Consider the following 57,671-nt stretch of genomic DNA (forward strand, 5'->3'; position numbering starts at 1 on the left):
TAGCAAGCGCTGGTCGTGCAGCAAATCGTCTCGTTTCATTCAATTGCCGACCTTTGTCAGGGAGCAAAAATTATTTTTTCAAGCTGAAATTATTCGCCCTTCTTGCCTGCGTGCAATCAATACAAACAGGGCAAATCGATTGCAGTGATCGACCAATCATATCGCCTTCCTTGAGCCATCGACTGCTTAAATTCGAATTGCCTGACAGGTCAAGACAGGCGTTCATCGGTCGTCACTTATTCGGAATAGAGCCGCAATCTGATACGTCAAAAATCAAGCGAACTGATACTATCAAGCACCTGGCGCTTCATGAATAACCATAGTTGCATTTTTCAACAACGGGAGCATTCATAAAAACAAACATCTCAAGAGGAACAAACTGAAGAACCAAAGAGGATCTGACCATGTGGATCATGAGATTTGCAAAAAGCACCCGATATTTCGTTCGGCTGGTATTTCTACTGCTGTTCGCAAACGTCCAGTTTTTGGGAGCGCAAGAGCCGTTCACCCTGGAACGTGCCTTAGAGACAGCGATGAGAAACAGTCCTGAAATCCGACGCTATCAATTGAACCTGGAACGAGGGCAACAATTGCTCAACGCCCAAAAAGCATCGCTCAAATCGCAATTTGGCCTTACATTGAACCCATTCAGTTATTCGCATCAGCGCAGGTTCTATAATTTCTTCTCGAAATATCTCACCAGCGAAACCAAACAATCGGTTGGGACGTTCTCGATCCGACAGCCGATTCCATGGACCGATGGGACCTTGACGTTGATCAACGAGTTCGGTTGGCTCGATTCTTATAGTGAATATCAGAATACCAAGAACAAATACTACAGCAACGACCTATACCTGAGTTTCACGCAGCCGATCTTCACTTATAATCGGACCAATTTACAGATGCGCGAGCTAGAGTTGGACTTGGAGAACGCTGCGCTCAATTTCGCGATTCAAAAATTGTTTCTGGAGTATCAGGTCACTCAGAACTTCTACAATATTTATCAGCAAAAGGCCAGTTTGGAAATTGCGCTCGATGAATACCGCAACCGCGAGGCCAGCTATCAAATCATCAAAAACAAAGTCGAGGCGGGACTCAGTCCCCAAGAGGAGCTTTATCAGGCCGAGTTGGATTTGACCCGAAGCCGATCTAAGGTTCAAAACACCCAGGTAGCGCTCGATAATTATCTGGATTCGTTCAAACGATTGATCGGACTTTCGCTGTTCGATGATATCACCGTGACGGCCGATATTTCTCATCAGCCAGTGGAGATCGATTTACAGCGGGCATTGGAAACCGGCCTAAAATATCGGATGGAGATCCGGCAACGCCAGATCGATGTCGAAAACGCCAAGTATAATTTGATCCGCGCTGCAGCGACCAATGAGTTTCGTGGCGACATCACCCTATCTTATGGTATCACTGGAACTGGAGCGAAGTATAACGAGATCTTCGACTCACCCACAAAGAACGAGCGGATATCGTTAGAGTTCAATGTCCCGCTGTTCGATTGGGGACAAAAAAGATCGACCATCAAAGCGTATCAGGCGATGATCAAAAGCAGCGAGCTACAACTTGAGGATGAAAAGAATAATATTATTATCGAGATCCGGCGTGCCTATCGCAACCTGACAAATCTGATGAGCCAAATCGAAATTGCCGAGCAAAGCCTGCGCAGTGCTCAATTGACCTATGACATTAATTTGGAACGGTATAAAAATGGCGACTTGACCAGTATGGATTTGAACCTGATCCAAAATCAATTGTCCCAGGCCAAGCTGGATCGGATTGCAGCGCTCATCAATTATAAAATCGAGCTGCTCAATATGAAAGTCGTCTCGCTCTGGGATTTTGAGAGGAATCAGCGGGTAGTTCCCGACGTGATCACGAAATAAGTTGAATCACATTTCATTTAAATTTGATGAATCCATCTCTGGGATTTGACTCGAACATTAAACAGGCGAGCACTTTGTCTAAAAATAGCCATTACGATTTCCATCGAAAATTTTGTCCGATTCTTTTGGGCAATCATTGTCGGAGAGTAATTTCCAGACGCAGCCGAAAATTGCAAGGACGAGTCGGCAAAAATGACAATTATCGTTCAACAAAATTGGCAACGATTTCTTGTAGTTAAAAAAAGAGAAAAACAGTATCCTATCCTGCCTGCGTTTCTAGGCACTCGTTCAGATATGTGAACAATGAATTTTTCAAAGTTTTCCCAATTATGGTAGGAGTGATATTATTCAATTTGATTCTGATTCTGGAAAAGCCAGCGAGGTAGCTGTCAATTCTGTGGTAGATCAACATCGTAACCATGAAGGAGTGAAACGTGAGAAACATAACGATTGGAGTCATTCTATTTTATTTGATACTGCTGGGCTGTGGGGGACAGCAGGGCGGGACTGAATCTGATATTGCGATCCCGGTGTCTATCGAAGAGGTGAAATACAAACCGATCGAGGAATTTTTGACGACGACTGGTTCAGTCAAAGCGGTTAAGGATGTGACATTAAAATCCGAGACATCTGGGTACTATCGACTGGCCATCAATCCGCGGACGAACAAGCCATTTGCCCTGGGCGATTTTGTGAAACAGGGACAGGTGATCATTTATTTGGACAATCCGGAGCTGGAGTATAATACCAAGATCGAATCGCAGAAGCTCAATCTGGAGATCTCGAAACAGGAGTTTGAAAAGCAGAAGTCGCTTTATGAGAAAGGCGGGGTAACCTATCGGGAGCTCAAGAATGCGGAAAAGCTATATATGGATGCGGAGTACGCTTATGAAAGCGCCAAACTGCAGTTGGCTAAATTGAAGATCGTAGCGCCGTTCGATGGTGTGATTGTCGATTTGCCTTATTATACTCCTAAGACCAAGGTTGATGCCAACCAGAAAATGGTACAGATCATGGATTATCGGAAATTGTTGATGGAGGTCAGCCTGCCAGGGAAGGAGTTGGGGCGAGTTAAAGTCGATCAGCCAGTGCGCGTGATGAATTATAACCTTCCAGAGGACACGCTGAAGGGCCATGTGACTCAGGTTTCCCCAGCGCTGGATCCAGATACCCGTTCTTTTAAGGCGGCGATCGATATTGACAATCCGGATTGGCTGCTGCGACCTGGAATGTTTGTGAAGGCAGATATCATTGTGGCGTCGAAAGACAGCGCGATCGTTATTCCCAAAGATATCATCATCGCTTCGCGAGAGGGAAAAACCGTGTATGTGGTCGATAAAGGAGCAGCGCGACGAAGGATCATCTCCACCGGGTTAGAAAACCCGGATTTTGTCGAGGTCACCGAAGGCCTTAAAGTGGATGAACGATTGGTAGTAAAGGGTTTTGAAACGCTGCGCGATCGGTCAAAGGTAAAGATCATTCGATAGCGCAACACCAGAGGTTGTGAATAGATCTCTGCAGAATTCAATTGATTTGCAAGTTGGATAACTTTGTTAAATCTATTCCCATGGACTTATAATAAAATAATAGATCAGGCGCGAAATTCAGATGAAAAAATTAACGACATTTTCGGTCAATTATCCTATAACCATTTCGATGCTGGTCTTGGCGGTGATTCTGCTTGGCTATATTTCGTTCACAAAATTGGGGGTGGATCTTTTCCCCGATCTCAACAATCCCAGAATTTTTATCGAGCTGAAAGTTGGGGAGCGACCGCCAGAAGAGATCGAAAAGCAATTTGTGGAAAGCATCGAATCGCTGGCCATTCGGCAGAAAAAAGTGACGCGAGTATCATCGATCATTCGGGTTGGCTCAGCGCAGATCACCGTCGAGTATGGTTGGAATGCCGACATGGACGAGGCGTTTCTGGATCTGCAAAAGACGCTAGCCACCTTCAGCCAGAACGCCGAGATCGATGAATTGAACATCACCCAGCACGATCCCAATGCAGCGCCAGTGATGATCTTGGCACTCTCCCATCCGCAAATCGATGACATGGATGAACTGCGCCGAGTCGCTGAGAACTATCTGCGCAATGAGCTGATTCGCCTCGAAGGGATTGCTGAAGTAGAGCTATTGGGCAAGGAACAAAAGGAAGTGGTAATTGAAACCAACAATTACCTTTTGGAGGCCTACAACCTGACTCCGACAGCGGTAGCGAATCGTATCCGAAATTACAATCGTAACGCATCGGGCGGCTCAATTGTTGAAATGGGCCGCAAGTACATCATCAAGGGCGTCGGCGAATTTCAATCGCTGGAGCAGATCGGTAATGTCATTGTTACCTATGCGCAACCCACAGCGGTGAGCACTGGTTTGCAAGCCACATCTACCCAGGAACGGGTGCCCGTTTACCTCCGTGACGTTGCCCGCATCTCATTTCGGAATAAAGAACCAGAAAATATCGTCCGCGTCAATCAGCAGCGCTGCATGGCGCTTGCGATCTATAAAGAGACAAAATTTAATACCGTCAAAGCAGTGGATGATCTGCTCAAAGCACTGGAGAACTTGCGGAAGGCTTTGCCGGGATATGAGCTGACCGTCATTCAAAATCAGGGAGAATTCATTAAAACCGCGGTGAATGAGGTAAAGCAAACCGCTTTAATCGGCATCATCCTTGCCGTGATCGTCATCTATGTCTTTCTTCGGCGGCTGGGTGCCACAGCGATCATCAGTACCGCTATCCCTATTTCGATCATCGCCACTTTTAACCTGTTGTACTTCAAAGGCCTGACATTGAACATCATGACCCTGGGTGGGCTGGCACTCGGCGCTGGGATGCTGGTGGACAATGCCATCGTGGTGATGGAAAATATCTATCGTCTCTTGGAATCGGGAAAATCTTTGCGCGAGGCTGCCATTGAAGGGACTGCTCAGGTCAGTGGCGCTATCATAGCGTCGACCCTAACTACGATTGTGGTATTTTTGCCGATCGTCTATTTGCATGGTTCAGCCGGGGAGCTATTCAAAGATCAGGCTTGGACAGTAGCATTCTCACTGCTCTCGTCACTGGTAGTTGCAATTCTGGTTATCCCGATGTTGAGCGCCCATGCGCTCAATCCTTCGCCCGAAAAATCGCTACCTCGCTCGATCCATTTCAAGGGATACAGCAGGCTGCTCGATAAAATTCTGGATCGCAGGTGGCTGGTAATTGCTGGGGCAATAGGATTGATAGCGATTGCCATCATCTTGATCCCGGTTGTGGGGAGCGAATTCGTTCCCAAAACGGATTTAAGTGAGTTCTCGATTGAATTAAAATTGCCAGAAGGAACTGCCTTGCGCCGGACCGAGCAGACGGTGGACAATATCGAACACATCGTTCGGGAGATCCTTGGCAAAGATCTTGAGACCCTTTATAGCAAGATCGGGCCATCCTCAGAACTTACCGGCAGCGAGACTTCGATCTTCAAGGGTGAAAACACTGCCACAATGAAAATTGCCTTGACGCCGAACCATAAAATCTCAGTGGATGCTTATATTACTCGCTTGGGGAAGGCGCTCTCTGACGTTCCTGAATTAGAGATGCAGTTCATTCAAGAACAAACCGCATTGCAAACCACGTTGGGAACGGAGTCCGCGCCCATCGCCATCGAAATTCGCGGCGAAGACCTCGCGGTGCTCCAAGATTTGACAGACCAGGTCAAGACGCAATTGCAACAGATGAACGAGCTGTTCAATTTGACCACCAGTTTTGATGAAGGTCGGCCTGAGGTGGAAGTGGTATTGGATCGGGTTAAAGCGGGGATTTATAATATCGGGATTGAAACGATCAGTTCTCAGCTTCAAGACCAGCTCATGGGCCGCAATGCTGGGCAATGGGAATACAAAGGGGAATTGCACGATTTGACCATCAAATTGCCCGAAATTAGTCTCAAGCAGCTTGAGGACATTGTGATCGAAAGCGGAGGACAAAAGTTCCGCTTAAATGAATTAGCGAATATCAGGGTGGCAATGGCGCCGCGTGAGATTTTGCGTACCAATCAAGCACGGATTGGCAAAGTCACCGCCTATCTGCGGACCGATAAACCGTTCGATCAGGTCGTCCGCGAAATCGAAAAACGGCTAAGCAAAATCGATTTTCCCCCAGATTATCAATACCAGATCACTGGGGAAGAGCAGAAACGCAAAGAGGCTTTCAACAATCTCAAATTTGCCTTGATCCTATCAATCATTCTGGTTTACATGGTTCTGGCTTCACAGTTTGAATCACTCATTCATCCTTTCACCATTTTGTTAACGATCCCATTAGCCGGCGTTGGTGCAATTCTAATCTTTTTCATCCTCGGAAAATCATTAAATATGATGGCCTATATCGGGATCATCATGCTGGCGGGCATTGCGGTGAACGACTCCATCATCCTAGTGGATGCGATTAATCAACTGAGGCGAGATGGGGTTGCCAAGCGAGAGGCGATCCTCGAAGCAGGCCAGCGCCGAATTCGGCCGATCATCATGACCAGCCTGACCACAATCTTAGCGCTGCTCCCGTTGACGTTCGGATTCGGTGAGGGGGCTGCATTGCGATCCCCCATGGCGTTGGCTGTAATCGGCGGCTTAACGACATCGACGCTCCTGACTTTGGCCGTGATTCCCTGCGTGTATTGGGTGTTGGATCAGTTGGGATGGCAGAAATGAATGAGAAGCAGTGAGCAACTCTCTGGATTCAATGTTTGGGATTCACCTATTGCTCATTTCAGGCCTCAATGCTGGATCTGAAATTTGGACAATGGCATTGCAATTCGTTGGCTCGTTTCAATTCATTGGGAAAAGAAAAACACGGGTTAGCATAATTCATGAACATCATCCAATTCATCATAAACAGAAAAACTTTCATCTCCATGCTCTTTATTGGGCTGGTGCTGTTGGGTTACATTTCGTACCAACAACTGCCGGTAGAGTTATTTCCGAATGCCGAACTGCCATTTTTGATCGTGAACATCAATGGCGCACGCGAAATGGATCCCGCATATATGGAAAAGCACGCCATTATTCCGCTGGAGGGAGCGATCAGCACATTGCAGGGAATCGACAAGATCGAATCGTTCGCGGATCGACGCAGCGGTCGAATTATCGTCTATTACAACCAAAATGTCAAAGTGAAATACGCTTACCTCAAATTGCAGGAAATGGTGAACAGCATCAAACCCAGCTTAGGCGAGGAATTTTTCGTCAACGTGTTCAAGATCGATACCGAACAATTGAGCAACATGTTCATGAGCTTGCAAGTTCGGGAGATCGTCGCTCGGGGCGATAGTCTTGCCTCGGCAGGTGGTGTTAACCGCATTCGTCAGATCGTGGATAAGAAGCTCACCCGCGAATTTGAGAACATCGACGGTATCGCTAATGTTGAGGTTTTTGGTGGTCAGCAACGATCCGTTGAGATCATTTTGAATGAAGAAGCATGTCGGGCTCACCAGATCACTGCCGCCCAAATTCGGACGTTGATCGCCCAGAATAGTCAGAATCGGACCTTCGTCGGCAAAGTTTATGAGCGCGATAAGCAATATTTCGTCAATCTGGTGGCGGAATATACTGATGTGCGCAATCTTGAAAATATCGTAGTGAAGCGGGAAGGACCGATACTGCTCAAAGATGTCGCTCGCGTCAATGTGGGAGTCAAAGAAGAGACTTCCATCAGCCGGGTCAATGGCGGCGAGGCCATCACCATGCAACTGGTGCGCGATACCCAGGTAAATTTGATCGAGCTCTCCCACACCGCTCGAGCGGTGGTGCATCGTCTGAATAAAGAATTGGCACCCCAGGGCATTGAGATCGTGGTTCAAAGCGACGTGGCTGAAACCATGGAAAAGAACCTCGATCTGATCAAGCAACTGGCTTTAGTGGGTGGTGGACTCGCGGTGCTGGTGCTCTGGATTTTCCTGCGGAATTTGCGGTTGGTATTTGTGATTGCGCTGGCGATTCCGATCTCGCTGTTCACTGCTTTCAACTTTTTTTATGCTGCTGGGATCTCGATCAATAGCCTCACCCTTGTGGGCATGGCGCTTGCCATCGGTATGTTGCTGGATAATAGCGTAGTCGTGCTGGAAAATATCTATCGACTGGTTTCTGATCGTAAAGAAATCGACCAATCGGTCATTCAGGGCACGCGCGAGGTATGGCGCTCGATCTTCGCAGCTACTTTGACCACAGTCGCTGTGTTTCTCCCATTCATTTTCTCATCCGACTTTCTCGTGCGACTCATCGGTCGCCACATTGGCGTGTCCATTATCAGCACCTTGCTGATATCCCTGGTGGTGGCGCTGTTGTTGGTCCCAATGGTCACCCATTTTTTCCTGATGCGCGGAAAAAAAGCCGATGTCAGCTCGCTTCATTTCAATGTTATTTCGCCCAAAAATCGGCTGCTGCAAATCTATCGGGTGTTGCTCAAAGCGACGATGCGATTTCCTGCGCGGACCGTAGTGCTCGCATTTGTCTTGTTTCTGGTCAGCTTGCTGATCGCCCTGGCGTTGAGCATCAATGTTTCGCAGGAGGTGGAGACCAAAGAGTTCAATCTCTACGTCACCATGCCTCGGGGCTCCACGCTTCAAGCTACGGACCAAGTGGTGGCTGAACTGGAGCAGCGGCTCAGCGATATCGACGAGAAACAAGATATCGTCAGCAACATCAGCGAAGAAGAGGCGATCATCACGATCAAACTGAAAGAAGGTTTTGAGAAAATTAAAAACCGCACCGTTGCCCAGGTGAAAAGCGAGATTCAAAATCGCATCCGGGATTATAGAGCGGCCGACGTGAGCTTCGAACAGCCCGCCGCCAGCCAGCGGTTTCGAGGTGGCATGCGATCGAACCCTGGGGCTAATTTGGAACGAATGTTGGGCATCGGTAGCCAAACCGAAAAAGTGGTGATCAAAGGCCGTGATTTCAATACAATGCGAAATTTAGCTACCGATATTCGGAACTATCTGGAAGATTTGAGTTCCATGAATCGAGTGAGTCTGAATATCGCCGATGATCGACCCGAAATCCATTTATTGTTCGATACAGAGTTGTTGAGCCACTACAACATTAGCTTGAATACTATCGCTTCTGAATTGGCTGGATTTCAAAGCGAGTTCTCCTCTGGGTTGAAATATAAGCAAGGCAGCGACGAGTACGATATTGTCATCCGCAATGAAAATTTGGAAGAGAAAACTATCGATGACCTGAGGACGCTCAGGATCCCCTCGCCAAACGGTGGAAGTTATGAGCTAGAACAACTGAGCCGAATCGTCTATTCCGCTGGGATGTCTGGGATCAATCGGGTCAATCAAGAGAAGCAGATCGAAGTGACCTATCAATTCTTGGATGAAGTAAACAAATCCAAGCCGCTATTGGAGGCATCCCGCGCCGAGGTGGATCAATTGATCGCAAGTCTCAATATTCCGCCCGGGGTTGCCGTGGAAGTCATCCACGATGAGACCGAACTTGGAGAGTACAAATTTTTGATCGTGGCCGCACTCATTCTGATCTTCATGATCCTTGCTTCTGTGTTCGAATCGGCTTGGCAACCGTTCGTGATTCTGTTTAGCATTCCCCTCGCTTCGATTGGTGCATTTTGGGCGCTCATTTTCACGGGCAACTCGATTTTGAATGCCAATACGCTCACTGGCTTTTTAATTTTACTCGGCGTGGTGGTGAATAATGGAATTATTCTTATCGATTATACGCGAATCTTACGACAGCGGGGCTATCACCGGGCCCGGGCGCTGATGATGGCTGGGCAGGCCCGTGTTCGTCCGATCCTCATCACCGCGATCACAACCATCGTAGGGATGCTACCGTTAGCGATGGGCAAAGCCGAATACGTCACCCGCATCGGCGCGCCGTTCGCCATCACGGTCATCGGAGGGCTTGCCGCTGGTACTTTGTTCACGCTGGTATTCATCCCAACCGTTTACTCCGGATTGGAAACGGCGCTTCAGTGGATTCGATCGCTCAATTGGAAGATCAAACTGGTCCAACTGGCAATCGCTCTGATCGGATTCTTCTTGATCTATTTTTATGTCGATAGCTTGCTTTGGAAAATCGTGGAGCTGGTGTTGTTGGTGATGCTTGTACCAGCAGCGACCTACTTTATCATGATAAGCCTGCGGCAGGCCAAAGCAGAGATAATTCAACCCGGTGAGGCGCTGCGAATTAAAATCCAGCATTTGGTAAAAATCTATGAACAGGAGATGCGTTTCGTTCGCGAATGGAAAAAAGGCTTACGCATTAGAGCTAAGGCTGGCCTGTTACGAGATTACAGGACAGGGCGAGACTTCGACGATTTTATTTATTTGCTCCCGGCTCTGGGTTTCTTGATTTATTTTGTCTATTTTTACTTGCGCAGCGGGTTTTGGGTCTTTGTGACCGCACATCTGGTTTATTTCTACGTGCTGGCCCTCTGGAAGCCGATCCGCATTTATTTGCGCCACCGCCTCGAGCAGGAGCATAATCAGTTCCTGCAACTCGTCGCGCAATGGTTTTATCCGATATTCTTCTGGGGATTTCCCCTATTGAATCTTGTCATCTTCTATTTCAAGTGGCATAAAATCACCATCCTCATTTTTATTGCAGTGATCTGGTATTTTGGATTAGCTGTCTACACAACATCTAATCGGCTGCAACGGGAAGAGATCAACATCATGCGATTGACAGGTAAATTTGCAGGATTGAGAAAGAATTTTTATCGTCTCGTTCAGGCCATCCCGATTATCGGAAAGAAAAAACAGCCGTTCAAAGCCCTGGATGGCGTTTCATTGGAGATCGGCAGCGGTATGTTCGGCCTCTTGGGACCTAATGGCGCTGGTAAAACCACCCTGATGAGGATCATTTGCGGCATCCTGGAACAAAGTCGCGGCAGCATCTGGATCAACGACATTGACCTAAAAGAAAAGCGAGAGGAATTGCAGGGATTAATCGGTTACCTGCCCCAGGAGTTCGGCACGTACGAGAATATGACCGCCTATGAATTTTTGAGCTATCAAGCGATTCTGAAAAATATCTACGATCAAGAAGAACGGGAACGACGGGTCAATTATTGTCTCGCCGCCGTGCATTTAGAAAAAAATAAGCATCAGAAAATTGGCTCTTTCTCTGGGGGAATGAAACAGCGCATCGGCATTGCCCAGACGCTGTTACATTTGCCGCGCATTTTAGTGGTGGATGAGCCGACCGCCGGCCTCGATCCGAGAGAACGGATCCGATTTCGGAATTTATTAGTTGAATTGAGTCGGGAACGGATTGTGATCTTCTCCACCCATATTATTGAAGACATTTCCAGCTCATGCAACAAAGTCGCAGTATTGAATAAGGGGCGTCTCTGCTATTTGGGTGATCCCCAGGAGATGGCGCGGCTGGCTGATGGATTTGTCTGGCAATTCCAAGTTCCTGCCGAGCAATTTGAGGCAGTAAGCAAGGATCTGTGGATTGTCCATCACATTCGAGATGGGGAGTCCATTCGGGCGCGATGTATCGCCACCGAGCGGCCAACGCCTAATGCGCAAGAGGTTCGACCAACCCTGGAGGATGCCTATCTGTGGTTGCTCCGACAATCGGGATGTTAGCCAATGGTCATCTCGCGCAACCCAACAACCCAATAGATGTGACTATGCTGTGATTCGATCAAAATTCGAATAATTCAGGCAAATTTTCAATATTCTGAATTGACTGATTCAGCGATAGAGCAGCGGCATTATTGGAATGGTCGTTGAATGATATTTTTTGAAATTCTAAATTAACAAACCAATTCCAATCATCAAAACCATAGGAGGGTAATATGGCCGCAAAAAAAATTCTAATGTTGGTGGGGGATTACGCTGAGGATTACGAAGTTATGGTACCGTTCCAGATGTTATTGATGGTGGGACATCAGGTCGATGCTGTTTGTCCCGACAAAAAGCCCGGGGATAAGATCCGCACTGCCATCCACGATTTTGAAGGGGATCAGACTTATAGTGAGAAACCAGGGCATAATTTTCAAATCAATGCCAATTTCGACAAGATCAAACCTGAGAACTATGATGGGTTGGTAATTCCGGGTGGCCGCGCGCCGGAATACTTGCGGTTGAATGAGAAAGTCATCAAAATTGTGAAACATTTTGCCGAAAATAATAAACCGATTGCCGCCATTTGCCATGGACCGCAGATCTTGGCCGCAGCGAAAGTGTTATCTGGCAAAAAGGTTCTCCCCTACCCTGCTGTTGGGCCTGATTGTGTGAATGCTGGTGCAACTTTGGGACAGGTCAACGAGACCTTTTCCAATGCCGTCGTTGATGGGAATTTGGTCACTGCCCCAGCCTGGCCTGCACATCCCGAATGGATCGCAGCGTTCCTGAAATTGCTCGGCACCAAAATCGAGCCGTAATGATCATGCAAGTTCCCTCGACAGATCCGTCATGAAGTAAGTCGAAAATCCAGCTTTGCAAGAGATCCGATTTTAGGAGCGAGGACTGGAGAGCATAGCCAGAGGCGCGAATTTAACGGATTACCATCGAAAGCCTATTGCTATCTCTCCAGTTAAGCTTCTCATCAGAACGCTTGCCATTTCAGGCAAGATTATTGAGTCCAATTTTGTTCAGCGAAAGTGACACAGAAACAGGTTCAGATTATGAATTATCGCACTCTCACGAAAAATCTCATTAACAACATTGTCAGTATTTTCCGTTATAATTTGAAGATCATTTTTGCCAATAAATTTCTCTATTTTTTGCTGGCCGCCATCGGGATCTTCGTATTGGTGACGGCGATCAACCTGTTGAACGCCGAGGCCAATCCTACGGAAGGCACCATCTATTACCTGTTACTGGTGCCTGGCATTTTGATCATTTTTTATCCCACCACCTTCGGCATTCAGAACGATGTCGATACCCGGATGATCGAGATTCTATTTGGCATCCCAAATTATCGTTACAAAGTCTGGCTGGTGCGGATGGTTCTGATCTACATTGTCGTTTTCGTAATCCTCATTTTGCTCAGCGGGATCAGTTCATTGGCACTGGTCAACGTTCCAATTTTCAAGATGGTCTTTCAACTCATGTTTCCCATTTTTTTCATCGGTTGCTTGGCATTCATGATCTCCACTATAATCCGCAATGGCAATGGTACCGCTGTGGTGATTATCATTATCGGAATGACCTTTTGGATTTTGAGCGGGCAACTGGCAGCCAGCCGCTGGAACCTGTTCTTGAATCCGTTTTCGATGCCCTCCAACGTCAACCAGGCGGTTTGGATGGAGACAACGTTCAACAACAGAATTTACCTGCTCATTGGCATTGTCATCAGTTTGTTGCTTGGCCTGTTGAATCTCCAAAAGCGCGAGAAATTTGTTTAATGAGCAATGACCTGGGAATGAAGTGAAAGAAAATTGTCAACCTGGCCTTCTGCCCTTGTAAAACGATGAGCCGCGATCAAGTTCAGAACGGCACAGGAATTTGTTCTAAGCCAGATTTCCAAGCACCTAGTTTCAATTTGACCGCATCTCAATTCAAATGCTACCACAAAAAATATCTAAAAAAAGGCGGCAGGTAGCATGTTTTAATTCAGGCGAGATTGAGCAATTAATGAAACGGTTTTTGTGATCTATTCCAATTTCTACTTATGAAAAAGAAAATGCTGATAAATTTTTTGGATTAACTTCCCCCTGAACATAGCAAGCAGAGAGCGCTATCGCAATATCAAACTTGGAGGACAAATGAAGCACATTATTCTGTTATTCCTATCCACCGCTATGATAATTTTTTCTTGCGTGAGGACGGATAAAAATCCGTTCTTCGTGGAATGGAAAACTCCTTTCCAGACACCACCGTTTGAAAAAATCAAAGAACATCATTATATGCCCGCTTTTGAGGAGGGCATTAAGCTGCATCGACAAGAGATTACCAAGATTGCAGAGAATGCTGAACCGCCGACATTTGACAACACTGTGGTCGCTTTGGATAACAGCGGCGAGTTGCTAACCCGAGTCAGCAATGTGTTTTTTAATATGACTTCAGCTCATACGAATGACAGTCTGCAAAGCATTGCCAAGCGCGTTGCGCCGATGTTGGCTAAACATCAGGACGATATTTTGTTGAACGAAAAGCTGTTCCAGCGTATCAAAAAGATTTATCAGCAGCGGGATCAGCTTGGATTGAATCCCGAACAAAATCGGTTGCTTGAGAAATATTACAAGGAATTTGTCCGAGGTGGAGCCGATTTGGCAGACTCAGCCAAAGCGGAGTTGCGCAAGATCAACGAAGAACTCTCCGTTTTGTCCCTGCAATTTGGGGATAATGTTCTGAAAGAAGTGAACAATTTTGAAATGGTTATTGAAAATGAGGCTGACTTGATTGGTTTGCCTGAGAATGTCCGTGTCGCAGCAGCCGAGGCCGCGAAAGAACGGGGCAAAGAGGGCAAATGGGTATTCACCTTGCACAAGCCCAGCCTGATCCCATTTTTGCAATATTCTGAACGGCGTGATCTCAGAGAGAAGATGTTCAAGGCGTATATCATGCAATGCGATAACAACAATGAGTGGGACAATAAAAAGATATTATCGAGGATCGCTGCATTGCGAGTGAGACGTGCCAAGCTGCTGGGGTATCCAACCCACGCCGATTTTGTGTTAGAAGAAAATATGGCCAAAACACCCCAGGCGGTTTATGAACTATTAAACCAACTCTGGAAACCTGCCCTTAAGGTGGCGAAGAAAGAGGCTAATGAACTTCAGAGTTTAATTTTTAAAGAGGGGAATAATTTTAAACTGGAGCCTTGGGACTGGTGGTTCTATGCTGAGAAGCTCCGCAAAGCGAAATATGATTTAGATGAAGAAATGCTTCGCCCTTATTTTAAGCTGGAGAATGTGATCAATGGAGTTTTTATGGTGGCTAATAAGCTCTATGGGATCACGTTCAATGAGCGGCATGATATCCCCAAATATCATCCCGATGTAAAGACTTTTGAAGTCAAAGAAGCTGATGGCAGCCATATCGCTGTCCTCTATACCGATTATTTTCCACGCTCCAGCAAACGGGGCGGTGCTTGGATGAATGAATATCGACAGCAATACAAGCGCGACGGCAGAATGATCACACCGATCATCTGTAATGTGGGTAATTTCTCGAAACCAACCAGTGATAAGCCCTCGCTCTTGAGTCTCGAGGAGGTTTTGACTCTATTCCATGAATTCGGCCACGCACTGCATGGGTTGCTGTCCAATTGCACCTATCAAAAATTGGCGGGCACTAACGTCGCCAGAGATTTTGTCGAACTACCATCCCAGATCATGGAGAACTGGGCCACGGAGCCAGAGGTCCTTAAGATGTACGCACGACATTATCAAACTGGCGAGCCAATGCCCGACGAGCTGATTGAGAAAATTAAAAATTCAAGCAAATTCAATCAGGGATTCGCCACCGTGGAATATCTTGCAGCCGCTTTTTTGGATATGGATTGGCATACATTGACTGAAACAACGGAGCAAGATCCAGTCGCTTTTGAGAATCAATCGATGAATAAGATCGGTATGATCCCTGAAATTGTCGTTCGCTACCGCAGCCCCTATTTCCGACATATTTTTGCAGGCGGCTATTCGGCTGGGTATTACAGCTATATTTGGGCTGAGGTGCTGGACGCGGATGCGTTTCAGGCTTTCAAAGAGACCAGCTTGTTCGATCAAAAGACCGCCAAAGCATTTCGAGATCACATTTTGTCGAAGGGTGATACGGAGGACCCGATGCTGCTTTACAAACGTTTCCGCGGCGCCGAGCCGAAGATCGATGCTTTGCTCGAAAAGCGGGGCTTGAAATAACAGGCGAAACAATTCACCAGAATTTCATAAAGGTTGGATATCACTGTTTCATTCACCTCATATCAGACGCAAGGAACGATAATGAAAAACTTCATGGTCTTCTTATTCATAATCATCCTCTGCTATTGTGCAACAACTGGCACACAAGAGGAATCGATTTACGGTCAAACCCGGATTATCCAGGCCGAATATGAGAAAGTTTTTCAGGCAACATTGGACTATCTCCCAGAACGCGGATACAACATTAAAAAAGCGAATCGCGAAACTGGGGTGATCGAGACTTCCTATCAGGCTGGAGCAGGTGTCGCTACTGGGTTCACTGGCGATAAAAGGGCCCAAATAAAATGCAAGTTGATCAAGATCGACGACCATCAGACGAAACTAACCTTAGAGCTCTTCTCTGAGATTCGAGATCCACAGAGCGGCTGGCAATATGTGGCGCCTGAATATCAAATGGCCCGAGTCATTTACGATCGCTTCTTTGAAGCCATCACAGCTCGGGCTCAGGGTCGGAAGATCGAGTAGCGCGGCTCCATATCGTTCACCCCAAAAAAATTTTTCTTGAAATCCATCACAAAAAGCATTATATTTAAATGGAACAAAATGGACTCCATCGAGTCAAATAATTAGGTTGTATGGGGACGAATATTGGCTTCGACGGGGGTCGAGGGGTTACAGATAGCATACCGAGGTTCCTGGTTCCTCGTTAATCCACTGGGAAATAAATGTAAACGCAGACAATTATGCGTATGCAATGGCTGCCTAATTGTAGGTAGCCCGCGCTGATTGAGCTCGGCCCGTCAGGCTCAGTCAGAGGCGTCGATGATGATGGGATAGCTGCTGATCTTGTCGGAGGGTCAGTGGCGAAACTGAATCCGGCTGGCTTCCCAGGCGCTTTGTCTGCTGTGCGTCGGGAAGTTCACATAAACAACAGACTAAGTATGTAGAAGTCTGTAAAACCGGGCTCTCGGACGCGGGTTCGACTCCCGCCGTCTCCACAAATTTGATCACCAAGATTCGAATTCGCCAATTTTTCAGAATAGAGAAAAAAGCCTCCATAAATTTTTGTGGAGGCTTTTTCATTATCGATCTTTGATAAAAGATCGAAACTCATGTCTTTGACCTAATCTTTTAAAATGATCGCAAATGGCGCAAGACAAATTCTCCCCCCTTGAAAACATGATATGACATTAAAACTTCGTCTTCAAGCTTTCGCATGTCTCAGTCAATAATGCCAAATTCGATCCCATTTTGTTCACTATTTTTTGACTATGGAGCTGGCGACGATATTGGCAACTTTGCTCCGCAATGATATGATCGATCCCTTGTCATTGGGATGGACTCGATTGGTCAGAAAAATAATGAAGGTCTCGGTCTCTGGATCGATCCAGATGGAAGTCCCAGTATAGCCGGTATGCCCGTAAGAGCGACCTCCAAAGAGATCCCCGCCATTGGTCGAATAATCAGAATTCAGATCCCACCCTAATCCTCGCCCCGCAAATTGGGCCTTGTCATAAACCTCAGTCATTCGTTCCACGGATAAGGGGCTAAGAATTCTCACACCTTTAAATTCGCCTTTATTCAACATCATCTGAGCAAAAATGGCCAGATCATCCGCGGTTGAAAACAATCCCGCATTGCCAGAGATACCGCCCTGAACTCGCGCCAAGGGATCGTGTACAATGCCGATCAAGGGACGGCCGTCGATCACTTCAGTAGGAACACAAAGTTCCCGATATCGTTCAGATGGACAATAGAAAGTATGGTTCATGCTCAGCGGCTTGAAGATATTTTGCTCCGAAAATTCAGCAATGGTTTGGCCAGTCACATGATGAATAATATATGCCAATGTGATAAATCCAAGACAGCTATAATGAAATGCCGTCCCTGGTGGCGCAATCTTTTTCAATTGGGCGATGTGTCTAACCAATGAATCCATTGGACAGGGTGTTCCATATCTCATTTCTATCTCTTTCGCATTGGTATAAGGGGGCAATCCTGAAGTGTGGGTGAGCAAGTGCCAGATGCGAGCGTCTTCGCTGGGCAAACCGGCATCGTCAAAATAAGGCACAAAATCAGGAACAAAATCTTTGACCTTATCCCACAAACGGATCCGACCCTGTTCAACCAATATCATGATGGAAGTAGCCGTGGCAACCGGCTTGGTGATCGAGGCTAAATCGAAGATCATATCGATGGTCATCGAGCGTTCTTCTGGTACCCATTGCGAGCGACCGAAAGCGGCTCTCATCACGATTTTTCCCTTTCGGCTAACCAAAAGCACAGCCCCTGGGAATTCTTTATTGTCTATGGCGGACTGAATCGCAGCAGCCACACGATGTAGCTGCTTGGAATTCATTCCCACTTCTTCAGGTTTTGCAATTGGCAGCGGCTGCGCCAATACTTGAACCGCTAACACCACAAGCAACATAATGGCCCAGATCAATATCCAACCCGCTTTATTCATCTTGTTCCTTTCTCGTTTTGGTCATTTTTTAAACAGACGCAACCATCCAAAATTTTGAAACCGTGCCATAAAATTATCAAACGCCGCTTTAAATGTCAAGATAATTTTCCAAAAACGGCTTGCTTATTAGGATTTTTTTTGTTATTTTGAACTCGCTATTAGAATCGAAAGCCGGTCAAGGGCAAATCTTTTGGTCAATCGGCGCTTGCCGATAAAATAGAACCAGGCGATAAATGAATTTGGGTGGATTGACATAATTTCTGAGAGCTTGAAATCCTGGATGATGAAAAAGCGCGCAATTATGGAATGCCCAATTCCAAAGCATGATCTAATCCCTTTTCCTGGATTCGTTCGCTCCATGACTCCACCATTCAATACTTTCGATATTTCGATAATTCGCTCTCAATGCAACTGATTGGACGATGATCTTAGCATTAATTGCAATGTTCTTTGCCGCCGCATATTGCAGTTTTCTGCTGGCGCTACGAGTTGGTCTGACCAACTTGGAGGTCAATCGGGAGTCAAACATGGCAACCATCTCCATCATCGTTGCGATGAAAAACGAGGGAACGAACGTTCGCTCCTGCTTGGAGGCACTGATTCGGCAAAATTATGCAAAGGACAAAATGGAAATCGTAGTCGTGGACGATGGCTCGACCGATGAAACCCCGCAACTTTTAGAAGCATATCGCTCGCAGTGCCCGGGTCTAAAAGTCATTCGTCACCAGAGTTCTGTTGAGACTTTCGGCGGCAAAAAATCAGCGCTGAGCACGGGAATTAAAGCGAGTGAGGGCGAAATTCTTTTATTTACCGATGCAGACTGCGTCCCTCCGGCTGATTGGGCAGCGAAGACGGCCGCTCATTTTGCACCTGGAGTAGGATTGGTAGTGGGTTTCTCGCCCCTCTATGATCCAAAGGATACGCTCATTGGGAAATTGCTGCTGATCGATAGCCTGGTAAACGGCATCGTTGCGGCTGGAAGTATCGGATTGGGTACCGCTGCGACCTGCACTGGTCGTAATCTTGCATATCGCCGCCAGGTATACGATCAAGTGAACGGATTTAACGATATCATGACCAGCATTTCTGGTGATGACGATCTGTTTCTTCATCTGGTCCTCCAGAAGACCAACTGGCAGATTCGATTTGCCAGAGAAAAATCGACGATCGTCCCTAGTTATCAATCAAAAAATATAGTGGGGTTGTTCCATCAAAAGAAGCGCCATCTTTCAGCCGGGAAATATTATCCATTGAAATTAAAATTGGCCTATTTTGTGTTCCATCTATCCAATTTGTCGCTATTTTTGTTTTTTCTTATCGCCACCCTAACCAGCGAGCAAATTTTCTTTGCAACTTTTTTGCTTGGGATAAAATTTTTAGGGGATGGACTCTTGATCTACTCTGGAGGAAAAGCCTTCGGAATACGTCCAAAATTTGAATCGTTTTTATTATGGGAATTGTTTTTCATGCTTTATCATGTGATCATTGCTCCCTTTGCCTGGTTTGGAAGGGTTCGATGGAAATAGCGCTATTCCAATTAAGCAGCAAACAGTCATCAGTAATTAAAGAATCTTCATGATTTCTACCGAAGTATTCTAATGGCGTATGCATTGAATGATTAATATTGAATAGATAATGCTCATGACCGCACAGGAATTCGACATTTTGAATAGCCCGTTGGCCGGAACGAATTTAATTGAAGCAAGTGCTGGAACCGGGAAAACATATACTATCACAGGATTGTTCCTCAGGCTGGTCATCGAAAGAGCATTGAAGGTAAATGAGATTTTGGTGGTGACTTTTACCGAGGCGGCTACCGCGGAATTGCGAGATCGGATTCGGAAATTCCTCCGCAAGGCAGTGAGGGCTTTTGCTGAGCAGGGGAGTGATGAACAATTTTTTGACCAGTTAGTCCAAAAATATGGCTCGAACCGCTCTTGTATGCTAGCACTGCGCAATGCAATCCGCGATTTTGACCAGGCAGCGATCTTCACCATTCACGGCTTCTGCAATCGGATGCTGAATGAAAATGCGTTCGAGAGCAGGGTATTGTTCGACACAGAGCTGATTTCCCAGACGGATCATTTGAACCAGGAAATCGTCAACGATTTCTGGCGAAAATTTGTTTACTTAGAGTCCCCCCTATTTGTGAATTTTGCATTAGCCAATGATTCCAATCCCTCGAGCCTTTTGCAACTCGTCAATCGGCGCATCATGAGCCCGGATTTCAGAATCATCCCCGATGACGAAACTGACAACCAAACGCTCGATCGGAGTTCCATTACACAATTGGAATTTAATTTTCAGCAAGCTTGGCAGGCGGTTCGCAATAGCTGGGATTCGGCACGATCTGAAATTGAAAACCTTTTGCAAAATCATCCGAATTTGAATCGCCAGCAATATCCTCTGAACAAAATCCCAGTCTGGCTCACCATGATGGACCAGACATTGACTTCGGAAGAAGATAATTTGACACTATTCCCACAACTCAAAAAGTTCACTGCCAGTTCGATTGCCGCTGGCACAAAAAAGAATTGTCAAGCACCACAACACCCATTTTTCGACCTCTGTGAGACGCTATTTCGATCCAAAGACCAGTTGGAAACGATTTATAAAAAACGACTGATCAGTCTGAAAATTAAATTGTTCTCTTTTTGGCAAACGGAGTTGGCGCGCAGGAAGACAGAAAAGAACCTCCAATCGTTCGACGATTTGTTATTGAAGCTTTACGAGGCGCTGAAATCTCCCAGCGGCAATGATCTGGCAGCGGTGATTCGCAATAAGTTCAAAGCTGCGCTTATCGATGAATTTCAAGATACTGATCCAATACAGTACGCTATTTTCAAAGCTATCTTTCATCACCCAGACAGTATTTTATTTTTGATTGGCGATCCCAAGCAAGCGATTTATGGTTTTCGCGGCGCGGATATTTTTGCCTATATGGATGCAGCTCGCCAAGTTACCAATCGCTATACACTCAGTTGCAATTGGCGCTCCGAACCAGGTTTGATTACCGCTGTCAACACGATATTCGGAAATTGCCAATTGCCATTTGTTTTTGAGGAGATTTCCTTTTATCCAGCAAGGGCAGCGGATCGCCCAGATCGACAATGGCTCACGATCAAGGCACACCAGGAGCCTCCGCTCCAATTGTGGGTTATGGAGTCGAACCAATTTGTTGAAGGTGATGAACCGATCCCAAAAACGGACGCACGGCAAATCATTTATCGCGCCGTGGCAGCCGAGATCTGCCGGTTGCTTACCTTAAGCGATCAGCAAGGTGTCTGGATTGGAGATCAACCGCTGAGGGAGATGGATATTGCGGTATTGGTGCGACGCAATAGCGAGGCCATAGCGCTACAACGCGCGCTTGCGAGCCTGAATATCCCCAGTGTCCTGTTTAGCACAGAGAATTTATTTGATTCTCATGAGGCATTAGAGCTACAACGACTGCTCGAAAGCATAGCGCAACCGAATGATGACTTTAAACTGAGAGTCGCATTGGCAACAGATTTGATGGGATATTCGGGTGAAGCCATCGAAGCAGCGATGCGGGATGATGACCTTTGGGAGTCTTGGTTGGTCCAATTTCGCAATTACCATGAGCTATGGCGGCGACATGGCTTTTTTCAGATGTTTCGACAGTTGTTGATCGAACAACAGGTGCTCCCTCGCCTTATGTCCTTTCCCAATGGCGAGCGACGGTGTACCAATGTCCTTCATTTGGCCGAGGTGCTCAATCGAGTGGCAACCGAGCGCAATCTTGGTATGGCAATGCTGCTGAAATGGCTAGCTGAACAGCGCGACCCGACCGTACCGCGATTAGAGCAACACCAACTTCGATTAGAGACGGATGAAAACGCGGTGAAATTGGTGACGATTCACAAAAGCAAGGGATTGGAATATCCGATTGTATTCTGCCCATTCAGTTGGGACGGTTCAAGAATCAGAGATTCGAAAGATTTTTTGCTGTTCCACGACGAGGCGAATCACCGGATCCTTACATTGGATTTGGGAGCTGAATCGCGCGATTTAAATCTGCGTCAAGCTGAAAAAGAGCAGTTGGCCGAAAATCTCCGGCTGCTATATGTGGCATTGACTCGCGCCAAGCATCGGTGCTACTTGATCTGGGGACGATTGAACGAAGCCGAAAGCTCCGCACCTGCCTATTTGTTACATCAAGCGAAGGGCCCCAATTTCGATGCGATTTTCGATGCTACCTGCGCCCGATTCCAATCACTGACAGATGAACAGCTCTTTCAAGACCTCCAGGCGATTGCGTTTCGATCGGACCAAACCATTCAGCTCGTTGAAATGGCAGAACCTCAAATTACAAAATATCAGCCGCAACGATTTCAATTGCAACACCTCGCTTTTCAGCCTTTTCAGGGCAGGATCGATTCGAGCTGGCACATTTCCAGCTATTCGTCATTGGTGTCTCGAATTTCCTATGCAGCAGAGCTTCCAGATTATGATCCCATCGAGCCGCTTCAGCTTGGAGCAACGATCGGCGCTGTCCCAACAGGCTCCCAAGCCGCTGTTGATATTCGGTCATTTCCCCGAGGCAACAAGGCTGGAATTTTCTTCCACAAAATTTTTGAGCTCATCGATTTTCAGGATCAAAATTTAGAAATTGCAGCCGAGATCGTATCAGATAATCTGCAGGAATTCGGATTTGAGCCCCAGTGGCACCCGGTCATTTTGGGATTGATCGAAAAGGTCCTGAAATTGCCACTCGATCCCAAGCAGCCTGATTTCAATCTATCGAAAATCAGTCTCTCCCAGCGATTAAACGAATTGGAATTCTATTTTCCCGTTAAAAAAATTGAGAACCAAAAATTAAAGCAGATATTCGAACATTTTGCTGGAGCAAATATCTCCAACACCTGGCCTGAACAGGTCGGACGACTCAATTTCGCTCCATTCCAAGGATTCATGAAAGGCTTCATGGACTTGGTCTTTCAATACGATCAGCGCTTCTATCTGGTCGATTGGAAATCCAATTTCCTCGGCGATCAAATTGAACATTATCATCAACAACGATTGCTACCAGTGATGGAGCAAGAATTTTATCTCCTGCAATATCTGATCTACACCGTAGCCTTGGATCAATATCTTCGACAGCGCTGGCCAGGTTATCAATATGAGCGCCATTTTGGTGGGGTATTTTATATCTTTCTGCGCGGCGTCGAACCTGCTTTGGGACCAGAATATGGCCTTTTCAGGGATCGACCCAATAGCGAATTAGTACGCCAGTTGAGCGATTTATTGATCGGCTAATTTTGATAATTGGATAATTGATTCATCGGCCGACCTGATATCTGGATGATTTGAAAAAGATCATTGATTTGGGCATTAGGCATATTTTGGGAATGATAAAATCATTTTCTCCTCACTGGGGAGGACTTAAGGGATTAGTCGAGACATCGCACCCATTAATATCGTCCAGGATAACGATCTTAATTTTTGAATTTGAGTTTTAGACTATCATGAAATAACATGGAACGGACTGTCGAAAAACTTATCCAGCAGAGTGATCAGTTCAGCAATCTGGATATTCATTTTTCTAATTTCTTAACCAAATTGGATGATCATTGGACTGCTGAGCTTTATTTGGCAGCAGCGCTGGTCTCGCGCTCGAGGAGCCAAGGCCATATCTGCCTTGACTTAAAAAAAATTGCTGGGACGAATCTGTTTGCAAGTGAGAATGGCGAGTCTTTTTCCTGCCCTGAAATTATCGACTGGATAGATAAGTTGGCGCGAAGCAGCGTCGTTGGCAAGCCTAGCGAATTCAAACCCTTGATTCTGGATGCAGCGGGCCGGCTCTATCTCTATCGGTATTGGGACTATCAACAAAATTTAGCCAATGCGATCTTCCAGCGAATGAGATCGCCAGTATTAACGGTCGATTTTGAATTCCTCAGGACAAAGCTGGATCAATATTTTCCGACGGCAAGTCATGGCGAGATCGATTGGCAAAAAATTGCTGGTCTGGCCGCTTGTCAAAATCGATTTTGTGTGATTTCTGGTGGACCAGGCACTGGCAAGACCACCACGATTGTTCGCATTTTGGCACTGTTGCTGGAGAGCGGCTTGCTGAGGATCGCGTTGGCTGCCCCAACGGGCAAAGCAGCCGCCCGATTGCAGGAAGCCATCAAACAAAACAAAAGCCAATTAACGTGCGCTGAGCCGGTCCGCAATGCAATCCCAGACCAGGCATCCACCATCCATCGACTATTAGGTACAATCCCCAATTCCCCCTATTTTCGATACAACGCCCAAAATCCGTTGCCACTGGATGTCATGATCGTGGACGAGGCCTCCATGGTCGATCTCGCACTTATGTCTAAATTGGTACAGGCGCTGCCGAGCGATTGCCGCTTGATCCTGGTGGGCGACAAAGATCAATTGGCATCTGTGGAAGCTGGCGCGGTGTTGGGCGATATTTGTGACACGGGAAAAGAGCATCCCTACTCTGCTCAATTTTGCGCGCAGGTGAGGACGATCCTCGGCTTCGATTTGGCTCAATTGCACTCAGAAGCCGCCCCAGGTCTTCAGGACGCGATCATCCAATTGAAAAAGAATTTTCGTTTCGCCAGCGACAGCGCGATCGGTGCCGCCAGTCGACTGGTCAATGCGGGCGATGGCGCGTCCTCCTTAACTGTTTTGCAGGATCCTAAATTTCCTGATGCGCAATGGATGCCTCTGCCCGCAGCGACTGCGCTGCCTCTTCGACTCAAACCATTGATCATTTCAGGGTATGCTCCATATTTGCAGTCCACCAGCCCTATCGAGATGTTGCGGAACTTCGATCGGTTTCGTATCCTTTGTGCATTGCGCGATGGCCCATATGGCGTGGCTGCAATGAACGAGATTGTGGAACTGCTGTTGAGACAGGAAAAATTAATCCCTCCAGATCAGCCATGGTACCATGGTCGGCCCATCATGATCACAAGCAATGACTATCAGCTCAATTTGTTCAACGGGGACATCGGCGTTGCGTTGCGCGATCCTGATTCGAATGATGAAATTCGCGTATTTTTTATCGGCCCAGATCAATCCATCCGAAAATTCCATCCGCTACGGTTGCCTGGTCATGAGACCGTGTTCGCCATGACAATTCACAAGAGCCAGGGCTCAGAGTTCGATCATGTGTTATTAATATTGCCCGATCGGGATTTGCCGCTTTTGACCCGAGAATTGATCTATACTGGTCTTACTCGAGCCAGAGCCAGCGTTCAAGTCTGGGGTGTTGAATCGATTTTTAGAAATGCTGTTTCGCGTCGCATCGAAAGAACGTCTGGTTTACGAGACATGTTATGGGAGTCAATACACTCAGCATAAAAAAATGAAAAAGGATTCAACGACATGAAAAAATTGCTTTCCCTTTATAGTGCGGTTCCATTAATCCTTGTGCTCGTCTTAGTCTCTTGCGCAAAAAAAATCTTTCAAACCGCTTATCCCACCTTGAGCGATGGTCGCTACGATTCAGAATTCCCATATAAGAGTTGTTCTAAAGAGCTACAAGAGATCAGCGAATCAGTAAACCGCGTCTTCTGCAATAGTTTGTATAAATCTTATTCCTTTTCGCTTGAGCAAAAAATCATCCCAACATCGATTACCGATCGTCTGTTGGCAACTGCGAGCGCTGTCACAGATATCAAAACTACGGTCTCTGGCACTGCCACAGTCATTTATGCTCAAGATAACCGTTTGGCGTTGCTCACCTGCGCTCACGTCGTGCTCAAGCCAGATACGCTCATCAGCTATTTTGCCCCAGATGCAAATTCTCCTGAAAAATTCATCCAGACCGTCGCGATCAAACAGCAGAACCAGATTTTGGTCGCGAAAATGCCAGAGGACGGCCTATTCGAGGTGCTATTGGCTGATGAGCAAGCTGACATTGCCATTTTAGGCAAAAAGCTCAAATTCCCTGTTGCTGCGGGCATCTCAGTGCTCAACTATCCCTTTGGCAATGCACGGGAACTGGAATGGGGATCGTTTGTATATGTGATTGGATATCCCATGGGCTATAAGTTGATCAGCAAAGGGATTGTCAGCCAGCCGGATCGTGATAAGAAAGGCGGCTTTTTAACCGATGTGCTCTTTAATCCCGGCTTGAGTGGCGGCATTTTGCTTGCGGTCCGAGATGGCGTCCCCAATTTCGAAGTGGTGGGAATCACTACCTCTGCTGCGGCTGAGCTCGAGACAGTGCTGGTGCCCGAAAGGGGCAAAAACTACGACGAGACCGTCCCCTATCAGGGCAAAATCTATGTGACTTCTAAAAAAACGATCAGTTACGGGATTACCAAGGCGATCTCTGCCGAGTCGATTTTAGAGTTGATCCGTGAAAACCGCGAGTATCTCTTGAAGAGCGGATATGATTTTGAAATTTTGATTGAACCGCGTCCCATCCGAATGTGATGCTTGACAGGTCCAAACTATGTCGCAGGCAAATTTGATCAAAATCCTATTCCTCGCTGACACACACCTTGGTTTCGACCTGGCTCTGCGCCCTAGAATTCAGCGGCGCCGAAGAGGCGATGATTTCTTTAAAAATTACTATCTCGCGCTTCAGCCAGCCTTGAATAAAGAAGTGGATGTGGTCATCCATGGCGGAGATTTGTTCTTTCGCTGTCAGGTTCATCCCCAAATTGTTCAGCAGGCATTTGCGCCGCTCCTCCAAATCGCCGATCTCGGTATCCCAATTTACCTGGTCCCAGGCAATCATGAACGCTCCAATATCCCACGATCGCTGTTCGAGACGCATACTTTCATTCACATTTTTGATAAACCCAGAACCTATTCTCTCTCAAAAAATGGCCTCACCTTGGCAATCGCTGGATTTCCATATTATAAAAATGGCATCAGGACGGATATTAAAAATGTCTTAGCTCAAACTGGATATCAAAAAGAGCAAGCCGATGTTCGATTGCTTTGTATGCATCAAGTTGTAGAAGCGGCACAAGTGGGAATTCAAAATTATACCTTCCGATCGGGAGAGGATGTCATTCAGGGGAAAGATTTCCCTCCATCTTTTCTGGCAGTGCTATCGGGGCATATCCATCGCCACCAAGTGCTGACCAAAGACCTGATAGGAAGTCCTCTGGGAGTACCAGTACTCTATCCTGGATCCATCGAACGAACCTCTTTTGTGGAACGGAATGAGCCGAAGGGCTACTTAATGATCGAAATCCGTTGGCTTGAAAGCACCCGTTCACCTCAGATCAGTTGGAAGTTTCATGAATTACCAGCGCGACCAATGATTGTCATCGAATTAAATGATGATGAGGCTATGATATCCCATGGTCTGATATCGGCTATTGAGAAAAAAATATCAAGTCTTGATCCACAAAGTATTGTCCAATTAAGATTGCATGGTGGCGATCGCGCAATGAACAAATTTCCAGTCAAGATATCCTGGCTCAGAGCCATTGCCCCAGACACGATGAATATCGAGATCGCTCCACTTTGAGATGGAGTCCATCCGCCAAATGACCATAAGGGTCAACCTAAGAGTATTATGTCATTCTGAGCGATCCGGCAACAGGCGGAGAGCGAAGAATCTCCTGATTTAGCGAAAGAGTGTACATTTATTGAAAGGATTCTTCGTCGCTTCGCTCCTCAGAATGACAGCATCTCCCCAGGTATTTGCTTAGGTTAACGCCATAGGCTAACTGGCGGATAGAGGTCATATTTTTTAAGAAGGTATCAAAATGACGAGCAGAGAAATTGTCACCCGCACTATCCGCTTTCAGGGAGCGCCGCGACTGCCTTATGATTTTCCAGAAAAATATGGTTCTGATTTTTATTGGATCAACATGTCCCCTTCCCCGGACGACCGCCCTCGCACTGGCACGGACGAGTGGGGTGCGGTCTGGGAGAATATCGGCAATATGGTGCTTGGCGAGGTTAAGGATTTCCCTTTGAAAGATTGGAGTCAGTTCGATCAGCTAACTATTCCCGATATTCATGATCCTGGTCGCTGGCAGCATTTGGGGAATCTGTCTCAGCAAGCTGGGGACAAATTTATTCTGGCCCAGGGGATTTCCATTTATGAGCGAGTTCATTTCATTCGCGGACTGGAAAATACCTGGCTGGATATTTACGATCATCCTAAGGAGTTGGGCCGACTGATTGATCTTTTGGTAGAGATGAATCTCCATGCCATCGAAAGGTATGCTGAATTGGGGGCGCATGGCTATATTTTCGCCGATGACTGGGGATTGCAGAATCGGCTCATGATTGCCCCTGCTAAATGGCGCGAGATCTGGAAGCCGCGCTACGCCCGCATTTTCAAAGCCGTTCATGAAGCGGGAATGTTCACGTTCCTTCATAGCTGCGGTTACATTGTCGATATATTGGATGATCTCATCGAGATCGGCCTCGAGGTGATCCACATGGACCAGCAGGAGAATATGGGATTGGAATTACTGGGCAAGCGATTTGGCGGCCGCATCACTTTTTTCTCGCCAGTTGACATTCAGCAGACGATGGTGCATGGTTCTTTGGAAGATATTCGCACATATTGTCGTCAGATGGTTCGTTTATTGGGACGCCCCAATGGCGGCTTTATTCCGCGCTGGTATTCTGATCCGATTGGCGCTGGTCATCGACAGGAAGCGATTGATGCCATGTGCGAGGAATTCCTTCGCATTAAACTGCAGGACAGGATGGCATCCTGTCCCTAGAAATTTTGCTTGCAAATATTATCAACATTTATTACCTTTTATTGACTTTAAATGCACCAAAACAAAAAATCAAATAGGTTGTTTACCATAGAAGCTTTAACCGCCGAGACAAATGAGCAGCTACGCCAGCCACTGCGCATGACCGAAGAAGAATTTCTCGAATTTTGCGATGAAGACACGAAAGCCGAGCATATAGACGGAGAGGTCATTGTGCTTTCACCAGGTTCTAATAAGCATAGTAGGATTGCGACGTTTCTGACAAGGATTCTACAATTCTACATTGATCGGCATCATCTTGGCACACTTTGGGGTGAAAACTTTCAAGTTCGACCGCGACAAGGATTGCGTAGGGTGTCTGATCTGATCTTTATTTCAAAAGACAATCGGGTAACTGTAACCAATACCGAGGGTCGATAGCGCTCTTGATTTAGTCGTGGAGATCGTCTCCCCAGATTGCGTGGAGCGTGATTGGCGAGAGAAATATTTAGAATATGAAAAAACAGGCATCAAGGAAAATTGGGTGATTGATCCAATCTATGAAAAAATGAATATTTATTGCTTGAACGAGCAGGGCCTATACGAAGCCCAAAAAGCTGAAAATAAAATTTTAAAATCAAAGGTACTGCCCGGCTTCTGGATTAAACCCGAATGGTTCTGGCAGGAGCCATTACCGAATCTAATTTCAGTTGCTAGGAAATTGAATATCAAAATTGGATAGCAGCATGAGATATCAAGATATTCAGCAAAAAATCCGACCTATTTTTGAATCGGACCCCGAGATTGCCGCCGTTTATTTATTCGGCTCAACCGCTACTGGGAAAAATCATCTTAAAAGTGATATCGATTTGGCGATTTTGTTTCAACGGCCGTTGTCAACTATCGAATCCCATCGAAGATTAGAACAACATTTTGTTAAGCTCACCAAAGCATTGGGTGCTGAACCAGATCTGGTTGATCTGGAAAAAATTGATCTCATTCTGCTGTTCGAAATTTTAAAAGAGGGTATTATTTTGATCGAAAATGACCGCGAGCGAAACCGCAACTTCATGGGCAGAAAGTTGGTCGAATGCATCGATTTTCAAACCATCATGAAAAGATGTGCCAGAGGAATGTACCGAAACGCATTGGAGAGGGTTAGTGGTTAAAACCGATGTATTATATCGCAAAATAAGCCAGGTGAAGCACCACTTAGAACGGTTGAAGGCCAAACAGAAACTTTCCAGAGAGAGTTTTTTAACCGATCTGGATGCTCAGGATTCCGTTCTGTTGAACCTACAACATGCTATTCAAGGCATCATCGACATTGGAGCACATATTATATCAGATGAAGCCTGGGGCGTTCCTGGATCTCTTTCAGATATTTTTTATAAGCTTGAGGATCACGGATTGATCTCCCCTTCTCTCGTCGAAAAATTAATCCCCATGATCGGGTTTCGCAATTTGATTGTGCATCAATACGGAGATATAAATTTCAGCATCGTTTACGAGATCTACCAGAAGCGTTTGGAGGATATCGAAAATTTTCTTGATGTCATCCAGAGCCATTTTCAACCATAGCCAGACTTAGTTTGCTCCTTTTTACATTAACATTAGATTTCGGCAAATAATAATAATTAATTCATTGCTAGGGGCGAAGTAACGAAGCAATCCATTATTAATTTCTGAATCAGGGGATTCCTCTCCGACTGCTGGCGGATCGGAATGGCGAGTTCCTCTATTTTGCAGAAGGTCATATCGACATTAATCGCATTTTGAATTTGTATTAATTTCAAATTGAAATTCATTCAAAAATCGCTTGACTTTCTGGAAAAAAATTGTAATATTTATTCCTCTTAATGAACCAATTTTAACCGAATCTTTCTATCTACATCTCTTTTATTGCAAAAATCTTTGAGGAAAAATAGTATGAAGATCAAGAACCATCTTTTTTTGATTTTATTTTTTGCATTCATAGTTTTGCTAAATTTTGATTGCAAAAAATCCTCCCACCAAAAGGAAAAAATTCAACTAGAAATTGCTGAAGTCACCATCCCCGTTCAGGGCATGACCTGCGGCAGTTGTGAGCATCATATCGAGACGGAGGTCATTCGCAAGGCAGGGGTCATCGAAATCAAGGCGGATCACCAGAAGGCTATTGCCCATGTGAAGTACGATAGCAGCAAAATTTCGCTGGATCAACTGGTGGCGGCGATCAATGAGACGGGGTATAAGGCCAGTATGCCAGTTGCCAGTGATCAGTAATCAGTCTTCAGTCAGCAGTCTTCAGTCGGCAGTATGCAGGTGGCTGGGTGGTAAATTCTATTTTTGCGGATGCTTTAATACCCATTAATCCCGCTATTGGCCAACTGTCAGATTCGCTAAATTGGAATTCAGAAAAATTAATTCGCTCAAATTAGCGAAATTGGCGGTCAAGGATTTTGAATTGGAAGTCATACCCATGAAAGCATGATTACGATTCTGATGAAATGAAATCCCAACAATGTGAGGAAGGAAATGAGAAAGCTGATAATTATTGTTTTAATCTGGCTTATCGGGGCGCAATTCTCAGGGCTTGCAAGAGCGCAGGATGAAAAGATCGAAGTTGGCATTATCGAGAAATTGGGGCAATATATTCCGAAAGATGTGTTCTTTTATGACGAGCGGGGCGATTCCGTAGCGTTGAAGGATATGATCGATAAGCCGACCATCCTGTCGTTCGTCTATTTTCGTTGTCCCACCATCTGTCCCCGTATGCTGGCCGAGCTCTCGGTGTTGTTAGAAAAAATCGCTCTGGAGCCTGGCAAGGATTTTAATCTCATCACCATCAGCTTCGATCCGACGGATACGCCAGCGAGTGCGGCCGATAAAAAAATGAATTTCATGAAATCGATCCAGCGGCCACTGCCTGAAAATGCCTGGCGCTTCCTGACGGGCGACATCAACAACATCGCCCGCATCACCGAGGCCGTGGGCTATCGCTTCAAAAAAGATCGGCAGGATTTCATCCATCCCTCGGCCATCATTGCCCTATCCCCCGAAGGGAAAATTGTTCGCTACATCATGGGCTTAAGCTACCTGCCATTCGATGTGAAGATGGCCGTCATCGAAGCGGCCGAGGGACGGGTCGGCCCGACGATCAATAAAGTGTTATTGTACTGTTTCAGCTACGATCCCCAGGGACGGACGTATGCGATGAACATCACCAAGATTACGGGGACGATCATTCTGTTTCTGGTGGCTGTATTCGCCATTTTTCTGGTGGCGAAATCCCGAACTCGGGGAAATAAATAGAAGCTACTGGTTCCATCGGTTAAAGCGATGGAATCCAGTATACCACCCTTGCTAAGGTGGAATCTAAACGTTCCGAAAGTTCCAAACTTTCGGAACGCTCGAATGTTGAATGACTACCCTTGAGAAGGTTAGCAACCATCTTAAGGGTGGATTTCCGATTATCAAAAAAAAGCTTTCCGAAAGCTCCGAGCTTTCGAAAAGCTCAAATTCTAAAATAGAACAACGAGGCACTCTTTATGGCTCATGACGCAGCAATTGCTACTACCCATCCTGTTAGCTTTTTAGAGGAACGAGGTCGATTTACAGGCATCCTGTCCTGGATTTTCAGCACCGATCACAAGCGCATCGGCATTTTGTATTTGTTCTCCATGCTCGCCATGTTTTTGGTGGGCGCAACATTCGCCTTTTTGATGCGGTTGGAGCTGATCGCCCCAGGAAAAACCATTATCGAGCCGCAGACCTATAACTCGTTCTTCACCCTGCACGGCGTGATCATGATTTTCCTGTTCATCATCCCCAGCATCCCAGCAGCGTTCGGCAACTTCTTTCTGCCGATTCAGATTGGCGCCAAGGACGTGGCCTTCCCCCGATTAAATCTGTTGAGCTGGTGGCTGTACATTTCAGGAGCGGCTCTGGCCATCTATTCCCTGGTCAGTGGCGCTGCCCCAGCCGATACGGGTTGGACGTTCTATGCGCCGTACAGCATCCGCACGGGCACGAATGTCTCGCTCACGGTATTTGCGGCGTTCGTCTTAGGATTTTCATCTATTTTAACGGGCGTCAATTTCATCACCACCATCCATCGCATGCGGGCGCCTGGCATGGGCTGGTTCAAAATGCCGCTGTTCCAGTGGGCGCTCTATGCCACAGGCTGGATTCAGATCATTGCCACGCCCATCGTGGGCATCACGCTGTTGCTGGTGATTTTTGAACGGGCATTCGGCATCGGCGTGTTCGATCCCACCAAAGGCGGCGACCCGATCCTCTACCAGCACCTGTTCTGGATTTACTCGCATCCCGCTGTGTACATCATGATTTTGCCAGGCATGGGCGTGATCTCGGAGATGATCCCCGTCTTTGCCCGACGGACCATCTTCGGCTATAAATTCATCGCCTTCTCCAGTCTGGCCATTGCCTTTTTCGGGTCGCTGGTCTGGGGCCATCACATGTTCGTCAGCGGCCAAAGCTATACTGCCGATGTCGTTTTCTCGCTGCTCACCTTTCTGGTCGCCATTCCCAGCGCCATCAAGGTGTTCAACTGGGTGGCCACGTTGTACAAAGGCTCCATCGAGCTGGAATCGCCCATGTTGTTCTCGCTGGCGTTCATCTTTTTGTTCTCCATCGGCGGACTGACGGGATTGATGCAGGGAGCGCTGGCGGTCAACGTCCACATTCACGACACATCGTTCATCGTCGGCCATTTCCATTACGTGATGTTCGGCGGCACGGGCTTCGCCTTCTTCGGGGCGCTGCATTATTGGTTCCCCAAAATGTTCGGCAAAATGTACAATCGCAAGCTGGCCAAGATCGCCTGGGGCTTCATGTTCGTGGGATTCAACACGCTCTATTTTCCGCTGCTGGTGATCGGCTGGATGGGTATGCCACGACGCTATTACGATTATCTGCCCCAGTTCCACACAGGCCATTTGATCTCCACCATCGGCAGTTGGATTTTGATCACAGGCATCCTGCTGGTGCTTTACAATTTGGGCCGAGCTTTGATCAAAGGTGAAAAGGCGGGACAAAATCCCTGGGGTGGCGCCACGCTGGAATGGCAGACGTCGACACCTCCGCCGCTGGAAAATTTTGAGAAGATTCCAGAGGTGAATCGAGATCCGTATGACTTTCGGGGGATTGCTGTTCAGTAGAGATTATCGAATGAGCATACTACCAAATAAATTTGGATTCCAGGAGTGTTGGAATGTTGGCCTTATTGCATCACTCCATGACTCCAATAGTTCATTTATTCCATTAATCGGCTTCTGTAAAATTAAACTATTTCAGTCATTCCGAACGGAGCGCAGCGGAGTGAGGAATCTTTGTGTCTTACAGAATTAAATAATCAGATTCCTCGCTTCGCTCGGAATGACGGATTTTCTCAGCTTGCAGAGGTCTATCCCTTTAACGAAAAGCATCGCTATTCGCAAAACATGGAGGAGAAGCCTTCAGATGGTTGGTACAACTGAATTTGCTGTGGCAAAACATAGTGACTACACAGGCGCCAAGATCGGCATGTGGCTATTTCTGTTTACGGAATTGCTCTTGTTCGGTGGCATGTTCGTGCTGTACTCGGTCTATCGCTACAAGTACGCCCACGATTTTCACATCGCTGCTTATGAATTGAATCAGTTGATGGGCGCCATCAACACGGTTATTTTGCTCACCAGCAGCCTCACCATGGCGCTATCCATTGCGGCGCTGCAACGAGCCAATCGTAAGCTATCGAACATATTTCTGATCATCACCATCGTTTTAGGCGTGCTGTTTCTGGTCAACAAGTACTTCGAGTGGAGCGCCAAGATCGAACATGGGATTTATCCGAATTCGCCGCTATTGGCTCGTAGCTTTAATAATGGCGAAACGCTGTTCTTCGGCCTCTATTACGCCATGACGGGCTTGCATGGATTGCACGTGGTCATTGGCATTGGCATATTGACTTTTATGCTCTATTTCATCAATCGCCAGCCCACCACGCAGTTCGCCATCGAGCCAGCTCAAGTCGATGAGCTGCGGGGCTCGCAGTTGAAAATCGAGGATCGTCAGGGCCGAAAGCTGTGGGACGGCGCCACCATCGGCAACTCCGTCCGCCGCATCTCGATCACATTCAAACATTACGCCACCGACGAGACCTTTGATCGTACCAATATCACGAAACTGGAGAATTCGGGCCTGTACTGGCATCTGGTGGATATTATCTGGATATTTTTGTTTCCGTTGTTTTATTTGATTACTTGACATCCCCCTAAATCCCCCTTAAAAGGGGGAATTTTGAGGAGACCCATTCCCCGCTTTAAAGGGTATCCTATAGAGCCTTCCCCCCTTTGAAGGGGGGCCAGGGGGGATGTCTGAAAATACAAATAAATTCAAAATGAATAAAATCTATAAAAACGACATTCAAATAATTATTGAAAAAGGCGATGATGGCTATTTTGTCGTTCACTGCCCAACTATAAAAGCTTGCTGGTCTCAAGGTAAAACCCAAAATGAAGCATTGAAAAACATTCAAGAAGCAATTGATTTGTATTTAAGCGAAGAACAATCAAAATCCCAAAAACTTAAATTTAGAAAATTCGATTTGGGTGAAGAAGTCCATGTAGATCGAGATGAATTGTATTCAGGGAGAGGATAGCTAGGGTTGTTTTGATTTAAAATGACATCCCCCTGAATCCCCCTTCAAAGGGGGACTTTTGAGATGACCCACTACCAGCTTTGAAGGGTATCCCATAGAGCTTTCCCCCCTTTAAAGGGGGGCCAGGGGGGATGTCTAGAAATAGAAAATTGTTATTAACTTTGAAAGCAGCAATATGCCCAGAAATCCAATCATACCCTACAATCCGAAACTAAAAACATTAGCACGAGAACTCAGAAAAAATGCGACTTATTCAGAGAAAATATTATGGAACGCTATCAGAAGAAAACAATTGGGGTATGAATTTCACAGGCAGGTACCCATTGATGAATTTATTGTTGATTTTTATTGTCATGAGCTAATGCTGGCTATAGAAATCGATGGCATTAGTCATGAAGCAGAATATGCAAAAATCAACGATAAAGAACGGCAATCAAAGATAGAAAATTTTGGAGTATCCTTTCTAAGATTTGATGATGAATTTGTAAAGGCAAATCCTGACAAAGTCATTTCGGAAATTGAAAATTGGATTAGATTAAATGCAAGGAGGACATCCCCCTAAATCCCCTGCCCTGCGGGCACTGGCTTCAAAGGGGGACTCTTAAGGAGCATTCCCCCCTTTGAAGGGGGGCCAGGGGGGATGTCTAAACAAGAAAGTAAGTTCAAAGTTAGAAAATTCCATTTGGATGATAAATTTCATACCAATCTTGAAGAATCTAAGATAGGGAGAGAGTAATTCGTTTTGCTCAGATTTAAAAAAGACATCCCCCTAAATCCCCCTTCAAAGGGGGACTTAATATCGTTCCCCCCTTCAAAGGGGGACTTTGCAAGGGGTGCTTTCCCCCCTTTGAAGGGGGGAAAGGGGGGATGTTAGAAATGAAGCGTAAAAATCAATGAATTCGGAGAACAAACCATGACCCACCACGACTCAACCCAGGAACAACATGCGGTAACCTACAGCACCTACATCCTGATCTGGTTCGCACTGATCGTCCTCACGGGACTAACCGTGGCAGTGGCTGGCACCAACCTGGGCGGACTCAGCGTATGGACGGCTATTCTCATCGCAGCGATCAAAACAACTCTCGTGCTGATGGTCTTCATGCATTTGAAATACGAGCGGCCCCTGTTTCGCTGGATGGTGCTGGTGGTGCTCGTGGCTATAACCATTTTTATCGTATTCACATTCTTTGATGTCTCTTATCGATAGGTGAAATTATGATCGTTGACACAGCGAATATCCCGCAAACCGTCAATAACGTCTTTTATTTAATCTTAGCCATTTCCGTGGTGCTGCTGCTGCTCATCACGTTTCTGATGGTCTTTTTTGTCATCAAATATCATCGCAAGCGGAACAAAGAGCCGAAGGATATCGAGGGCAATACCTGGCTGGAGATCACCTGGACGGTTATCCCCACCATTCTGGTACTGGGCATGTTCTACTACGGCTGGATCGGCTACAAAATGATGAAGGATGTGCCTAAGGATGCGATGACCATCAACGTTACGGGGCGCATGTGGTCGTGGCTATTCGAATATGAGAACGGCATCCAGAGCGACACGTTGTACGTGCCTGTGGACAAGCCGATCCGCATCAATTTGAAATCCCAGGATGTGCTGCATAGCTTTTATATCCCCGCCTTTCGGGTGAAGCATGATGTGGTGCCTGGGAATGAACAGGGATACGTCTGGTTTCAACCCAAAGAGCTGGGCACGTATGATGTCTTCTGCGCCGAGTATTGCGGCCAGCAACATGCCTATATGAAGACCAAGCTGGTGGTGCTGCCTGAAACGGATTTTCAGGCCTGGTTGAGCAAGAAAGGCGGAGCAGCTCCTGCTGCCGATTCGGTCGCCATAAAGCCCATGACAACCTCTTCCTCAGCCGAGCCAGCAAAAACCGATGCGCCCAAAGAAATTCCCCGTGGCCTGGCCTTGCTGAACGAAAAGCAATGCACCGCCTGCCACTCCCTGGACGGCTCGCTGCTGGTGGCCACGACTTTCAAGGGCATTTTCGGCAGGAAACAGATCGTGCTTACCGACGGCAAAGAACGAAGGATCACCATAGACGAGGCCTATTTCAAAAAATCGATTCTGGAACCCAACGCCGATGTTGTGAAAGGCTTCGATCCGATCATGCCCGAGACGGGAGGAATAACTGAGGGGGAGATTCGGGAGATGATGGAGTATGTTAAGGGGTTGAAGTAGATTGATGTGACCGTCACTTTAGAAGTGACGGTCACATTAAAACTCTAAATCTATCCGTCAACCGACGGAGGGACTTTGCAAGGGGCGCATTCCACCCTTTGAAGCGACCGAAGGAAGTACCCGCCAACTGGCGGGTAGGGGGTCAGGGGGGAGTTGATTTCGGCCATAGTTAGTTTTTTAGCAGGAGTGTTGTGATTAAAGACAGACTAACAACTTTTTTTGCGCTTATCAAACTCAAAATCACCACCGCCGTCGCATTGACGACAGCCGTGGGCTATGTTTTGGCGGTGGAACAATTATCGAGCCAAATTTTCATCCCGATGCTGGGTATCTGGTTATTGGCCTGCGGCTCATCGGCGTTGAACGAATTGCAGGAACGAACCATCGACGGCCTCATGCGCCGCACTCGGCAACGGCCATTGCCTGCCCATCGAATTGAAACCAGAACTGCGGTGGTTATCATCATGATTTTATCATTGGCGGGGACGCTGGTTTTATATTTTGGAACGAACCTGTTAGCGACGGTACTGGGCCTGTTCGCCCTAATCTGGTACAATGGTGTCTACACGCCGCTCAAAAGAAAGACCGCCTTTGCCGCTGTGCCAGGCGCATTGATCGGCGCCATCCCGCCCATGGTCGGCTGGGTTGCTGGCGGCGGAAATATTTTCGATCCGACCATCGTTCTCATCGCCAGCTTTTTCTTCATCTGGCAGGTGCCCCATTTCTGGCTGCTGCTCATGCTGTCGGGCGATGACTACCAGCGAGCGGGACTGCCATCATTGACCAGATTTTTTTCCATGGCCCAGATCGCCCGAATTACATTTATCTGGACACTAACGACAGCCCTGGCGGCGCTGATCATTATCAATTTCATTGGAGTGGAGTCCATAGCGATTAAAATTGCTGTTCTGATGATGGCCGCTGGCCTTGTTTGGCAGGCGAGCACAACTCTGCAGGCCAAACAGCGCCCGTGGCGATTGAGACATGCGTTTATCGGCATTAATATCTTTGCGCTATTGGTGACCCTTTTTCTGGCGATTGACAAATTGATGAATATTTAATGAGGTAATTTCCCCATGCAATTTTCCGATCAATTCACCCTGCTGGCCACACCAGCCCATCTGTCACTGGTTAAAATTTTATTGCTGATCATGTTTCTGCTCCATCTGCCGTACATCGGATTGCTCATCGGCAGTTCATTTCTTTCAGTTTGGTTCAATTTATCAGGCCGAAAGAATAAAAATCCACTGCACTCGAGCTTTGCCAGGGATCTGATCGAGCTGGCGGCGTTCAATAATAGCATCGGACTGGTGTTGGGCGCTCTCCCACTGTTGGTGATTGCGCTGATCTATTCCCAGATCCTCTACGGCGGCAATGCAGTAACCCTGCAATATCTGATTTATTCTTTCCTGCCGATCTTACTGGGATTGATCGCCGTTTACATCTATCGCTTCACGGTGCGCAGCGAAAAAATTGTTTATGTGTTGGTGGGCGCCTTGGGGGTGTTGCTATTGCTGGCGGGATATTTTGTGTTCATCGCCAGTATCGCCCGTTTTCATGATCCCGAAAAATGGGCCTTCATCAAACATCCCGTCCAGGTTTTGATCGGCTGGCACGCCATCGGCAATTATTTGGCCTTTTTGACCAGTTCCTTCGCCATCACAGGGATTGGCATCATTTTCTTTTTCTTCGCCTGGGGAAAAAAGCTCTCAACCGATACCACTGAATATGCCGCCTGGGTGAAAAAGTTCGGCCTGACCATCGGGTTGATTTTTACGCTATTGACGCCCCTGTTCATCGTTTTCAGTTTGATCAACTTGCCCGACATCGCCTATTCCTATACTGTGATTGCCATGTCGATCGTCCTTCTAATTTTGCTGGCGGTGGTAAGCAATGTACTGGCGAAGCTGCTGCAAGGGGCTTCCATCAGGCTGGGCATCTCCGCCTTCATCCTCTCGATCCTGGCCTTTTTAGTGATGATTTTGAATAGCAGTACGGCTCGAGAGAATGCCTTGCTGGAGCATAACAAATTTCTGGCGCTGGAATCCCAGGCTCGACTGGCCAAGATACTCCCCGAACGGCAAATGGAAGAAGGCGGCGGCATCACCGATTACGCCAAAGGAGAGGCGATTTACAAGCGGATTTGTTCCTCCTGCCATCGGTTTGATCAAAAAATCGTAGGGCCGCCATACGTGACGGTGTTGCCCAAATATGAAAACGACATCCAAAAATTGATCGCCTTCGTCTCCAATCCGTACAAAGTGAACCCCAACTATCCACCGATGCCGAACCAGGGGCTCAAGATTACGGAGGTCGAGGCAGTGGCGGGGTATTTGTTGAAGACGTATCAGGAGCAGTATAAGAAGTGAGTTGGGGTGTTGGGCGATTGGGAGATTGGGTAATTGGGTAACTGGGGGATTGGGTGATCGGGAAAATAGGTAATTAGTGCCTGAACGAAAACTATTGAATTTGTAGCAAAAATGTCATTCCGAACGAAGTGAGGAATCTGTTTTTTACACAAATATTGGATTTACAGATTTCTCCCTTCGGTCGAAATGACAGAATGGTGAGTTTTCGTTCAAACACTAATTAGGTAATTAGTGCGTGAACGAAAATGCTGAATTTTCTATAAAGCAGTCATTGCGAGCGGAGCGAAGCAATCTCTTAATCTTTCAAGTTTCTTAAAGATTGCTTCTCCGCCTTCGGCGGATCGCAATGACATCAGAGGCAGTAATAACTGAGTCTTCGTTCAAGCACTAATTCGATGACTTGGAAACTAAATTCTGAGTCGTTTCGATTCCCAGTTAAAAAAGATATCTTTTCTGTGGGATTCCAATTCTGTGGAAGCACGCTTTTTAGTTAGTAAATGCCCAAGGTGGCTAAGAAAGTAATCAAGAGGAGTACAGGCAGTGAAACTGAATACCAGAGCGTTACTGATTAGCGGTTATTTCGGATTTTTGATCCTGTTGGTTTTGTTATTGGGCTATCTCTGGAAAACGTATCGCAAGGCGCCCGACCAGCCCATTGCGTTCAGTCATCAGCGGCATGTTTCCTTTGTCGGCTTGCAGTGCACGCATTGCCATGCCTACGTTGAGAAGGCCGCCAAGCCAGGCATTCCCGCCGTAGCCGTGTGCATGGAATGCCACCAGAATGTAGCGACCGATCGGCCCGAGATCATCAAATTGACCAAATACTGGAACGATAAACAGCCTGTGCCCTGGAACAAAGTGCACTATCTGCCACCCCATGTCAATTTCACGCACAAACGCCATATCAAACGGGGCTTTGACTGCGCTGTCTGCCATGGCGAGGTGAAGAATATGGAAAAGATCCGCCAGGTGAAATCGCTGCGCATGGGCTGGTGTCTCACCTGTCATCGGGCAAATGGAGGATCGGAGGACTGTTGGACGTGTCATAAGTGAGGATGCAATATCATGGATCGAGGAAAATTGTTTTCAGATGTCAATAAGTACATGGCAGAAATATTCGGGAACAAACTAAAAAAGATTTTTTTATACGGCTCTTATGCAAAAAATAAGCAGACCAAGGAATCTGATATTGATTTTTTCGTGCTGGTCGATGAGACTGAAGAAGATTTGAAAAAAGTTAGATATCGAATTGCCGATGTCATGGCGGAATTATCATTAAATCACGACGTACTTGTTTCGATCACAGAGGAGACTTTGAATCGATTTATGGAATACTCTGAAATATTGCCTTTCTATCAAATTATAAAGAAGGAAGGTGTCGTGATTTATGGAAAATAGACTTTCAGATTTATCAAAATATCGCCTGGAAAAAGCGAAAGAGGATTTAGAAGCATCAGAGCTTATGCTGAAGAACGGAAAATTTTCTCAATCGATTAATCGCTCTTACTACGCCATTTTTCATGCTGTTAGAGCCCTGCTGGCACATGATAAATTCGACTCACAAAAACATTCAGGAATAATTTCTTATTTCAACCAGCATTATGTGAAGACAGGGAAAATTGAGATTGAATTTTCAAGAATGCTAACTTCGGCCTTTAAGATTAGAAGCGATAGTGACTACAAAGATTTTTATGTCGTAGCACAGGAAGATGCGGAGCTTCAATTAGAAAATGCAAAGAAATTTCTAAAAAGAATACAAGCATTTTTGGAGAGCCTTTTAGAATAGTATATCCGAAAAAGAAAATTCCAGTTCATCCTGTTCATCCAGTCAAAAATAAACTCAATCGGTTTCGGAGGAAATAAATGCAGAGAAGGGATTTTATCAAACTATTAGGCCTGGCGTCGGGCGCAGCGGTGATGGAATCTTGTGGGGCAAAAAAGGGTGCGGAAAAGCTCATCCCTCATGTCATCCCCCCAGAAGTGGAGATCATCCCCAGCGAGGCAATCTATTTCAGCACCACCTGCACGGAATGTCCCGCCCATTGCGGGGTCTCGGCCAAAGTCGTGGAGAAGCAGATCGACAACAAAAGGCTGGGCCGCTATCCGATCAAATTAGAGGGCATTCCAGGTCATCCGATCAACGATGGCAAATTGTGCCTGCGGGGACAATCGTCGCTGACACGACTGTATCACCCCGATCGCTTGCGCCAGCCCATGATGCGGGACGGGAGCGGCAAATGGACAGCGTGCACCTGGGACCAAGCCTTTGCCAGAATAGTCGAGGCACTAAAAAAATCCAGCCGCCGCCACGTCTATCTCTCCAGCCGAACCACAGGCTCGCTGTCCAATCTGATCGATACGTTCTGCCAGAAGCTGAAAATCGACCGATTGGCCGAGTTCGAGGTATTTGCCCATGCCAATCTCAGGGAAGCCAATAGCATTTTGTTCAATCGCAAAGAGATCCCTTCCTATCGGATCGAACAGGCTGATTTTTTGGTGACGCTCGGCGCCGATATCTTCGAGACCTTCGTCAGCCCCGTCAGCCATGCCGTCCAGTTTGCCCGTGCCAAACAGAAGGGCAATTTCAACTGGCTGCATCTCGAGCCGCATGTTTCGCTGACGGGCTTGCAGGCCAATGAGCGATGGGAACTGCATCCTCAGAGCGAAATCTATCTGCTGGCTTTTCTATTGAAAAATGTCAACGCCAGACAAAACATCTCGGTCGATATTTTGAGCCAGATTCCAGACGTCTCAAAAGAAGAGACGGCTGCCAAAACAGGATTGAAGCTGGAACAATTGGATCGCCTCGTTGCGGAGCTAAATGCGGCGGCCAATCCATTGCTGATCATCGGGAGCATCGCCACAGGCGGCAAATGGGGACTGGAGACAGCGGTATTGGCGGGACTCGTGCAGTGGAAGCTGGGCATGATCGGCTCGACCATCGATTTTTCGAATGCCGTCAATTATTCCAGCGTGGGCTCGTTCAAAGACCTGGCCAATTTTTCTGCTTTGATTCAGAACAGCAAAATCGGGGTGGCGTTTATTTCCAAAGTCGAGCCGATTGAGAAACATCCGTTTGGGTTTTATCTGCGAGAGAGCTTGCAATTAGCGGAGTTGGTGGTCGGCATTGGCGATTTTATGCCCTCGCTCAACGAAAAATATAACGTATTGCTCCCGCTCTCGCACTCGCTGGAATCCTGGGGTGATGCCCAGCCCAATGCAGGTCTGCTCAATGTCATTCAGCCTGTGTTGGAACCGCTGCACAACACGCTGGCCGAGGGCGACATCCTGATCAAGCTGATTCAGGCCTACTCGGGCGAAACCATTGCACCCAATTTTCAGGATTATGTGTTCACTCAATGGAAAAAGCAGTTCAGCGAAAGCCAGATCGAAGCCATGCTAACGAAAGGTTATGTTGAATTATCAAGACCCAATGCGGCACTGGTATTGAATAATAAATCGCTCAATAATTTTCTGCCGAGCCTAAAGCTGCCCAGCTCGCTGCCCGCCGCAGTGCTGCTGGCCACGCCATCGATCAAAGCGTACGACGGTCGCAGCGCCAATCTGCCGTTGATCAAAGAGATCCCCGATCCGCTGACCACGATCACCTTTGACCGATGGGTGGCGATCGACGAGAAAACCGCTCAGACCAAACGGATCAAGGACGGCGACATCGTGGCGGTCTTTTCGGGCGATAAAAAGATCGTCGAGCTGCCTGCGAAAATTCAACCCGTGCTGTCCCATAAGGTCATCATGATCCAGCGGGACATGCTGGAGACCTTTGCCCTGGCGCTGGATGAGCGGACGGGCGAAAGCCTATGTTATCTCGACGAAATTCGGCTGGAGAAGACGGAGGAGAAATTCAGGCTGTCGATCCTCTCTGGCTCGCTGTCGCAACAGGGTCGGGGCGTGATCCCGCATCCGAATCATCGGGAGCATCACCACGAGCGGCATAGCCTTTATCCCGAGCACGAGCATCCCGATTACCGCTGGGCCATGGCCATCGATCTGGACCTGTGCATCGGCTGTGGTGCCTGCGTGGCAGCGTGTTATATCGAAAACAATGTGGCCATTGTCGGCAGGGAACGACATGTTCGGGGCGGCGAGATGTCCTGGATTCGCATTGAGCCGTATTATGAAAATGGAGAAGGCGTCCACTTTTTGCCCATGCTGTGCCAGCATTGCGACTATGCGCCGTGCGAGTCGGTCTGTCCCGTTTATGCGCCATACCATACGCCAGAGGGATTGAACGCCCAGGTTTACAATCGCTGTGTGGGAACCAGGTATTGCTCCAACAATTGTCCGTACAAGGTCCGCCGTTTCAACTGGCTTACGCCGCCGAGGCCCGAGCCGATGGATAAGATGGTCAATCCCGAAATGTGGGCCCGCCCTAAAGGTGTGATGGAGAAATGTACTTTCTGTGTTCAGCGGATTCGGTTTGCCAAGGACAAGGCCAAGGACGAAAATCGCAAGGTGAGAGATGGCGAGATCATTCCCGCCTGCGCCCAGACCTGTCCGACCAATGCGATTGTGTTCGGTAATATCAAAGATAAAAATTCTCGGGTCTATCAATTGGCACATTCGGAGCGGGCATTTCGAGTTTTCGAGCAATTAGGGACGGAGCCAGCGGTGTATTATTTGCATCGGAAGCATAATGGCCTATAAACAAGTTAAGTGATTGTAAACCGTATTGGAAATTACATATGATCAAGAAAGTTGTAAATAAACGAAATCTACATAATTTCTCCTCGATCAAAGAGGATTTAGCCTACTGGCGAAGTCGTCCACCAGAGGAACGAGTCGCTGCCGTCGATTATTTAAGAAGGCAATTTTATGGAAATACAGCCAGACTTCAGAGATTTGCTCGAGTTATTCAACGCTCACAAAGTTGAATATATGGTTGTCGGGGGCTATGCGCTTGCATTTCATGGAGCGCCTCGGTTTACGGGCGACCTGGACATTTTTGTCAAGCCTTCTCCTGAAAATGCAAAGCGAATTCTATCAGCATTGGATGAATTCGGTTTCGGTTCCGTTGGCTTATCGTTGGAAGATTTGGAGTATCCCGATAAAGTCGTTCAGCTTGGATTCCCGCCAGTCAGGATAGATATCATTACCTCTATCACGGGAGTTACATGGGAAGAGGCATTCTCTAATTGTGTGGAGGGAAAGTATGGTGATGTTGTCGTTAGATATATTGGCCTTGATGATTTCATCAAAAATAAGCGTTCGATGGGCAGAAAAAAAGATCAGGCAGATTTGGAAGCACTTGGCGAAGATTAACATTTTCGATCAAATTGAATATGTAGATTATGCTGGAAAATAAAATTCGGAAAAAATAAATTGAACGGTCAAGGACTCTATGGAAACCAAACCAACAGACTTCAACCTCAAGTTAGAACAAGACGTCCTCGCTGGGATGCGCAAGCCCAGCCGAACCTATTGGCTGGCGCTGGGATTCTCGGTCGCCCTGGTCATCTTATGGGCCAGCCTGTGGGGCTATCAAATTAAAAATGGTCTGCAGGTGGTCGGCAAAAATAACCCTGTCGGCTGGGCCGTCTATCTCACCAGCTTCGTGTTCTGGGTCGGCATCGCCCACTCGGGCACGCTGATCTCAGCAGTGCTATTTCTATTTCGGGCCAAATTCCGCAACGCCTTCAACCGCACGGCCGAGGCCATGACTCTGATCGCCATTGTGGTAGCGGGACTATTTCCCATCATCCATCTGGGCCGCCCCTGGAAATTTTACTGGCTGCTCCCCTACCCCAATCAGCGGCTGTTGTGGATCAACTTCAAATCGCCGCTGGCTTGGGACGTGTTTGCGGTGAGCACCTATTTCATCGTTAGCCTCGTGTTTTTCTACGTGGGGCTGGTGCCCGACTTTGCCATCGTCCGCCGCTATTTTTCGGGCGTGAAGAAAAAAATTTATAGCATTTTCTCCCTGGGCTGGACAGGAACGCTGCGGCAATGGCTGCATTACAACAAGCTGTATCTGTTCCTGGCCGCCTTTGCCACGCCGTTGGTGATCTCGGTGCACTCGGTCGTGTCCTGGGATTTTGCCATGAGCGTGACGCCTGGCTGGCACACCACCATCTTCGCCCCCTACTTCGTGGCAGGCGCTATCTTTTCGGGCACGGCCATGGTGATGACGCTAATGATCCCGATGCGCAAAATTCTGAACCTGGAAAAATACATCACCGTCGATAAATTCGAGGGCATCGCCAAAATCCTGTTGTTCACCTCGCTCATCGTCACGTATGCCTATATTGTCGAATTTGGCATTGCCATCTACAGTGGCAATATCTTCGAGGCGTCGATTTTCAAATACCGAGCCGTGGGCGATTACTGGATCATCTACTGGATCATGATCACCTGCAATTCCATCATCCCAATGACCCTTTTCTGGCGCAAATTGCGGCGCAACCTGGCCTATCTGTTTGCAGTCTCGATCTTCGTTAATATCGGCATGTGGTGCGAGCGATTCAACATCATCGTGACTTCGCTATCGCATGAATACGAGCCATACGCCTGGGGCCTGTTTCGGCCCCAATTCACCGAGATCGGCATTTTCATCGGCAGCTTCGGCCTGTTCTTCACGGCCTTTTTGATCTTTGCCAAGCTGTTGCCCGTGCTATCCATGTCTGAATTGAAGGAGGAGAACGAATGAGCGAAAAATGGACCTTCACCGATAAACACGATTTTTTAAACAAGCTGGAGCAGCTCATTAGTTCAGGCATTTCGCCGCAGAAAATTTCGGTGGTGATGCCCTATCATGTGCATGAAGTGGAAGAATTGCTAAAATTACCGCCCAGCAAAATGCGTTTCTTTGCGCTGATCGGCGCCATGACGGGCACGGTCACTGGCTTTGCCTTCACGATTTTCACAGCGCTGCATTACAAAATTATTACCAGTGGCAAACCACTGATTTCGGTTCCGCCGTTCATCATCATCGCCTTTGCGCTGACGATCCTGTTCGGTTCGCTGATTTCGTTCGCTGGATTTCTGATCCTCTCGAAATTGCCCAGCCCGAGAAGCATTGCTGCACCAGAGGATTATGGAAATCAGTTTGTGATTGTGGTGGAGTGATGAATAGTGGAGAACTGCTATTATTTATTTTACAAAATTTCTCGTTTATGCAAATGCGATAATTTTTGGGAGCTCATCTTTTAGTTTACACGAATTCCTGAACAAAATAATATTCAAGAAGCTTGAAAAATTATAGAATTGTCGTTCCTCTCCCTTCGCAACCGAGCTGAGGGAGAGGACTTTCACAATTCACTAAAACCGAGTTCTGCTGTTTATTAATCTGCTGGTGAATCCTCTCAAAGATAGCTTTATGCTTTTTTGCGACTGCAGATCGTGATTACTACTTATCTTCTGACGAAAATGAACCGACAATCCTCATCTCATATCCTGAATAATATTCATTGACAATCTCTAAAAAATTTCTTATTTTGTAATGATGGGATGAGTTAATCAAGGTTGAAGAAAATGGGCACCACAAAACGAAAAGTTATTTGGGTTGATGACGAGATTGAGTTGCTGAAATCGCATATCATCTTTTTAGAGGAGCGGGGTTATCATATCACACCTGTTACCACTGCTGAGGATGCTCTTTCTTTGATTCAGAATGATCACTTTGATCTGGTTCTGTTGGATGAAATGCTAAATGGCATGGATGGCTTAACCGCTCTTTCAAAGATAAAAGATATCATGCCTTCGCTTCCAGTTATTATGATTACAAAAAACGAAGAAGAAATGATCATGGAGGAGGCGATCGGCAGTAAGATCGACGATTATCTTACCAAGCCTGTCAATCCATCGCAAATTTTATTATCATGCAAGAAGATTTTAGAAAGCACAAAGATTGAGAGAGAACGTCTTTCGCGCGACTATGTACAAAAATTCAATGAGGTTTCTCAGCGGGTGATGAGCCCCATGTCCCCTCAGGATTGGATCGATATTTATGTCGAATTAACCGAACTGGAGGTAGAGCTGGATCGACATGCTGAAGTAGGCTTGCGCGAGACGATGTTAGATCAGAAGCGAGCGTGCAATACGGAATTTGGCAAATTTATTGAGCGCAATTATAGAAATTGGGTAGCATCCAAAGATCGGCCAGTGCTCTCTACCGATTTGATCGCCACCTATATCGTTCCATTGCTCCAGCAGCGGAAAAATATCATTTTCATTGTAGTGGACAATCTGCGGTTGGATCAATGGCTGACGATGGAGCCGTTGATTTATCCGTATTTTCGTGTCAACAAATCTTATTACTTCTCAATTTTGCCGACGGCGACCCCCTATTCCCGGAATGCAATTTTTTCTGGTTTATTCCCTTACGAATTCAGCCAGCGCTACACTGACATTTGGACCAAAGGTATTGAGGATGAAACCAGTCAGAACCGATATGAGCATCAATTATTGACCTATCAAATCCATCGCCATCGATTTCCTGGGAATTTTGAGCCGACGATCAAATACATAAAAATTCTTGAGCAGGCTGAGGCAAATTACCTTTATAAAAATATAATGTCGCTCGCAAACGCCTCCTTGTTAGCTATCGTTGTCAATTTCATTGACTTTCTAGCCCATAGTCGGAGCGATTCTGAAGTTCTCAAGGAGATCGCCCCGGACGAGGCAGCCTTTCGATCATTGACGCGCTCATGGTTCGAACACTCAACCCTATTAAAAGTTTTGAAGCGTCTATCGAAAACAAACAATATCATCATCATTACTTCCGATCATGGAAGCATTCGCAGCAAGCGCGGGGCAAAAGTGTTGGGGGATCGCGAGACATCCACCAACTTGCGTTACAAATTTGGCCGCAATTTGAAATGCGACCCCAAGTTTGCCATCGAGGTGAAAAACCCGGTCGATTTTATGTTGCCTCAGCGGGGCATTAACACTAATTACTTAATCGCTAAAGAGGACTATTATTTTGTTTACCCAACCGATTATCACCATTATTTAAATTATTACAAAGACAGCTTTCAGCATGGCGGCATCTCGATGGAGGAGATGATTTTGCCCATCATCCGGTTGGAACAAAAATAAACTTTGATAATTCACTTTCCAATTAAGCAGAAACCAACACCTTGCACAATCGTCAGCAAAGGAGCCATTTTGTCTCTTTGAATGGAAAGGAATGCGAAGTCCATCAGTTTTGTTGAAGTGCGCATTGAATATCCAAATTAAAACACTGATATGAGCAATGATCGAATGATCGATCGCGTCTCCGATCGTGAAATTTGATCCGGCTGAGGGAAAAGACCGATAGGAAATTATGATTGTTACTTTTTTATCGAAACATGAACATGAAACGATCGAATGGGGCAAAAATTTGGGCCGATTGCTTGCACCCGGTGATGTGATTGGACTATTCGGCGATTTGGGCAGTGGCAAAACCAAAACGATTCAGGGAATTTGCCTGGGATTAGAATGCCATGACCCAGTAACCAGTCCAACATTTACGATCATTAACGAGTATCAAGGCAAATATCCCATCTACCATTTCGACCTATACCGAATAGATTCTGAACAGGAGTTGTACGACCTTGGTTACGAGGAATATTTTTATGATGAAGGCATTTGTTTGATCGAGTGGGCAGAGCGAATTCAGCCATTATTGCCCAGCGATCATCTTGAGATTCATTTAAAAAGTTTTTTTCAACCTGGCATGGATAATGTAAGAGAAATCGTCTTAAAAATCTTAGGATCAAAAATCTTAGGCAGAGATTGGCAAGTGATCCAGAGAAGATGATTGGAAATGATCATGAAAATCCTGGGCATCGATACATCGACTGATGTTTGTGCTGTCGCATTGACTGAGGATCAGCATTTGATCTCTGAGTATCGCAATTCTAACCGTCGCGCGCATGCTGAAAAGATTCTTCCAGCGATCGATTGGGTTTTGCGTGACGCAAAAATTACAATCAATGATCTTGGCGGTATTGCCGTCTCTATCGGTCCAGGTTCATTTACTGGTCTGCGAATCGGACTATCAGTCGTTAAGGGCTTGGCACTGGCCACGCATCTCCCAGTCGTGGCTGTGCCCTCGTTAGACGCTATCGCTGCTTCAGCTTTTTTTTGGCAAGGACAGATTTGTCCTCTGGTAAAATGCCAATCCAATGAAGCATACGCAGCGCTTTATCATTTTGAGAATGACATCCTTATTCGCGATTCAGATTATCAATTGGTTTTGTTGGACGCATTGGAGGAATTCATCCATCAAAAAACTTTGATCGTGAATATTGGGGCAAAAAATCTCTCAGATTCTCTTCGTGGGAGTTGGACAAACTTGGTCACATTAGCTCCAGAGCACCTTTCATTGGCAAGCGGTTATACTATTGCTCGATTGGGTTTTTATCGATTTCAAGACCAAAAATTAGAAAATATCGAGCATTTGGAGCCATTTTATCTAAAGGATTTCAAAGCTCGAAAAAAGCAAGGATTGTATTAGCTGATGCCGACGATCAAACTCGCTCCTTCGCCTAATAATTATCCATGGATAGATATTTCGAGGTTAGATTTGGCGGAGGGAATTGAGGTGCCATTATCCGATGGTAAGAAATACCATATCCGCTGGATGACTCCAGCGGATGTCCCAGTAGTGTGGAAGCTGGAGCAGGAAGTTTTCGCTTCCCCCTGGGCGATTGAAAATTTTCTCTACGAGCTGGGGAATCATGATTATAACATCTCACTGATCGCAGTGATGGATCAGCACCTGGCAGGGTATTCGGTCTCCTATCACGTCTATGATGAGCTACATATTAGTAACTTAGCTGTTGGGCCAAATTTTCGACGACGGAAAATCGGAGAGACCATCCTGGTGGTTAATCTAACAATTGCTCGGATTCGATCTATCAATCATGTTCACCTCGAAGTGCGAAGGTCCAATTTTCCTGCCATAGCTTTGTATCAGAAATATGGTTTTGAGATCGTCGGCGTTCGTAAAAACTATTACCAAAATGAACGCGAAGATGCACTGCTGATGACCAAGAAATTAACTATGGAGTAACTTATGGCTTGGTTTAAACGTGACAAATCAGGATTGATTACGCAAAAGAAAAAAGAATTGCCCGATGGGCTGTGGTTGAAATGTGAAAGTTGTAACGAGCTGGTCTATAAAAAAGAGCTCGACCGTAATTTGAGTGTTTGTGCCAAATGCGGTTACCATTTCCGAATGAAGAGCAGCCTCTATTTAAAATTACTGTTGGATGATGGTAATTTTGATGAATTCAACGCTAATATTATGTCTGTTGACGCCCTGAAATTCAAGGCGCAGAAGAAATACAGTGATCAACTGAAAGAAGCAATCAAAAAGACCGGCGTCAATGAAGCGGTGATTACTGGTTTTGGCAAGATTAATCATTATCCAGTTGTTTTAGCAGTTATGGATTTCTCTTTCATTGGGGGAAGCATGGGCTCAGTGGTCGGCGAAAAAGTCGCCCGAGCGACCAAGATCGCCATGGAGAAACAATTGCCCCTTATCATTGTTTCCGCCTCGGGTGGGGCCCGGATGATGGAAGGGGCGATGTCGTTGATGCAAATGGCTAAAACGGCAGCCTACTTAGCCCAATTGTCCGATCGTGGGTTACCATACATTTCTATTCTGACAAATCCTACCACTGGAGGTGTCAGCGCCAGTTATGCCATGTTGGGCGATGTGATTCTCGCTGAACCTGGCGCACTGATCGGGTTTGCTGGGCCCCGCGTGATTAAGCAAACCATTGGTCAGGACCTTCCCGAGGGCTTTCAAACTTCAGAGTTTCTGCTGAAGCACGGTTTTATTGATGCAATTGTTACCCGAAAAGAAATGAAGAACACACTCACTTTGCTCCTGAAATTTTTTGGATGCCGAAAAGAGGAAACCAATGAACAAGCCAATGACAATTCTGCTAACGAACGATGATGGGATTAATGCCCCAGGCTTGTATGCCTTGTTCAAAGAAATGAAAAAATACGGTAAAGTTTATATCGTTGCGCCCGATAGTGAAAAAAGCGCCGTGGGTCATGCCATTACGCTTTCAGACCCATTGCGAGTTCAGAACTACTACAAAAATGATGAGTTCTTTGGCTATGCAGTGAACGGGACTCCCGCTGATTGCGTAAAAATCGCCTACTGGGCACTCGATATTAAGCCAGACATCCTCATTTCAGGCATCAATCTCGGGTCTAACACGGGGATCAATATCATTTATTCGGGCACTGTTTCTGCGGCCACGGAAGGCATGTTTTTAAATATCCCCTCGTTCGCGATTTCTCTAACAACATTTACCAATCCCAACTTTGATATCGCTGCAAAATTTGCTGGAAGATTGACCAAAATCATTTTGAAGCATGGCCTGCCTAAAGGCACACTTCTGAATGTCAATGTTCCGGCAGTAGATAATGAGGCGGAGATCCGTGGCGTTAAAATTACCCGCCAAGGAAATGCCATGTATCGCGAAGAATTTGATAAACGCATTGACCCCCATAACCGGGTCTATTATTGGCTCACCGGCCAGAAGGTCCAATTAGAAACCGACCCCGAGGTCGATGACCGCGCCATCCTGAACAACCAGATCTCCATCACCCCAGTCCATTTCGATCTCACTGATTATGATTTCATGGAAGAATTAAAGCAATGGGATATTCGGTTTTAAATGAAAAATTAAACAGGATCGATATTGACTAGCGTCCTGATGCTTCGAATATCCTTTTCACCATCCGTTCCAAAAACTCAGTTGAACGCGATACAACACGATTGGATTATTAAAAGCACAGTAAGTACCTTGTGATTATCCGGGGCAGCTTCTTATTTGAAGCAGCGGCCCCGGATTTGATAGTTCGTGATAATTCCCAAGTCTAAAAAACCGAAATTCCACAAGCTTCACTGCAAAAGCAGCATCTTTCTTTCGAATAGTCTGCCTCCAGCTTTCAACCGGCAAATGTACACGCCGCTGGGAATTCTCTGGCCCATCCCGTGATGTGGGCTCCAAATGGCCGTATGGACACCAGCTTCTTTCATGCCTTCTTCCAAAATTGCCACTCGCTGACCCAACGAATTGAAAATCTCCAGAATGATAAAAGTTTTCTCTGGTAATTGATAAATAATGCGCGTTTCCGGGTTGAAAGGATTAGGAAAATTCTGAAAGAGTGCATAATCTTTGGGCAATTTGCTGAAATTATCAGCGTCTACACTCGTCGTCGAAACTTCAAAGCTCCCAATATTCGAAGCCGTTGATCCGACTCCATTGAAAGCCACTACTCGCCAATAATACTTTCCGCTCTGCAAAGGGAGCTTCGGCACATAGACAAAGCTGGTATCAAGAATGTAGTTATATTGATCGATCACATGGCCGAAGGTAATACCATCCGCGATACTCAATTGATACATAGGTCTTCCACCTTCAGGATCATGGCTTTTGTGCCAAAGGAATAAAATGGAATCTTCAGAGGCGGAAATGACCACTCCATTCGGTTTAATGATCGTAAACGGCTCTGGATTATCAGGTACACTCAGCACGGTTATTTTGCACGGCTTTGTATCGCTACCACCTGCGCCATCAAACACTTGCACGGTAATGGTTTCCTGCCCATGCCAGTTCGGCGGACCAAAAATGATGATTCGTCCTTTCGCATCCTCAGCTCGCCATTTAAGCATCACATTATTTTTTATCTGGAATTGGTAGTCGGTCGAATCATTATCTGGATCCGTCACTCTCGATCGGAGGTAGCTGTAGCTCCAAATCAACGTGTCATCTTCGAAAATCTGAAAATCTGGAAAAGCTGCCAGCACTGGCGGATCGTTGACTGGGAAGACGCGAAACAGCGTCAGACAACTATCAGCCAGTCCTGTTGGATCTACCGCTTTGAATTTAATAATTTCACTGCCATTCCAATCTGGATTAGGAACGAGGACAGTGGCGATCCGATTTTCGACCCTGAGGATCAGCTCTTTGTTTCCAGTAACGATCCAGGTGATCTGATCATCGCGGTGGTCAGGATCGTTCACATACGCATCCAGATGGATCGGCAAAAAACTCTGCCCCTCCAAAATTTGTTGATCTGGGATCGGCGTGACAACTGGCGGATGATTCCGGGCTTTGCTGGTAAACGTAGCGCTGGTCGTATCGGATGCTCCCAAAGGATCAGTCACTATAAACTGAATTGTTTCGCTGCCAACCCAGTTGGTGTCAGTTCGAGCAATCGATGCAATACGATTCGAGATTTTAACCGATAAATTCTTATTGTCCGCATAACTCCAACGCAGCTCTTCGTCACGATGATCCACATCAACCACAAAACTATCAAGCGATATCGGCTCAAATGCCTCGCCAACATATTTGACCTGATCTGGAATTTTCGATGCGACGGGTGGATCATTGATTGGGTGGACGATGAACAGAATGGTGGTCGTATCCGATAGACCACTAGGATCCGTAACGATCAAAGTCAGCCGCTCTTGTCCTGACCATTCTGGATCCCGAGGTCTGACATATAAAATGCGATTCGTTATTTCGCAGCTCAAATTCATCGCATTCAGGTATTGCCATTTAAGCTCGGCCACATTATGGTCTGGGTCGCTGACATGATTATCCAGATGGATCGGAGCAAAATCTTTCCCTTCATCTGTGACTTGATCTTTAATCGGTGCAATCTGCGGGGGATCATTGACATTGGTGACGGTGAAAGTGGCAGAAGTGCTGTCTTTCAACTGGCTCGGATCCATTGCGATAAAGAGAAGCGTCTCACTGCCAAACCAGTTTTCATCCAGCGGGACAATTGTGGCGACTCGGTTCGCATCAATGGATACAGATAAATTCTTGGCTCCTTCCACTTGCCAGAAAATATCCGCATCTGCATCATCTGGATCAGTGACGTAATCATCGAGGCGAATTTTCTGAAATGGAGTCCCTTCGGCGACGGTCTGGGATGGGATTGGCGAGACCACGGGTGGTTGGCTGATAATTTGAACTTTGGCAGTATCTAAACCGTAACCCTTGTCATCATCAGTGACCTTGAGCACCGCCAGATAAATACCTCCTTTTGGATAAGAAACTGGCACCGTCTGTCCAATGATCTCAAAGATGCCATCGGCGTCCAAATCCCACTCATAGGTCAATATATCCCGCTTCCCTGGATCTGTGGCGGATCCTTTCAAAATGACGGTTTCCCTGGGCATTCCCTGATACGGCCCTCCTGCATTAGCCTTCGGACTGACGTTATGAATCGTGACGTTGGCCAAACTGGTAGCAGATTTACCGCCATTATCGGTCACTCTTAATTTAGCCTGGCCACTGAAATCATCTTCATAGACATATCGGCAAATACTTGAAGTGGTAGTGGTATCGTAACTGCCGTCATTCTGCCAATCCCATTCATACTTAACGATCATGCCATCTGGGTCATAAGACTGGGAAGCGCTGAATTGGATCTGATCTCCTTCATTGCCGACATAAGGCCCTCCAGCATTCGCAATAGGAGATTGATTAGTCGGAATGGTGAGGATGCGCAGATAAACATTATAATTGGAGGGATAGACCAGGTAGAATTTTTGTCCAAATGATCGAACCAGATGCTTGTTCCTCCCTTCTGCACTGCCGCTTTTAGATACAATCTCAACTGGCGACTGCCACACCGCGCCGCTATCGTGAGACAATATAGTATACAACTTCCCCCCAGGCTGTTCTGAAAAAGCGAGCAATAGCGTTTGACCGTCATCACTGGCGGCGATCGAGCCTAACCCCATTCCGATCTTCCAATCGACCAAATAGCCCGCTGGAGTGGCTGCTTTGTCCACTAACTTTGAATTCTTGAGAAATTTAACATAACGGACCGAAGGTTGCCCATTACGACTCTCGTCTTCGGAAGCCCCATAACAGATATGGACATAGCCTGTGGAATCCACGGCTACATCTGGGCTACCATTGCGGCCAAAACATTGGGCACTATGGATGTCTCCCCATGTGGTGAATGTATTTCCTCCATCCATTGAATAGAAATAGTATACTTTGCCATTCGGATCTGGGATACCGGACACGATGTGGATTTCGTTTGGAGAACGTGTGGTTATTTCGATCCGATCGTCAGCCCGATAGACGTAAGGCAGGTTTGATCCCAATTCATGCTGCTTATCGATGGCGTTATTTTTGATCCGAAAATATTTGACTCGTCCATGAATACTGCCCTCTTCGTCAAAAATGAATCCCTGAACCACATGGGCAATGTTATTTCGATCTACATCGATGCGGACCATATAGCCGCGCCGCACATTTTGGGAGAGACGAATTTTGTTCTGCCATCCAGTAGCAGTTTTTTTGATGTAGTAAACAGAAAATGTCGGAGCACCATCTGGATCATCTCCCTCATAGACCCGATAGCAAACATGGGGATAACCATTCATATCGACGGCTACTGATGCTCCAAAATGCCACTCACCTTGATCGTTTTCTGCTCCAGGCACTTTTTCTTGGCTCATGATGGCTCCACTTGGGCTGACTTTGGTGAGCGTTACGCCATTGGTCATACTGAGAATATAGACATTGCCACTGTTCGGATCTATATCCATATCAGGGGTGTCGCCACTGGAAATCAAAATCGGATTTGACCATTGCTGACCAAAGAGCGGCAACGAAATAATCCCCAACAGCAATGCCATACTGAATCGTTTGCTAGATCTGATCATCATGACTCATAACTCCTTTCTCCCTCAAACAGGGAATAGATTGGGGGCATTATTGGTTTTGAGTGAAATGAACCTTAATTCTATCGATACCGATGTTCATTGGAAAATGATTTTCGTTTTAGACATCGAACATTTAGATCGACATCTATAATCAGATTAATCTCTTTGAATGGAACTAATGGACAATGAGATTCAACCCCATTTCAATTCCTTGGTCATCTCCAATCGAAGCCATCGAATTTTTGACTCATCTTCAGCTAGAGTCCTTTGCGTTAACTTGTGTTTGTGATCGAATTTGATTGGCAGACAAAATTATTGAATTCCTCGCACTGAATATTCATTTAAAAGCAAACTCAAAAACACCATCCCAATCCTCGGCTGGTGGATTTTGAATGAAATCCAGGCAACGCAAGGTATAGACCCGCGATGGTCCATCCGAGGGAAAATAGCGCAATATGCGACGAAATTCCTTGAGTGCTCGATTCCAGCGCCGCTGTCTGAACAGTTGCAAAGCATAATGATAGACATCGATAATCAATTCCTTCTCGATTGATGGGACGGAATGCATTCCGCGAAGCTCATAGATTCTGACGGGATGACGTTTGCCCTTGACCCGCACATAATCCAACTCGCGAACGATCGCCTGATCCTTTACTTCATTATAAGTGGATTCGCTGATAATTATCGATGTTGAATAATGTTTATTTGCTCCCTCTAACCTCGCACCTAAATTGACCTCGTCACCGATCACCGTGTAATCGAACAATTGAATAGATCCCAGATTGCCCACAATGACATTGCCAGTGTTGATGCCAATCCCTATCTGGAAATATTCGATCTCCTGAGCAGACCAATTCTTTTGTAACCGCCTCAATTCCGCGATCATGTCCAGAGCCGTCTGACAAGCCCGCAACGCATGATCAGGATAATA

43 protein-coding genes and 1 other RNA gene (1 of these 44 cut by a window edge) are annotated in these 57,671 nt (G+C 46.5%); 41 read left to right on the plus strand and 3 right to left on the minus strand.

Annotated elements, in window-relative coordinates; all coding sequences use genetic code 11:
- Positions 1-404 precede the first annotated feature (404 nt).
- The 9 genes from ONB37_05310 (at position 405) to ssrA (ending at position 16,721) form a co-directional block, all read left to right on the plus strand.
- Positions 405-1,895: a TolC family protein gene (locus tag ONB37_05310; GenBank protein ID MDZ7399566.1), complete on the plus strand. Its 1,491-nt coding sequence runs from the start codon at positions 405-407 to the stop codon at positions 1,893-1,895.
- Positions 1,896-2,329: 434 nt separating this feature from the next.
- Entirely contained in the window at positions 2,330-3,382 is a 1,053-nt protein-coding gene (locus tag ONB37_05315) for an efflux RND transporter periplasmic adaptor subunit (protein MDZ7399567.1), read from the plus strand.
- Positions 3,383-3,503: 121 nt separating this feature from the next.
- On the plus strand, positions 3,504-6,590 hold the full coding sequence (locus ONB37_05320) for an efflux RND transporter permease subunit (GenBank protein MDZ7399568.1): 3,087 nt from the start codon (positions 3,504-3,506) through the stop codon (positions 6,588-6,590).
- A 158-nt stretch (positions 6,591-6,748) separates the two neighbouring features.
- On the plus strand, positions 6,749-11,497 hold the full coding sequence (locus ONB37_05325; GenBank protein MDZ7399569.1) for an efflux RND transporter permease subunit: 4,749 nt from the start codon (positions 6,749-6,751) through the stop codon (positions 11,495-11,497).
- Positions 11,498-11,709: 212 nt separating this feature from the next.
- On the plus strand, positions 11,710-12,297 hold the full coding sequence (locus ONB37_05330) for a DJ-1/PfpI family protein (GenBank protein ID MDZ7399570.1): 588 nt from the start codon (positions 11,710-11,712) through the stop codon (positions 12,295-12,297).
- 243 nt (positions 12,298-12,540) lie between these two features.
- Positions 12,541-13,263, plus strand: a complete 723-nt coding sequence (locus tag ONB37_05335) for a hypothetical protein (GenBank protein ID MDZ7399571.1) — start codon at positions 12,541-12,543, stop codon at positions 13,261-13,263.
- 360 nt (positions 13,264-13,623) lie between these two features.
- Complete coding sequence (locus tag ONB37_05340) at positions 13,624-15,720, plus strand: M3 family metallopeptidase (GenBank protein ID MDZ7399572.1); 2,097 nt, start codon at positions 13,624-13,626, stop codon at positions 15,718-15,720.
- Positions 15,721-15,801: 81 nt separating this feature from the next.
- On the plus strand, positions 15,802-16,245 hold the full coding sequence (locus ONB37_05345) for a hypothetical protein (GenBank protein MDZ7399573.1): 444 nt from the start codon (positions 15,802-15,804) through the stop codon (positions 16,243-16,245).
- 112 nt (positions 16,246-16,357) lie between these two features.
- Positions 16,358-16,721, plus strand: a transfer-messenger RNA (tmRNA) gene (gene ssrA / locus ONB37_05350).
- Between the two features lie 257 nt (positions 16,722-16,978).
- On the opposite strand, the gene ONB37_05355 is transcribed toward ssrA, so the two are convergent.
- On the minus strand, positions 16,979-18,187 hold the full coding sequence (locus ONB37_05355) for a beta-lactamase family protein (protein MDZ7399574.1): 1,209 nt from the start codon (positions 18,185-18,187) through the stop codon (positions 16,979-16,981).
- A gap of 422 nt (positions 18,188-18,609) precedes the next feature.
- Here ONB37_05355 and ONB37_05360 point away from each other — a divergent pair, with 422 nt between their 5' ends.
- The 32 genes from ONB37_05360 (at position 18,610) to surE (ending at position 52,715) form a co-directional block, all read left to right on the plus strand.
- Entirely contained in the window at positions 18,610-19,713 is a 1,104-nt protein-coding gene (locus ONB37_05360; GenBank protein MDZ7399575.1) for a glycosyltransferase, read from the plus strand.
- Positions 19,714-19,828: 115 nt separating this feature from the next.
- The gene (recB, locus tag ONB37_05365) at positions 19,829-23,467 is read left to right on the plus strand and encodes an exodeoxyribonuclease V subunit beta (GenBank protein ID MDZ7399576.1); all 3,639 of its coding nucleotides are present in this window, start codon (positions 19,829-19,831) and stop codon (positions 23,465-23,467) included.
- Between the two features lie 219 nt (positions 23,468-23,686).
- Positions 23,687-25,531 carry an exodeoxyribonuclease V subunit alpha gene (gene recD, locus ONB37_05370; protein ID MDZ7399577.1) on the plus strand — a complete coding sequence of 615 codons (1,845 nt, stop codon included), beginning with the start codon at positions 23,687-23,689 and terminating at the stop codon, positions 25,529-25,531.
- Between the two features lie 24 nt (positions 25,532-25,555).
- Complete coding sequence (locus tag ONB37_05375; GenBank protein MDZ7399578.1) at positions 25,556-26,611, plus strand: serine protease; 1,056 nt, start codon at positions 25,556-25,558, stop codon at positions 26,609-26,611.
- A 19-nt stretch (positions 26,612-26,630) separates the two neighbouring features.
- Positions 26,631-27,662 carry a metallophosphoesterase gene (locus tag ONB37_05380; GenBank protein ID MDZ7399579.1) on the plus strand — a complete coding sequence of 344 codons (1,032 nt, stop codon included), beginning with the start codon at positions 26,631-26,633 and terminating at the stop codon, positions 27,660-27,662.
- Positions 27,663-27,903: 241 nt separating this feature from the next.
- Positions 27,904-28,878: a hypothetical protein gene (locus ONB37_05385; protein MDZ7399580.1), complete on the plus strand. Its 975-nt coding sequence runs from the start codon at positions 27,904-27,906 to the stop codon at positions 28,876-28,878.
- 51 nt (positions 28,879-28,929) lie between these two features.
- Positions 28,930-29,295, plus strand: a complete 366-nt coding sequence (locus ONB37_05390) for a Uma2 family endonuclease (protein MDZ7399581.1) — start codon at positions 28,930-28,932, stop codon at positions 29,293-29,295.
- A 305-nt stretch (positions 29,296-29,600) separates the two neighbouring features.
- On the plus strand, positions 29,601-30,023 hold the full coding sequence (locus ONB37_05395) for a nucleotidyltransferase domain-containing protein (protein MDZ7399582.1): 423 nt from the start codon (positions 29,601-29,603) through the stop codon (positions 30,021-30,023).
- Positions 30,016-30,435 (plus strand): DUF86 domain-containing protein, encoded by a 420-nt coding sequence (locus ONB37_05400; GenBank protein MDZ7399583.1) that lies wholly within the window; start codon positions 30,016-30,018, stop codon positions 30,433-30,435. The genes ONB37_05395 and ONB37_05400 overlap by 8 nt, the downstream gene beginning before the upstream one ends.
- A gap of 348 nt (positions 30,436-30,783) precedes the next feature.
- Positions 30,784-31,119: a cation transporter gene (locus ONB37_05405; GenBank protein MDZ7399584.1), complete on the plus strand. Its 336-nt coding sequence runs from the start codon at positions 30,784-30,786 to the stop codon at positions 31,117-31,119.
- A gap of 252 nt (positions 31,120-31,371) precedes the next feature.
- On the plus strand, positions 31,372-32,148 hold the full coding sequence (locus ONB37_05410; protein MDZ7399585.1) for an SCO family protein: 777 nt from the start codon (positions 31,372-31,374) through the stop codon (positions 32,146-32,148).
- A gap of 236 nt (positions 32,149-32,384) precedes the next feature.
- Complete coding sequence (gene ctaD, locus ONB37_05415; GenBank protein MDZ7399586.1) at positions 32,385-34,016, plus strand: cytochrome c oxidase subunit I; 1,632 nt, start codon at positions 32,385-32,387, stop codon at positions 34,014-34,016.
- A gap of 217 nt (positions 34,017-34,233) precedes the next feature.
- Entirely contained in the window at positions 34,234-35,103 is an 870-nt protein-coding gene (locus ONB37_05420) for a cytochrome c oxidase subunit 3 (GenBank protein MDZ7399587.1), read from the plus strand.
- 106 nt (positions 35,104-35,209) lie between these two features.
- Positions 35,210-35,497: a type II toxin-antitoxin system HicB family antitoxin gene (locus tag ONB37_05425; protein MDZ7399588.1), complete on the plus strand. Its 288-nt coding sequence runs from the start codon at positions 35,210-35,212 to the stop codon at positions 35,495-35,497.
- Positions 35,498-35,672: 175 nt separating this feature from the next.
- Positions 35,673-36,059: a DUF559 domain-containing protein gene (locus ONB37_05430; protein ID MDZ7399589.1), complete on the plus strand. Its 387-nt coding sequence runs from the start codon at positions 35,673-35,675 to the stop codon at positions 36,057-36,059.
- Between the two features lie 351 nt (positions 36,060-36,410).
- On the plus strand, positions 36,411-36,707 hold the full coding sequence (locus ONB37_05435) for a cytochrome C oxidase subunit IV family protein (protein ID MDZ7399590.1): 297 nt from the start codon (positions 36,411-36,413) through the stop codon (positions 36,705-36,707).
- 8 nt (positions 36,708-36,715) lie between these two features.
- Entirely contained in the window at positions 36,716-37,702 is a 987-nt protein-coding gene (gene coxB / locus ONB37_05440; protein MDZ7399591.1) for a cytochrome c oxidase subunit II, read from the plus strand.
- 191 nt (positions 37,703-37,893) lie between these two features.
- The gene (locus ONB37_05445) at positions 37,894-38,763 is read left to right on the plus strand and encodes a protoheme IX farnesyltransferase (GenBank protein ID MDZ7399592.1); all 870 of its coding nucleotides are present in this window, start codon (positions 37,894-37,896) and stop codon (positions 38,761-38,763) included.
- 15 nt (positions 38,764-38,778) lie between these two features.
- On the plus strand, positions 38,779-40,071 hold the full coding sequence (locus ONB37_05450) for a hypothetical protein (GenBank protein MDZ7399593.1): 1,293 nt from the start codon (positions 38,779-38,781) through the stop codon (positions 40,069-40,071).
- 540 nt (positions 40,072-40,611) lie between these two features.
- Positions 40,612-41,124: a cytochrome c family protein gene (locus ONB37_05455; GenBank protein ID MDZ7399594.1), complete on the plus strand. Its 513-nt coding sequence runs from the start codon at positions 40,612-40,614 to the stop codon at positions 41,122-41,124.
- A gap of 12 nt (positions 41,125-41,136) precedes the next feature.
- Positions 41,137-41,469, plus strand: a complete 333-nt coding sequence (locus ONB37_05460) for a nucleotidyltransferase domain-containing protein (GenBank protein ID MDZ7399595.1) — start codon at positions 41,137-41,139, stop codon at positions 41,467-41,469.
- A complete protein-coding gene (locus ONB37_05465) occupies positions 41,459-41,857 on the plus strand; it encodes a HEPN domain-containing protein (GenBank protein ID MDZ7399596.1) in 399 nt (132 codons plus the stop codon). Before ONB37_05460 ends, ONB37_05465 begins: the two co-directional genes overlap by 11 nt.
- Before the next feature lie 77 nt (positions 41,858-41,934).
- Positions 41,935-44,736 carry a 4Fe-4S dicluster domain-containing protein gene (locus ONB37_05470; protein MDZ7399597.1) on the plus strand — a complete coding sequence of 934 codons (2,802 nt, stop codon included), beginning with the start codon at positions 41,935-41,937 and terminating at the stop codon, positions 44,734-44,736.
- Positions 44,737-44,904: 168 nt separating this feature from the next.
- Complete coding sequence (locus ONB37_05475) at positions 44,905-45,351, plus strand: nucleotidyltransferase family protein (GenBank protein MDZ7399598.1); 447 nt, start codon at positions 44,905-44,907, stop codon at positions 45,349-45,351.
- Between the two features lie 79 nt (positions 45,352-45,430).
- On the plus strand, positions 45,431-46,735 hold the full coding sequence (nrfD, locus tag ONB37_05480; GenBank protein MDZ7399599.1) for a polysulfide reductase NrfD: 1,305 nt from the start codon (positions 45,431-45,433) through the stop codon (positions 46,733-46,735).
- Positions 46,732-47,154: a DUF3341 domain-containing protein gene (locus ONB37_05485; GenBank protein MDZ7399600.1), complete on the plus strand. Its 423-nt coding sequence runs from the start codon at positions 46,732-46,734 to the stop codon at positions 47,152-47,154. The genes nrfD and ONB37_05485 overlap by 4 nt, the downstream gene beginning before the upstream one ends.
- A gap of 405 nt (positions 47,155-47,559) precedes the next feature.
- Positions 47,560-49,125, plus strand: coding sequence for a bifunctional response regulator/alkaline phosphatase family protein (locus ONB37_05490; protein MDZ7399601.1), 1,566 nt, complete (start codon positions 47,560-47,562; stop codon positions 49,123-49,125).
- A gap of 229 nt (positions 49,126-49,354) precedes the next feature.
- On the plus strand, positions 49,355-49,831 hold the full coding sequence (gene tsaE, locus ONB37_05495; protein MDZ7399602.1) for a tRNA (adenosine(37)-N6)-threonylcarbamoyltransferase complex ATPase subunit type 1 TsaE: 477 nt from the start codon (positions 49,355-49,357) through the stop codon (positions 49,829-49,831).
- Between the two features lie 12 nt (positions 49,832-49,843).
- Entirely contained in the window at positions 49,844-50,530 is a 687-nt protein-coding gene (gene tsaB, locus ONB37_05500; protein ID MDZ7399603.1) for a tRNA (adenosine(37)-N6)-threonylcarbamoyltransferase complex dimerization subunit type 1 TsaB, read from the plus strand.
- 3 nt (positions 50,531-50,533) lie between these two features.
- Positions 50,534-51,088 (plus strand): ribosomal protein S18-alanine N-acetyltransferase, encoded by a 555-nt coding sequence (gene rimI, locus ONB37_05505; GenBank protein MDZ7399604.1) that lies wholly within the window; start codon positions 50,534-50,536, stop codon positions 51,086-51,088.
- A 3-nt stretch (positions 51,089-51,091) separates the two neighbouring features.
- Positions 51,092-51,982, plus strand: a complete 891-nt coding sequence (gene accD / locus ONB37_05510) for an acetyl-CoA carboxylase, carboxyltransferase subunit beta (GenBank protein MDZ7399605.1) — start codon at positions 51,092-51,094, stop codon at positions 51,980-51,982.
- Positions 51,945-52,715 carry a 5'/3'-nucleotidase SurE gene (gene surE, locus ONB37_05515; protein MDZ7399606.1) on the plus strand — a complete coding sequence of 257 codons (771 nt, stop codon included), beginning with the start codon at positions 51,945-51,947 and terminating at the stop codon, positions 52,713-52,715. The genes accD and surE overlap by 38 nt, the downstream gene beginning before the upstream one ends.
- A 227-nt stretch (positions 52,716-52,942) precedes the next feature.
- Here surE and ONB37_05520 read toward each other — a convergent pair whose 3' ends face one another.
- Together ONB37_05520 and ONB37_05525 are read right to left on the minus strand one after the other, a co-directional pair.
- A complete protein-coding gene (locus tag ONB37_05520; protein ID MDZ7399607.1) occupies positions 52,943-56,743 on the minus strand; it encodes a PKD domain-containing protein in 3,801 nt (1,266 codons plus the stop codon).
- 334 nt (positions 56,744-57,077) lie between these two features.
- Positions 57,078-57,671: the 3' portion of an adenylate/guanylate cyclase domain-containing protein gene (locus tag ONB37_05525; GenBank protein MDZ7399608.1), read on the minus strand. 1,518 nt of this gene lie beyond the right edge of the window; only the last 594 of its 2,112 coding nucleotides appear in the window; its start codon lies beyond the right edge, outside the window — the gene reads right to left on this strand; the stop codon is at positions 57,078-57,080.

The sequence above is a fragment of the candidate division KSB1 bacterium genome (assembly GCA_034506395.1).
In the GTDB taxonomy this organism is placed as follows: domain Bacteria; phylum Zhuqueibacterota; class Zhuqueibacteria; order Thermofontimicrobiales; family Thermofontimicrobiaceae; genus Thermofontimicrobium.

Bases quoted from the DNA above. Each gene is read 5' to 3' on its own strand.
- nrfD (MDZ7399599.1), top strand. From the start codon at position 45,431: ATGGAAACCAAACCAACAGACTTCAACCTCAAGTTAGAACAAGACGTC.
- ONB37_05470 (MDZ7399597.1), top strand. From the start codon at position 41,935: ATGCAGAGAAGGGATTTTATCAAACTATTAGGCCTGGCGTCGGGCGCA.
- ONB37_05520 (MDZ7399607.1), bottom strand. From the start codon at position 56,743: ATGATGATCAGATCTAGCAAACGATTCAGTATGGCATTGCTGTTGGGG.
- accD (MDZ7399605.1), top strand. From the start codon at position 51,092: ATGGCTTGGTTTAAACGTGACAAATCAGGATTGATTACGCAAAAGAAA.
- ONB37_05375 (MDZ7399578.1), top strand. From the start codon at position 25,556: ATGAAAAAATTGCTTTCCCTTTATAGTGCGGTTCCATTAATCCTTGTG.
- tsaE (MDZ7399602.1), top strand. From the start codon at position 49,355: ATGATTGTTACTTTTTTATCGAAACATGAACATGAAACGATCGAATGG.
- ONB37_05475 (MDZ7399598.1), top strand. From the start codon at position 44,905: ATGGAAATACAGCCAGACTTCAGAGATTTGCTCGAGTTATTCAACGCT.
- ONB37_05395 (MDZ7399582.1), top strand. From the start codon at position 29,601: ATGAGATATCAAGATATTCAGCAAAAAATCCGACCTATTTTTGAATCG.
- ONB37_05425 (MDZ7399588.1), top strand. From the start codon at position 35,210: ATGTCTGAAAATACAAATAAATTCAAAATGAATAAAATCTATAAAAAC.
- ONB37_05450 (MDZ7399593.1), top strand. From the start codon at position 38,779: ATGCAATTTTCCGATCAATTCACCCTGCTGGCCACACCAGCCCATCTG.
- ONB37_05380 (MDZ7399579.1), top strand. From the start codon at position 26,631: ATGTCGCAGGCAAATTTGATCAAAATCCTATTCCTCGCTGACACACAC.
- ONB37_05335 (MDZ7399571.1), top strand. From the start codon at position 12,541: ATGAATTATCGCACTCTCACGAAAAATCTCATTAACAACATTGTCAGT.
- ONB37_05405 (MDZ7399584.1), top strand. From the start codon at position 30,784: ATGAAGATCAAGAACCATCTTTTTTTGATTTTATTTTTTGCATTCATA.
- tsaB (MDZ7399603.1), top strand. From the start codon at position 49,844: ATGAAAATCCTGGGCATCGATACATCGACTGATGTTTGTGCTGTCGCA.
- ONB37_05435 (MDZ7399590.1), top strand. From the start codon at position 36,411: ATGACCCACCACGACTCAACCCAGGAACAACATGCGGTAACCTACAGC.
- rimI (MDZ7399604.1), top strand. From the start codon at position 50,534: ATGCCGACGATCAAACTCGCTCCTTCGCCTAATAATTATCCATGGATA.
- ONB37_05360 (MDZ7399575.1), top strand. From the start codon at position 18,610: ATGATCTTAGCATTAATTGCAATGTTCTTTGCCGCCGCATATTGCAGT.
- recD (MDZ7399577.1), top strand. From the start codon at position 23,687: ATGGAACGGACTGTCGAAAAACTTATCCAGCAGAGTGATCAGTTCAGC.
- ONB37_05485 (MDZ7399600.1), top strand. From the start codon at position 46,732: ATGAGCGAAAAATGGACCTTCACCGATAAACACGATTTTTTAAACAAG.
- ONB37_05310 (MDZ7399566.1), top strand. From the start codon at position 405: ATGTGGATCATGAGATTTGCAAAAAGCACCCGATATTTCGTTCGGCTG.
- ctaD (MDZ7399586.1), top strand. From the start codon at position 32,385: ATGGCTCATGACGCAGCAATTGCTACTACCCATCCTGTTAGCTTTTTA.
- recB (MDZ7399576.1), top strand. From the start codon at position 19,829: ATGACCGCACAGGAATTCGACATTTTGAATAGCCCGTTGGCCGGAACG.
- ONB37_05465 (MDZ7399596.1), top strand. From the start codon at position 41,459: ATGGAAAATAGACTTTCAGATTTATCAAAATATCGCCTGGAAAAAGCG.
- ONB37_05390 (MDZ7399581.1), top strand. From the start codon at position 28,930: ATGCACCAAAACAAAAAATCAAATAGGTTGTTTACCATAGAAGCTTTA.
- ONB37_05330 (MDZ7399570.1), top strand. From the start codon at position 11,710: ATGGCCGCAAAAAAAATTCTAATGTTGGTGGGGGATTACGCTGAGGAT.
- ONB37_05325 (MDZ7399569.1), top strand. From the start codon at position 6,749: ATGAACATCATCCAATTCATCATAAACAGAAAAACTTTCATCTCCATG.
- ONB37_05490 (MDZ7399601.1), top strand. From the start codon at position 47,560: ATGGGCACCACAAAACGAAAAGTTATTTGGGTTGATGACGAGATTGAG.
- ONB37_05410 (MDZ7399585.1), top strand. From the start codon at position 31,372: ATGAGAAAGCTGATAATTATTGTTTTAATCTGGCTTATCGGGGCGCAA.
- ONB37_05340 (MDZ7399572.1), top strand. From the start codon at position 13,624: ATGAAGCACATTATTCTGTTATTCCTATCCACCGCTATGATAATTTTT.
- ONB37_05460 (MDZ7399595.1), top strand. From the start codon at position 41,137: ATGGATCGAGGAAAATTGTTTTCAGATGTCAATAAGTACATGGCAGAA.
- ONB37_05320 (MDZ7399568.1), top strand. From the start codon at position 3,504: ATGAAAAAATTAACGACATTTTCGGTCAATTATCCTATAACCATTTCG.
- ONB37_05385 (MDZ7399580.1), top strand. From the start codon at position 27,904: ATGACGAGCAGAGAAATTGTCACCCGCACTATCCGCTTTCAGGGAGCG.
- ONB37_05430 (MDZ7399589.1), top strand. From the start codon at position 35,673: ATGCCCAGAAATCCAATCATACCCTACAATCCGAAACTAAAAACATTA.
- surE (MDZ7399606.1), top strand. From the start codon at position 51,945: ATGAACAAGCCAATGACAATTCTGCTAACGAACGATGATGGGATTAAT.
- coxB (MDZ7399591.1), top strand. From the start codon at position 36,716: ATGATCGTTGACACAGCGAATATCCCGCAAACCGTCAATAACGTCTTT.
- ONB37_05345 (MDZ7399573.1), top strand. From the start codon at position 15,802: ATGAAAAACTTCATGGTCTTCTTATTCATAATCATCCTCTGCTATTGT.
- ONB37_05355 (MDZ7399574.1), bottom strand. From the start codon at position 18,187: ATGAATAAAGCGGGTTGGATATTGATCTGGGCCATTATGTTGCTTGTG.
- ONB37_05420 (MDZ7399587.1), top strand. From the start codon at position 34,234: ATGACGGATTTTCTCAGCTTGCAGAGGTCTATCCCTTTAACGAAAAGC.